The organism is Mycobacterium sp. IDUB_37, from assembly GCF_055419245.1.
Map to the genome: position 1 here is coordinate 402490 of NZ_JBVAXG010000004.1, position 57671 is coordinate 460160.

Annotated in this window: 45 protein-coding genes, 1 tRNA gene and 2 pseudogenes (2 of these 48 only partly in view); 29 read left to right on the plus strand and 19 right to left on the minus strand. The window is 64.5% G+C overall.

Going from position 1 to position 57671, the window contains the following annotated elements:
* A protein-coding gene (locus ACZY1I_RS16125; RefSeq protein ID WP_463755439.1) for an alpha/beta fold hydrolase crosses the window boundary here: on the plus strand, positions 1-529 show its 3' portion. The gene continues 518 nt to the left of window position 1, outside the view; the window shows 529 of its 1047 coding nt (coding positions 519-1047); its start codon lies beyond the left edge, outside the window; it ends in the stop codon at positions 527-529.
* A gap of 80 nt (positions 530-609) precedes the next feature.
* The gene (locus ACZY1I_RS16130) at positions 610-1269 is read left to right on the plus strand and encodes a class I SAM-dependent methyltransferase (RefSeq protein WP_463755440.1); all 660 of its coding nucleotides are present in this window, start codon (positions 610-612) and stop codon (positions 1267-1269) included.
* Positions 1270-1303: 34 nt separating this feature from the next.
* On the opposite strand, the gene ACZY1I_RS16135 is transcribed toward ACZY1I_RS16130, so the two are convergent.
* Positions 1304-4513 (minus strand): MMPL family transporter, encoded by a 3210-nt coding sequence (locus tag ACZY1I_RS16135; protein ID WP_463755441.1) that lies wholly within the window; start codon positions 4511-4513, stop codon positions 1304-1306.
* A gap of 99 nt (positions 4514-4612) precedes the next feature.
* Between ACZY1I_RS16135 and ACZY1I_RS16140 the strand changes: the two genes are divergently transcribed.
* From ACZY1I_RS16140 to ACZY1I_RS16165, 6 genes are all read left to right on the plus strand, one after another.
* Entirely contained in the window at positions 4613-5134 is a 522-nt protein-coding gene (locus tag ACZY1I_RS16140; RefSeq protein WP_463755442.1) for an anthrone oxygenase family protein, read from the plus strand.
* Between the two features lie 99 nt (positions 5135-5233).
* Positions 5234-7822: a SpoIIE family protein phosphatase gene (locus ACZY1I_RS16145; RefSeq protein ID WP_463755443.1), complete on the plus strand. Its 2589-nt coding sequence runs from the start codon at positions 5234-5236 to the stop codon at positions 7820-7822.
* A complete protein-coding gene (locus tag ACZY1I_RS16150; protein ID WP_463755444.1) occupies positions 7822-8148 on the plus strand; it encodes an STAS domain-containing protein in 327 nt (108 codons plus the stop codon). Before ACZY1I_RS16145 ends, ACZY1I_RS16150 begins: the two co-directional genes overlap by 1 nt.
* A 47-nt stretch (positions 8149-8195) precedes the next feature.
* Positions 8196-8411, plus strand: a complete 216-nt coding sequence (locus ACZY1I_RS16155) for a DUF3072 domain-containing protein (RefSeq protein WP_463755445.1) — start codon at positions 8196-8198, stop codon at positions 8409-8411.
* A 54-nt stretch (positions 8412-8465) separates the two neighbouring features.
* A complete protein-coding gene (locus ACZY1I_RS16160; protein ID WP_463755446.1) occupies positions 8466-10277 on the plus strand; it encodes a DUF6311 domain-containing protein in 1812 nt (603 codons plus the stop codon).
* 87 nt (positions 10278-10364) lie between these two features.
* The gene (locus ACZY1I_RS16165; protein ID WP_463755447.1) at positions 10365-11321 is read left to right on the plus strand and encodes a TIGR03564 family F420-dependent LLM class oxidoreductase; all 957 of its coding nucleotides are present in this window, start codon (positions 10365-10367) and stop codon (positions 11319-11321) included.
* On the opposite strand, the gene ACZY1I_RS16170 is transcribed toward ACZY1I_RS16165, so the two are convergent.
* Positions 11292-12242 carry a LysR family transcriptional regulator gene (locus ACZY1I_RS16170; RefSeq protein WP_463755448.1) on the minus strand — a complete coding sequence of 317 codons (951 nt, stop codon included), beginning with the start codon at positions 12240-12242 and terminating at the stop codon, positions 11292-11294. The genes ACZY1I_RS16165 and ACZY1I_RS16170 overlap by 30 nt on opposite strands.
* A 90-nt stretch (positions 12243-12332) precedes the next feature.
* Between ACZY1I_RS16170 and ACZY1I_RS16175 the strand changes: the two genes are divergently transcribed.
* The 5 genes from ACZY1I_RS16175 to ACZY1I_RS16195 are packed head-to-tail and all read left to right on the plus strand — an operon-like array spanning position 12333 to position 16851.
* Positions 12333-13619: an aromatic ring-hydroxylating oxygenase subunit alpha gene (locus tag ACZY1I_RS16175; protein ID WP_463755449.1), complete on the plus strand. Its 1287-nt coding sequence runs from the start codon at positions 12333-12335 to the stop codon at positions 13617-13619.
* Positions 13616-13939, plus strand: coding sequence for a hypothetical protein (locus ACZY1I_RS16180; RefSeq protein WP_463755450.1), 324 nt, complete (start codon positions 13616-13618; stop codon positions 13937-13939). The genes ACZY1I_RS16175 and ACZY1I_RS16180 overlap by 4 nt, the downstream gene beginning before the upstream one ends.
* Positions 13939-14769, plus strand: a complete 831-nt coding sequence (locus tag ACZY1I_RS16185; RefSeq protein ID WP_463755451.1) for a TauD/TfdA dioxygenase family protein — start codon at positions 13939-13941, stop codon at positions 14767-14769. Before ACZY1I_RS16180 ends, ACZY1I_RS16185 begins: the two co-directional genes overlap by 1 nt.
* The gene (locus ACZY1I_RS16190) at positions 14766-15647 is read left to right on the plus strand and encodes a TIGR03619 family F420-dependent LLM class oxidoreductase (protein ID WP_463755452.1); all 882 of its coding nucleotides are present in this window, start codon (positions 14766-14768) and stop codon (positions 15645-15647) included. The genes ACZY1I_RS16185 and ACZY1I_RS16190 overlap by 4 nt, the downstream gene beginning before the upstream one ends.
* Before the next feature lie 10 nt (positions 15648-15657).
* The gene (locus ACZY1I_RS16195; RefSeq protein ID WP_463755453.1) at positions 15658-16851 is read left to right on the plus strand and encodes a cytochrome P450; all 1194 of its coding nucleotides are present in this window, start codon (positions 15658-15660) and stop codon (positions 16849-16851) included.
* Here ACZY1I_RS16195 and ACZY1I_RS16200 read toward each other — a convergent pair.
* Positions 16842-24788: a BTAD domain-containing putative transcriptional regulator gene (locus ACZY1I_RS16200; protein WP_463755454.1), complete on the minus strand. Its 7947-nt coding sequence runs from the start codon at positions 24786-24788 to the stop codon at positions 16842-16844. The genes ACZY1I_RS16195 and ACZY1I_RS16200 overlap by 10 nt on opposite strands.
* Positions 24789-24932: 144 nt before the next feature.
* Between ACZY1I_RS16200 and ACZY1I_RS16205 the strand changes: the two genes are divergently transcribed.
* The gene (locus ACZY1I_RS16205; RefSeq protein ID WP_463755455.1) at positions 24933-26069 is read left to right on the plus strand and encodes a zinc-binding dehydrogenase; all 1137 of its coding nucleotides are present in this window, start codon (positions 24933-24935) and stop codon (positions 26067-26069) included.
* Positions 26070-26094: 25 nt separating this feature from the next.
* Here ACZY1I_RS16205 and ACZY1I_RS16210 read toward each other — a convergent pair whose 3' ends face one another.
* The 5 genes from ACZY1I_RS16210 to ACZY1I_RS16230 all read right to left on the minus strand — a co-directional run bounded on the left by ACZY1I_RS16210 (position 26095) and on the right by ACZY1I_RS16230 (position 30111).
* On the minus strand, positions 26095-26382 hold the full coding sequence (locus ACZY1I_RS16210) for a hypothetical protein (protein WP_463755456.1): 288 nt from the start codon (positions 26380-26382) through the stop codon (positions 26095-26097).
* Positions 26383-26552: 170 nt separating this feature from the next.
* Positions 26553-27104, minus strand: a complete 552-nt coding sequence (locus ACZY1I_RS16215; RefSeq protein ID WP_463755457.1) for a sigma-70 family RNA polymerase sigma factor — start codon at positions 27102-27104, stop codon at positions 26553-26555.
* A 166-nt stretch (positions 27105-27270) separates the two neighbouring features.
* Complete coding sequence (locus ACZY1I_RS16220; protein WP_463755458.1) at positions 27271-28788, minus strand: hypothetical protein; 1518 nt, start codon at positions 28786-28788, stop codon at positions 27271-27273.
* A gap of 30 nt (positions 28789-28818) precedes the next feature.
* The gene (locus ACZY1I_RS16225) at positions 28819-29256 is read right to left on the minus strand and encodes a nitroreductase/quinone reductase family protein (RefSeq protein WP_463755459.1); all 438 of its coding nucleotides are present in this window, start codon (positions 29254-29256) and stop codon (positions 28819-28821) included.
* 15 nt (positions 29257-29271) lie between these two features.
* On the minus strand, positions 29272-30111 hold the full coding sequence (locus ACZY1I_RS16230; RefSeq protein ID WP_463755460.1) for an oxidoreductase: 840 nt from the start codon (positions 30109-30111) through the stop codon (positions 29272-29274).
* 115 nt (positions 30112-30226) lie between these two features.
* On the opposite strand from ACZY1I_RS16230, the gene ACZY1I_RS16235 reads away from it, so the two are divergent.
* Complete coding sequence (locus ACZY1I_RS16235) at positions 30227-30787, plus strand: TetR/AcrR family transcriptional regulator (protein WP_463755461.1); 561 nt, start codon at positions 30227-30229, stop codon at positions 30785-30787.
* Positions 30788-30800: 13 nt separating this feature from the next.
* Here ACZY1I_RS16235 and ACZY1I_RS16240 read toward each other — a convergent pair whose 3' ends face one another.
* Positions 30801-31145, minus strand: a complete 345-nt coding sequence (locus ACZY1I_RS16240; protein ID WP_463755462.1) for a UBP-type zinc finger domain-containing protein — start codon at positions 31143-31145, stop codon at positions 30801-30803.
* A gap of 151 nt (positions 31146-31296) precedes the next feature.
* Between ACZY1I_RS16240 and ACZY1I_RS16245 the strand changes: the two genes are divergently transcribed.
* A complete protein-coding gene (locus ACZY1I_RS16245) occupies positions 31297-32127 on the plus strand; it encodes an LLM class F420-dependent oxidoreductase (protein WP_463755745.1) in 831 nt (276 codons plus the stop codon).
* A gap of 70 nt (positions 32128-32197) precedes the next feature.
* On the opposite strand, the gene ACZY1I_RS16250 is transcribed toward ACZY1I_RS16245, so the two are convergent.
* A tRNA-Cys gene (locus ACZY1I_RS16250) sits at positions 32198-32268 on the minus strand.
* 248 nt (positions 32269-32516) lie between these two features.
* On the opposite strand from ACZY1I_RS16250, the gene ACZY1I_RS16255 reads away from it, so the two are divergent.
* Positions 32517-33092 carry an isomerase gene (locus tag ACZY1I_RS16255; protein WP_463755463.1) on the plus strand — a complete coding sequence of 192 codons (576 nt, stop codon included), beginning with the start codon at positions 32517-32519 and terminating at the stop codon, positions 33090-33092.
* Between the two features lie 24 nt (positions 33093-33116).
* On the opposite strand, the gene ACZY1I_RS16260 is transcribed toward ACZY1I_RS16255, so the two are convergent.
* Complete coding sequence (locus tag ACZY1I_RS16260; RefSeq protein WP_463755464.1) at positions 33117-34103, minus strand: aldo/keto reductase; 987 nt, start codon at positions 34101-34103, stop codon at positions 33117-33119.
* 100 nt (positions 34104-34203) lie between these two features.
* On the opposite strand from ACZY1I_RS16260, the gene ACZY1I_RS16265 reads away from it, so the two are divergent.
* On the plus strand, positions 34204-35037 hold the full coding sequence (locus ACZY1I_RS16265) for a helix-turn-helix transcriptional regulator (protein WP_463755465.1): 834 nt from the start codon (positions 34204-34206) through the stop codon (positions 35035-35037).
* Between the two features lie 9 nt (positions 35038-35046).
* On the opposite strand, the gene ACZY1I_RS16270 is transcribed toward ACZY1I_RS16265, so the two are convergent.
* Positions 35047-35436: a DUF732 domain-containing protein gene (locus ACZY1I_RS16270; RefSeq protein WP_463755466.1), complete on the minus strand. Its 390-nt coding sequence runs from the start codon at positions 35434-35436 to the stop codon at positions 35047-35049.
* Between the two features lie 363 nt (positions 35437-35799).
* Here ACZY1I_RS16270 and ACZY1I_RS16275 point away from each other — a divergent pair, with 363 nt between their 5' ends.
* Positions 35800-37179: a DEAD/DEAH box helicase gene (locus ACZY1I_RS16275; protein ID WP_463755467.1), complete on the plus strand. Its 1380-nt coding sequence runs from the start codon at positions 35800-35802 to the stop codon at positions 37177-37179.
* A 49-nt stretch (positions 37180-37228) separates the two neighbouring features.
* Here ACZY1I_RS16275 and ACZY1I_RS16280 read toward each other — a convergent pair whose 3' ends face one another.
* From ACZY1I_RS16280 to ACZY1I_RS16290, 3 genes and pseudogenes are all read right to left on the minus strand, one after another.
* Entirely contained in the window at positions 37229-37918 is a 690-nt protein-coding gene (locus ACZY1I_RS16280; RefSeq protein WP_463755746.1) for a sensor domain-containing protein, read from the minus strand.
* A gap of 1742 nt (positions 37919-39660) precedes the next feature.
* A pseudogene (locus ACZY1I_RS16285) lies at positions 39661-41421 on the minus strand (PGRS repeat-containing protein); the annotation flags it as partial.
* A gap of 894 nt (positions 41422-42315) precedes the next feature.
* Positions 42316-42582, minus strand: a pseudogene (locus tag ACZY1I_RS16290) (PE family protein); the annotation flags it as partial.
* 466 nt (positions 42583-43048) lie between these two features.
* On the opposite strand from ACZY1I_RS16290, the gene ACZY1I_RS16295 reads away from it, so the two are divergent.
* Entirely contained in the window at positions 43049-43681 is a 633-nt protein-coding gene (locus ACZY1I_RS16295) for a MerR family transcriptional regulator (RefSeq protein ID WP_463755468.1), read from the plus strand.
* Entirely contained in the window at positions 43678-46716 is a 3039-nt protein-coding gene (locus ACZY1I_RS16300; protein ID WP_463755469.1) for a DUF4349 domain-containing protein, read from the plus strand. The genes ACZY1I_RS16295 and ACZY1I_RS16300 overlap by 4 nt, the downstream gene beginning before the upstream one ends.
* 26 nt (positions 46717-46742) lie before the next feature.
* On the opposite strand, the gene ACZY1I_RS16305 is transcribed toward ACZY1I_RS16300, so the two are convergent.
* Entirely contained in the window at positions 46743-47318 is a 576-nt protein-coding gene (locus ACZY1I_RS16305; RefSeq protein ID WP_463755747.1) for a chitin-binding protein, read from the minus strand.
* A gap of 264 nt (positions 47319-47582) precedes the next feature.
* Here ACZY1I_RS16305 and ACZY1I_RS16310 point away from each other — a divergent pair, with 264 nt between their 5' ends.
* The 5 genes from ACZY1I_RS16310 (at position 47583) to ACZY1I_RS16330 (ending at position 51654) form a co-directional block, all read left to right on the plus strand.
* Positions 47583-48095 (plus strand): hypothetical protein, encoded by a 513-nt coding sequence (locus tag ACZY1I_RS16310; protein WP_463755470.1) that lies wholly within the window; start codon positions 47583-47585, stop codon positions 48093-48095.
* On the plus strand, positions 48088-48699 hold the full coding sequence (locus ACZY1I_RS16315; protein WP_463755471.1) for an RES family NAD+ phosphorylase: 612 nt from the start codon (positions 48088-48090) through the stop codon (positions 48697-48699). Before ACZY1I_RS16310 ends, ACZY1I_RS16315 begins: the two co-directional genes overlap by 8 nt.
* Positions 48699-49592: a hypothetical protein gene (locus ACZY1I_RS16320; RefSeq protein ID WP_463755472.1), complete on the plus strand. Its 894-nt coding sequence runs from the start codon at positions 48699-48701 to the stop codon at positions 49590-49592. The genes ACZY1I_RS16315 and ACZY1I_RS16320 overlap by 1 nt, the downstream gene beginning before the upstream one ends.
* A 509-nt stretch (positions 49593-50101) precedes the next feature.
* Positions 50102-51034 (plus strand): class I SAM-dependent methyltransferase, encoded by a 933-nt coding sequence (locus tag ACZY1I_RS16325; RefSeq protein WP_463755473.1) that lies wholly within the window; start codon positions 50102-50104, stop codon positions 51032-51034.
* Positions 51031-51654 carry a class I SAM-dependent methyltransferase gene (locus ACZY1I_RS16330; protein WP_463755474.1) on the plus strand — a complete coding sequence of 208 codons (624 nt, stop codon included), beginning with the start codon at positions 51031-51033 and terminating at the stop codon, positions 51652-51654. The genes ACZY1I_RS16325 and ACZY1I_RS16330 overlap by 4 nt, the downstream gene beginning before the upstream one ends.
* Positions 51655-51682: 28 nt before the next feature.
* On the opposite strand, the gene ACZY1I_RS16335 is transcribed toward ACZY1I_RS16330, so the two are convergent.
* Positions 51683-52189, minus strand: a complete 507-nt coding sequence (locus tag ACZY1I_RS16335) for a winged helix-turn-helix transcriptional regulator (protein WP_463755475.1) — start codon at positions 52187-52189, stop codon at positions 51683-51685.
* Positions 52190-52385: 196 nt separating this feature from the next.
* On the opposite strand from ACZY1I_RS16335, the gene ACZY1I_RS16340 reads away from it, so the two are divergent.
* A complete protein-coding gene (locus tag ACZY1I_RS16340) occupies positions 52386-52853 on the plus strand; it encodes an ATP-binding protein (protein ID WP_463755476.1) in 468 nt (155 codons plus the stop codon).
* Positions 52854-53022: 169 nt separating this feature from the next.
* A complete protein-coding gene (locus tag ACZY1I_RS16345; protein WP_463755477.1) occupies positions 53023-53472 on the plus strand; it encodes an anti-sigma factor antagonist in 450 nt (149 codons plus the stop codon).
* A 6-nt stretch (positions 53473-53478) separates the two neighbouring features.
* Here the strand turns inward: ACZY1I_RS16345 and ACZY1I_RS16350 are convergent, their stop codons facing one another.
* Together ACZY1I_RS16350 and ACZY1I_RS16355 are read right to left on the minus strand one after the other, a co-directional pair.
* On the minus strand, positions 53479-55791 hold the full coding sequence (locus ACZY1I_RS16350) for a SpoIIE family protein phosphatase (protein ID WP_463755478.1): 2313 nt from the start codon (positions 55789-55791) through the stop codon (positions 53479-53481).
* Positions 55792-56185: 394 nt separating this feature from the next.
* Entirely contained in the window at positions 56186-56818 is a 633-nt protein-coding gene (locus tag ACZY1I_RS16355) for a TetR/AcrR family transcriptional regulator (protein WP_463755479.1), read from the minus strand.
* Positions 56819-57165: 347 nt separating this feature from the next.
* On the opposite strand from ACZY1I_RS16355, the gene ACZY1I_RS16360 reads away from it, so the two are divergent.
* Positions 57166-57671: the beginning of a DegT/DnrJ/EryC1/StrS family aminotransferase gene (locus ACZY1I_RS16360; RefSeq protein ID WP_463755480.1), read on the plus strand. It continues 646 nt past the right edge of the window; only the first 506 of its 1152 coding nucleotides appear in the window; the start codon lies at positions 57166-57168; its stop codon lies off the right edge, out of view.

The window sequence follows — 57671 nt, forward strand, 5'->3', positions numbered from 1 at the left end:
ATCCGCCGAGCACGAACGGTTCGCGCGGCTGCAACGGGAGGCGGCGACCGCTGACGCCGCGGCGGCGTTGTTAGATCTCGTCTATCGGCTCGACGTACGTGCGCTTCTTCCTCTCGTCGACGTACCGACCACGGTGGTGCACCGTCGCGATGACCGCGCGGTCCCCTTCCGGCTCGGGCGTGAGGTCGCGGCCACCATCCCGGGTGCAAAATTTGTCCCATTGCAGGGGAGCGCGCACTTTTCGTGGCACGGTGATGTCGATTCTGTGGTGCGCGCGTGCCGTGAAGGGCTGGCTTCGGGTAGTTCAGCAACGCACGCGGCAACCGAACCGGCGCAGGTCCTGCTGTCTGGTCGTGAGCGTGAAATCCTCGCCTGCGTCGCGCGCGGTCTCAACGATCGCGAGATCGCCGAGCAGTTGGTGCTGAGCGCGCACACCGTGCACCGCCACGTCGCGAACATTCGCCGCAAGCTGGGTCGCACCTCACGGACGGCCGCAGTCGCCGAGGCCGCGCGCCTGGGACTCTTGTGAGATAGCCGGAACGGGCCATCTCCGCGAGATGGCCGCTTCGAGCGATGCGCGTGAGAGGGCGCCGCTCGTAGATTCGCGACATGACAGAAACCGTTAGCGCCGACATTCAGGTGACCCCGCCGTCGGGGGCGTGGATGCGGATCTTCGCCGCCCTCTACGAACCGTCTCTCTGGGTGGGGGAAATCGCCGGCATGCGCCGCAGGCGACGCGCGCTGCTGGGTGACGCCCGCGGCCGGGTCGTCGAGATCGGCGCGGGAACGGGCCTCAATATCGGGCTCTATCCCGACGGCATCGGCGAACTCGTGCTCACCGAGCCCGACGCACCGATGCGCCGAAAGCTCACGCGTCGCTTGGCGCGGGACGGTCGTATCGCACGGATCGTCGACGCCACTGCTGAGCGTTTACCGTTCGCCGATGCGTCCGTGGACACCGTTGTCTCGACCCTCGTACTCTGCACCGTGCCTGACCCTGAGCGCAGTTTGCGCGAGATAGCCCGGGTGCTCCGCCCGGATGGTCAGCTGCTGTTCGTCGAACACATACGGGCGAGCTCGCGATTCCTCGCGGCATGCCAGGACTACCTGTTTCGCCCCTGGCGTGGCTTCGCCGGCGGATGCTGCTGCAACCGAACGACTTTGGAGCTCATGCGGACGTGCGGGTTCACCGTCGCAGCCGAAGCCGCCGTGTGGCGCGGCATGCCGGCGATCGTGCGTCCGATCTTTGTCGGGCGGGCGACTCGGTGAACTGTTATTGCTCTGAGGAGCAGCCGCATCGCGCCTAACCCCGGCCCGTGGGCAGCTGTCCTTCAAAGCGCGAGTCACGTTGGGCCCCTACGTCACTGAGCATGCGCAACGAAAGTATCCGGCCACCGATCTGCACGTAGGAGCCGGGGCGCCATGTCGCGGGCTGCCAGGGAGCAAGCCTGGTCCAACCCTGCTGGGCAGGTTCGCGCACAAAGACCCCGTTGGTGGAGTCACGGTCGACGAGAACCACCTCTGCGTTGACAATCCGCACTTCCACATGGGCACGGGACATCCGGCCCGCGTGATCATCGATCGGCACGGGATGAAGTCCCTGGCGCACGGCATCCGAACTTTGTGGGTCTCGTCCGATGACGCAGTCTCGGTCGATCTCGAATCGGGAGCCATCCTCTAGGAAAACCCACGGTCGCGAATGGGATTCGATCCGTGGATCAGAAATTCTGCTGCTGGGTGCGGACGCTTGGGGCTGCGGTGCCGACACGGCGCGCGGCGACCAGATGACGGCGCCTTGCCCCGGCACGGTTCCCCCGGTGAGCTTGTAAACGCCATTCGAATCAGCGGAGGCGCGCGGTCGCTGGATCCATTCGTCGACCGTGATGACCGCGGCAACCGCCGGCACGGGCACGGACCGGTGCAGCAGCCGTCCGCGGCCGTGCAAGAGGGTCTCTTCGATGCGGTTGTCGAGCGCGACGGTCACACTGCCACAAAGCAATATCTCGAGACCTGCCGGTGTGGGCATGACGATGCCGATGTCCACCAGTGTGTGCGTCCAGGGTTCCCGCGAGAGTTTCGCGAATGCACTGACCAACTTCTGCGGGTCGGTTCGCCCGACCATGTCGACCATCGCTGCCATCTGCTGCGCTGCGGTCGACTGTTGGGTCAGCGGTGTTCGATCACGATGTGCCACAACGATAACCGTGCCGTTGACATTGGCCACCAGGTGCTGACCGGGAATGACCTCGACCTCGCTAAGCGGCGGCGCCGGCGGGCGTCCGACCGCGACGGGTTCCTGAACAACTGGCGGCGCGGCCGGAACCGGGACCTCGGGTGTCGGTGCCACCGGCGCTGCCGCAGGCACCACTTCCACCGCATCCGACGGGCCTTCGCTGATGCCGATGCGAGAGTGCAGCCAGCGCAACGGCTTTGGCGCCCACCAGTTGAGGTCGCCGGCGACCTGCAGGAATGCCGGGACGACGATGCCGCGAATGACCGTCGCGTCGATGACGACGGCCAGTGCCGTGCCGATGCCGAACATCTTCATGAAGGACAGCCCGTTGGCGAACGAGATCAACGTGATCGTCAACAGCAGTGCGGCGCTGGTGACGATTCGGCCCACCCGGCCCAGTCCGATGACGGTGGAAGCGGTGTTCGACAATCCCGAGTCGCGGGCCTCCTTGATGCGGCTGAGCAGGAAGATCTCGTAGTCGACGGACAAGCTGAATGCGATCGCGCAGAGCAGTACGACCATCGACGGGTTCAGCGGCGCGGGAGTGATGCCCAGCAGTGCGGCGCCGTGGCCTTCTTGGAAGATCCAGACCATCACGCCCAGAACCGCGCTCAGCACAAGAAGATTCAGCAGCAGGGCCTTGACCGGCACCACCACACTGCCCGTGAACAGGAACAGCAGAATGAATGTGGAAACGGCAATCAGGCTGATTGCCAACGGAAGCCGATCGGCGATCGCAGCACGACTGTCGATCAACGTGGCGGTCGGACCACCCACCTCGACCTGATGGCCGGTGATCTTTGTGCGGATGTCACGCACGAGGTGTTGCGCGGTGTCTGAGTCGGCCTGAACCGACAAGTAGACGAATGCGTAACTGGCGCCGCTGACCTCGGGCTTCGGCCCAGCGGGCTGGCCGTGTTCATACCTACCGATAGGGCCGGTGACCAGGACGACACCGTCCATTTTCGACACCTCGGGAGCAAGGTTCTGCAGCACGCCGGCGTCGTTGCGGGTTACCAGCGTGATCGACTGCGAGGGGTCGAGCTGAAAGTCCTTCTGCAGCGATTCGGCCACTAAACGTGCATCGGAGTCCGTCGGCAGCGCGCGCTCATCCGGTGTTGTGTACTGGGTGCTGAGGAAGGGAATCCCTAATCCCAACAACACTGCGACCACCGGCAATGCATAGAGGAGCGGGTGTCGTGTCACCACCTCGGCGAAACGTCGCCAGAACAGCGAATCGGCCGAGGGCGACACTTTGCGCCGGATGATCGACAGCGAATCGACACGCTTGCCGAGCAGCGCCAGCAATGCGGGCAGCACGACGATCGCGCTGAACGCGGACAGAATCACCGTGGCGGTTGCCGAAATACCGACCGAGCGCAGGAAGTAGGTGGGAAACACCAGCAGGCTGATCATCGCCAAAGTGACTGTGGCAGCGCTGAACAGGATGGTGCGCCCGGCGGTGGTGACGGTCGCGATGATGGCCGCGTGATGCTCCTTGCCTTTGGCGCGCTCTTCACGGAACCGCGACACCATCAGCAGGCCGAAGTCGATGGACAACCCAAGGCCGAACGCGGTTGCCACGGTGAGAGCGTGCACCGACACATCGGTGATCGTCGTCAGCAGCAGCAACACCGACAGGGTGGAGACGATGGAGATGACGCCGACCACTATCGGCAGTAATGCGGCGACCAGTCCGCCGAACACGACGACCAGCACGGCCAACGAGATGGGCACCGCAATGCTCTCGCTGGTCTTGAGGTCGTGTTTGACCTTGTCCCGGATCTCTTGCTGCACCCCGAGGGAGCCGCCGGCCCGCACGTTGACGTTCGGGTCCTTGGGCAGGCCGGCGATCAGCCGCTTGGCCGTTTCGGAGGCTTCGTCCGCGGTTCCCCCGACGTGCACGAGCATGAGGCCGGAGCGGCCGTCCTTGCTGCGCAGGTCGCCGGCGCCGTCGTCGCTGAAGGATCGGGTGACCTTGGCTTTTGGTTCGGTCGCGACGAGTTTCAGCACTTGATCCCGCACTGCCGTGACGCCTGGGCTCTCAACGTTGCCCTCGCGCGGGACCAGTTGGATGACCAGATTCGAGGTGGTGCCGAAATGCTGATCGAGGTATTCGTCGGCTTGCGACGATTCTGATGCCGGGTCGGTGTTTCCGCCTGTGCCCAGCTGTTTAGAGACCGAGCTACCGAGTGCGATGCTGCTGCCGAGCAAGATCAGGACGACCGCCAACATCAGCTTGGGATGTCGCACGGTGAATGCGGCCAGTCGGCTCAACATGTCAGGGCCTTCCCCGGGCGGGTGATCGTCATGCTGATCTCAGGAGTATGCCGTGTTTGCTGCGACGCTGGCCACGTTCACGTCGGACACGACTCACCAATGCTGGATAGCTTCGCCAATATCCACTTAACTGCCGACATGTACATCAGCCCGGTCAGTGTTCTGACGTCCACCGCCGCCATCGGTAGCGCCGCCGTCGGCGGCCTGTTCTTCGCGTTTTCCAGCTTCGTGATGCGTGGTCTGAACCGCATCAATCCGGTCGATGCGATCATCGCGATGCGCGGCATCAACGCTGAGGCACAGGTGAACGCGCCGTTCCTGTCGTTGTTCTTCGGCTCGGCCCTGGCCGCACTGGTCGTCGGCGTCATCGCGGTAGTACAGCTACGCAAACCCGGCAGCGCATTCCTGCTCGCCGGTGCAATTCTGGCGGTCGTAGCGGTTCTCGTCACCGCCGCTTTCAATGTGCCGCTGAACAATCAGCTGGACAGCGTCACCACGACGGCGGATCCCGCCGGGGTGTGGCGCGCCTACGCGGACCCATGGACCTGGTGGAACCACATCCGCACCGTCTGCCCGTTGATCGGTGCGGTGCTGCTCACTGTCGGGCTCGGACGGCGCTAGAGCGAAAAGGCAATCCGGAAAGCGCAATAGCGATCCGATTAGCGCCGCAAACCGCGGCGGAAGGAAGGCGGCCGTTGCGCGACGGTTAGGTTGAGCGCAATGGGCAACTTTGTCTCGAAAGGTCAAGACCCCGAGCAATCCGCATTCGGCTGGCAGAGCCGGCACGCGTTGGTGGGCCGCGTGCACGAACAGGTCGACGAGCTGGCAGCAGCCCGCGACCAGATGGAACACCTGGTTCGGGTCATCGTCGAGATCGGTTCAGACCTGGACCTGGACGTGACGCTGCACAGGATCGTTAAAGCGGCGATGGAATTGACCGGTGCCCGATACGGCGCGTTGGGTATCCGCGGATCCGACGGCACCTTGACTACCTTTGTTCAGTCGGGAATCCAGGGCGACATGGCACGCCAACTCGGCAACGTGCGTGTGGGAGACGGGATCCGCCTTGACGACGTGGGCGCTCACCCACAGGCCATCGGGCTGCACGCGCACGACCCGCCGCTGCATGCTCTCCTCGGCATACCGATCACCGTGCGCGGAGCTGACTTCGGCAGCCTGTACCTGGTCGACGACCGGCCCGGTCTGGTCTTCTCCGAATTCCAAGAAACCGCCGTGCGTGCGCTGGCGACGGCGGCTGCCGCCGCCATCGACAACGCGAGGCTGTTCGCGCGTGAACGTGAATCGGCGAAATGGACGAATGCCAGTCGCGAAATCACGACCGCACTGCTTTCCGGCGACCCGCAGAACGGGCCGTTGCAGCTCATCGTGAACCGCGCGTTGGAATTGGCCGACGCGGAGCAGGCGATTTTGCTGATTCCCGCAGAACCAGACCTGCCGGCCGATGAAGTGGACACCCTGATCGTGGCTGCGACGGCGGGCAGGTACTCCTCGGAAGTGATCGGTCGCCAGGTCCCCATGGCCGGCTCCACCACCGGCGGTGTGGCGCGCCGCGGTCTGCCGTTGATCACCGATTCCTTTGCCTACCCGATCGAGGGGTTCACCGATGTCGGTGAACGTCCGGCGATCGTGATGCCGTTGATTGCCCAGGATGCGGTGCTCGGCGTGATCGCTGTCGCGCGCCACCCGCAACAGCCGTCCTTCGGCAACGACTACCTCGAACTTGTCAGTGACTTCGCCGGGCACGCCTCAATCGCACTGGCTCTGGCGGCAGGTCGCGAACACGCCCTCAACCAGGAACTCGCGCAAGCGGACACGGTGGAAGAGGCATTGCATGTCGCGGCAGAGGAACTGCGGCGACTCTGGCGGGCGCGTCGCGTTCTGGCCATCACGTTCCCTTCCGGCAGGTCATCCGCCGGAACCAACTACGGGCCCCCGCGGATCGTGTCGGTCGGCGAGTCCGTCGAGTGGCTTGACTTGCCGTCCGAAACTCAGCAGATGTTGTACGCATTGCGCGACGGCGACCTGCTGACACCCAATACGTCGAGGCCCGGGACGGCAGGCATTGCGCTGCAGCACCCCGAAGGAGTCCTCGTCGTCTGGATCGATCTGACCGAGCAACGGCCGTTCAATCTGGAAGACCAGACTCTGCTGACGGTCCTCGGGGGCCGCCTGGGACAGGGACTGCAGCGGGTCTACCAGGTCGACCAGCAGCGCGAGACCGCGCTGGCGCTCCAACACGCGATCCTGGGCCCCGCCCATCTCCCGGCCGGATTCGTGGCGCGCTATCAGGCCGCGAGCCGGCCATTGCAGGTCGGCGGCGACTGGTACGACGTCATCGACCTGGACGACGGGCGCATTGCTCTGGTCGTCGGCGACTGCGTAGGCCATGACCTCGCCGCCGCTACCGTCATGGGCCAGGTCCGCAGCGCTTGCCGGGCACTGCTCTTCGAAAACCCCAGCCCGGGCGCCGCGCTACAAGGGATGGACCGCTTCGCTGCCCGGTTGCCAGGTGCCCAATGCACCACCGCCGTCTGTGCGGTGCTCGATCCCGAGACCGGCGAGCTGGAATATTCCAGCGCCGGGCACCCGCCGCCCCTGCTGGTCCACGCCGACGGCACCACGCAGATCCTCGACGATGGCCACACCATTGCGTTGGGAGTGCGGCGCGACTGGCCGCGACCGGCAGCCCGGGTGACCTTGCCGGCACGCGCGACGCTGGCGCTCTACACCGACGGTCTGGTCGAACGACGTCGCAAGACCTTGGAGGACGGCATCTCCCGCCTCGCGTCTGTCGTGCAGGGTGCCCAGGCCAGCACGCTGGACGAGTTGGCCAACGAGGTCATGTCCGACCTCGCGCCGAGCAGCGGTTACCAGGACGACGTCGTGCTACTTCTGTATCGCCACCCCGGCCCGCTGGAGCTGGAATTTCCCGCCCAAGCCGGCCAACTTGCCGCCACTCGCAGCGCCCTGCGTGACTGGTTGACCAAGGCCAGCGTGCAGCCCGAGCAGTCCATGAAGGTGCTCATCGCCGCCGGCGAAGCAGTCTCCAACGCCATCGAGCACGGTCACCGCGACCGTCCGGAAGGCACCATCACCCTGGGCGCGATCGCACTCAGCGATCGGGTGCAGCTGACCATCACGGACACCGGCTCGTGGAAAGCTCCGCGGCAGGTCGCTGACGTCCAGCGCGGTCGCGGCATCGGCTTCATGCGTCAGCTGATGCAAGACATCACCATTGACACGGACGACACTGGAACCACCGTTCACCTATCCGCGAGGATCACCTGATGTCAACGTCGCTCACACTGGACACCGCACGCAGCGAGGACGGCAGGCTCGTGCTGACCGCAGCGGGGGAGGTCGACCTGAGCAACATCGACGCGTTCAGTCAGGCGCTCGTCGCTGCCAGCGCCGAGGCCGCGAGCGGCGGCCAAAGACTCACCGTCGATCTCAGTGCCGTGGAATACCTCGACAGCGCTGCTATCAACGCTCTGTTTTCCCGCGCCGACGACATTGAGCTCATCGCCAACCCCTTGCTGTCATCCGTGTTCGCCGTGAGCGGCCTGGATGAGCTGGTCAGGATTGAATCCGTGTCGCCGAAAGAGGAAGCCTGATCGATCGCTCATGTTTCGAACGCATGTGCGATGGATACTCGAGTTGGATGACTGACAGCATTCAACAAGCGCCGCAGGAAAATCCCGAGAAAGATCCGTCCGACTGGGTCACCGGCGATGAGCCGATGACCGGTCCACAGCGCAGTTACTTGGAAACACTGGCCCAGGAGGCCGAGCGCGAGGTTCCCGGCGACTTGACCAAAGCAAAAGCCTCGGAGCTCATCGACGAATTGCAGCGGCAAACGGGTCGGGGTGTCAGCTGAGCTCTCAAATCAAGAACCTCTAGCCCTCGGGTAGCGCTCTGGCACGATGAGGCAGTGCCGGCACGGTCGTCAGAGGTCGAGCTTGCCGGCGAAAGCCGTTCCGGGGCACGTTGGCGGGGCAACCCGTGGCGCGGTGGCGTCATATCCTTCGTCGTCTACCTAGTCGGGGCCGTCATCTGCACAATCGGCGCCTGGCGCGACCCGACATCGGGTTGGGCCGGAACCTGCTGCGATCAGGACCAGACAATCTGGTACCTCGGTTGGACACCGCACGCGCTCGCCAACGGCCTCGATCCGTTCGTCACGACCCAGATCGGTGCGCCCGATGGCGTGAACCTGATGTGGAACACTCCGATGACGCTGCTCGGGCTCCTCGGCTGGCTCCCGGCGAAAATCGGCGGACCCGTCTTCGCTTTCAACGTGCTGATGGTGGTTGGCATCGCCCTCGGCGGCTTCACCGCCTGGCTCGCGATCCGCCGCTGGACCGGCGACGGGTCCGGCCCTCTGGTCGGTGGCGCGGTCTACGCGTTTTCGCCGTACGTCGCGTCCCACGCAGCACTGCACCTGAACCTCGCCACGGCCTGGGTTGCGCCGCTATTGCTCATCGTGCTCGACGAGGTCTTGGTGACCCGGCGTCGACCGCCGTGGCAAGCGGGGATGGCGCTGGGCGTCCTCGGCGCGGCCCAATTGTTGATCACCGAGGAGATGCTCGCGACGAGCGCCGTGGCGGCGGGAGTGCTGGTCTGCGTCTTGGCGGTGGCGCGCCGCGACGGGCAGGTCGCAACGCGTTGTCGCGACGGAGCGGCCCGACTCATCCCCGCGCTCGGGGTCGCCGCGATGATGTTTCTCGTGCTCGCGGCGTGGCCGCTCGCTGTCCAGTTCTTTGGGCCGCAACGGATCAGCGAGCGGGTTCAGGACCCCAGGACATTCTCGACCGATCTGCTGAACCTCGTCCTGCCGACTCCATACCAACTGGCCGCCCCCGCGGCGGCGACGCGAATTTCCCACCAATTCAGCGGTCTCTACCACGAGGCGACCGCCTACCTCGGCGTGCCGCTGCTTGTGCTTCTCGTCGTCGCGGCGGTGCGGCAGTGGGAGGACCTACGAATCCGCGTCGCCAGCGTCACCGGGGTGCTGCTGCTCGTGCTTTCCTTCGGGCCATGGCTGCATGTTGGCGGGAAGGTTCTCCGCATCCCGCTGCCGTGGCTGCCCTTTGAAAAGCTGCCGCTCTTGAAACATGTTCTGCCGGGCCGCTTTACGCTTTTCGTCTGGCTCGCGGTCGCCGTGATCATCGGGCTCGTCATCCGACGGGCGACCACCGTTGCTGCGCGACCGGCCACGCAGTGGTTGCTGGCCGTGGTCGTGACGCTGGTACCGATCCTCCCGGCTCCGTTGGATCGGATGCCGGCCTACACACCCACCTACTTCCGCGAGTGGGCGAGCCATCACATCGGGCCCGACGAGATCGTCCTCGTGGCACCGTATTCCATCGACGGGGAACTGACCGCACCCATGCGATGGGCTGCCGAGACCGGCTACGGACTGCGAATGGCCGAGGCCTACGCGTACATGCCGCAACCGGATGGCGGGACGGCGTCCGGGCCGCCGCCAACACGGCTTTCCTTGATCATGCGAGCGATTCAGAGTGGCAAGGACGCGCCGCCGGCGCGCGGCGAGGTCCGCGCACAGGTCGCCGCCAACCTGCAGTACGGGGACATTCGTCATGTGATCGTCGGGCCTATGCAGCACTGGGAGGCGATGCTCGCGTTTTTCACCGACCTCTTCGGGCGGGCGCCCGAGCGGGTGGGCGGCATCGCGATTTGGCGGGACGTCAACGCCTGGGGTGTGGTCGGAGCGCCAGCCTAGCTGGTGGCGTACGTTGACAGCTTCATCTTTCGCGTATCCAATGATGCTGCCTGACAAAGAAATCCCCGAGGTTGGGAGAGCATTCACATGCGCATCGGAATGATGGTCGGTTCGGACAAGGAGCGTTCCCGCACCGACCGTCTGCCCGGCTTGCTGGCCGACGCCGCCGCCGCGGAGAGTGCGGGATTTTCGTCGTTCTGGATGCCGCAGGTCCCCGGCTACCTCGATGCGATGACCGCGGTGGCGCTGATCGGCCAAGTGACGCAACGTATCGAACTCGGGACGGCGGTGGTGCCGATCCAGACCCGGCACCCACTGATCATGGCGCAACAGGCATTGACGACGGACGCCGCGTGCGGTGGCCGATTCACCCTCGGGTTGGGCCCATCGCATCACTGGATAATCCGCGATCAATTGGGGCTTGCCTACGACAAGCCCGCCCATCTGGTGCGCGACTATCTCGACGTGTTGGCGGCGGCATTTGCGGGGCCCGGCGCAGTTCAGGTCGAGAATGCGACCTACCGGGTCAATGGGTCTATCGACGTTGCCGACACGGCCGGGACGACGATTCTGCTTGCCGCACTTGGACCTACGATGCTGCGCATTGCCGGTGAGCGGGCAGGCGGCACCATCCTGTGGATGGCGGACGAACGTGCGATCGGCGATCACGTCGCCCCGCGCATCAATGCGGCGGCGACTGCTGTCGGTCGGGATGCGCCGCGGATTGTCGCCGGTGTGCCGGTCGCGCTCTGCGCCAGCAGCCAGGTGGACGACGCTCGGGCTTATGCCAGCGACATTCTGGGTCACGCGGATTTCTCGCCGAACTACGTCCGCCTGCTGGAACAAGGCGACGCGCAGGATGTCGGCGACACCATGGCCGTCGGCGACGAATCCGCAGTGCTCGCGCGGTTGCGTCGCTATCGCGACGCCGGCGTGACAGATCTCGCGACACGAATTGTGCCGCTGGGCGACGATGCGGCGGCGCGCACGGCGTCGCGACTGCGGACCCAGGAGTTACTCGCCTCGATCTGCCCCGAGCTCTAAATCCTTGCTGCGGGCGATGTTTTCCACGATGATCTGACAGGCCGTGTCGTAGAAGGCACTGATCAAGGTAGAGAAGGAGAGCTCGAAGGGATAGATCATGTGGACGGCCAGCGGATCCAGGTTCCAGCCGGGCAGGATCGGCACGATGCTGCCGTCGCGCAGTTCCGTGGTGCAGATGATCTGAGTCGGCATGGCTCCGATCCCGAGGCCCTGCAAGATGTACTGCTTGCACACCTGAAAGTTATTGGCGCGGGCACGTACCGGAGGTGACAACTCGTATCGTCGCTTGTACCGGCTCACCGTGAGTTTGCGCGGACCACCGAACCCGAAGTCGATGAAGGGCAGGTCATTCAACTGGGTCGGCACCGTGATGGGCGCCGTCAGTCGACTCACGAAATCCGGTGACGCGCACAGAAACAGCTTCAGATCAAAGACTTTTCGCGCGATAAGCGTGGAATCCTGCAGTGGTCCCGGGCCGAAGACGACGTCGAAGCCGTCTTTGATCGGGTCGACCATGTTGTCGACCAATCGGATGTCCAAGCGCGACTGGGGATATCGCTGCAGAAACGTGGCCCCCACCCGGGATGCATAATCGATGCCGACGAATACCGGTATCGCAACCCGCAATTCGCCCTGCGGTTCCTGCTTGCTGCTCTCGACCAGGGCGCGCACGCCGTTGGCCTCGGACAGGATGTTCACGGCGTGGTGGTACACCTTCTCGCCGAGATCGGTGACGGTGAGCTGATGGGTGTTCTTGCGCAGCAGCTTGATGCCGAGGTCGGATTCCAGTTTGGTCAGTTTGCGGCTGACCGTGGATTTCGGTAGGCCCAGCAACGCGGCCGCCTTCGACAGGCTGCGGCTTTCAACGACCTTGCCGAATATGAGCAAGGCATCGAGGTCGAAGGACGGCTTCTGTTCCATGGGCTTGTTCCAACTATGCAACAGGGTGTTGCGTTTTTGCGGCTGTTTTGATCATTTCCGCAGCTGTTAACGTCGGCGCAGGAGGGCCTCATGAGTCACAACAGCCTGGTGACCAAACCCGCAAGCGGACGTTGGACCGACGCGTATCCCGAACTCGGCCGCGGGCCGGTCTCGCTCGAAGACTGCGTATCCGAAGAATTCTACGAAAAAGAACGCGAGCATGTCTTCAAGAAGACCTGGCTCTACGTCGGGCGGGTCGAACGAGTTCCGCGCTCTGGCAGCTACTTCACCCGCGAGCTGAAGGTGCTGAATACCTCGATCATCATCGTGCGCGGGAAAGACCAGGTGATCCGCGCTTTTCACAACATCTGCCCGCACCGCGGCAACAAGATGCTGTGGGAAGACGATCCATTCCAAGAGGTGTCTGGCCGCGCACCCTTGCTGTATTGCCGATTCCACGGCTGGCGCTACAAGCTGGACGGCTCGCTGCACTCACCCACACGTAAGGATCTGTTGCTGGACTTCGACGCCGAAAGCTGCCAGGTGCCGTCGGTGCAGTGCGAAGTGTGGGAAGGCTTCATCTTCATCAACGTCAACCCCCACAACACCGAGTCGCTGCGTTCGTTTCTCGGGGAGCTGGCTGAAGGCATCGAGGGCTATCCGTTCGAGGGCCCGCATCAGGTCTTCAAGTTCTCCGCCGAGTTGCAGTGCAACTGGAAGATCTTCGTCGACGGATTCGCGGAGAGCTATCACGGGCCGTACTTGCACGCCACCTCGTTCGGCAGCGTCACCGCCGAGGCCAGAGATGCACTGGACAAGCCGAATCCGTTCACCGACGCACTGGCCTACCAACTGAGCGGCCCGCACCGGATGTTTTCGTTCTCCGGAGAGCCATCGCGAAAGACCCCGTACTCCAAGCCGATCGAGTGTGTGATGGAGGCAGGCGCCGCGGGACCCTGGAACAAGAAAGTCGATAGGGGTCCCATGCCGACCGGCATCAATCCGACCCGCTCCGAGAAGTACGGCTTCGATTCGTTCCAGTTCTTCCCGAATTTCGTCATCATCTTCGGGTCGTCCGGGTTCAGCACCCACGCGCACTGGCCCACCGGCCCGCACTCGCACCGATTCGAAGCCGAGATGTTCTATCAGCCGCCGAAGACGCATAAGGAGCGGCTCGGCCAAGAGCTCACCGTGACCTATCTCAACGACATCATTCTCGAAGATGCGAGTCCTTCGGAGGGACTGCAGTCGATGCTCAATAGCGGTGTCCTGAAGAACTTCACGATGAACGACGAAGAAATCCTGCTTCGTCATCTGCATAAGGTCGTCGGCGACTACGTCGAGGCCGGCGAAAAAGCCAAAGCAGGTCAACGATGAATCCGATTCTGCCGAAGGGGTTTTCGTCTCTCGAGCACTTGGTGCCGCAGTGGGCAATCGAGGACGGCCACCAGCGTTACGTCAAACGGGTCAACAGCACCATGGAAGAGATCCGGGCGTTCTACGACGAGGTGTTTCCGCACGCCGAGGAAGCCGTCGCCTACATCGACAAGTTCGATTATTCCGAACCGCTGCCCGACGACGTCGCAAACCTGCGCAACCTGCTCTACTCGCTGATCACCGTCTCGTTGGCAGTCGAGTTATGGAAGCAACCGCGGGTGAAGCATTCGGCCAACACCATTCTCACGAGGGTCAGTTGATGGGATTCAGCTCGGCGCAACTGGAAATCGTCAACCTCACGCCCAGTATCGGCAGTGAGATCAGGACCGACCTCGACACGCTGCTGAGCGGCCGCGAAGCTGCCACGATCCGCGAGGTTCTCGAGCAGCGGGGTGTGCTGTACTTCCGCGGGCTGGATATCAGCGATGAAGAACAGGTCGCCATCGCCAGAACCCTGGGTACCCTGGTCGCCAACGAGGGCCAAGGAGGCATCAACAAGATCTCGCTCGACGAGAAGGTGAACCAGCGCGCGAAATACCTTCGAGGCTCGATGTTTTGGCACTTCGACGGTTCCTTACAACCGTTGCCGAACCTGGCCACACTGCTGCGGGCGGTCAAGCTCTCCGATACGGGCGGTCAGACCGAATTCTGCAATACCTACGCGGCTTACGAGGACTTGCCAGAGTCGGAGAAGCAGGCGATAGCGGACTTGCGCGTAGTGCACAGCGCGGAGCGCTCGCAGTACTACGTCACCCCGGAGATGAGCTACGAAGAGGTGACGTTCTGGCAGAAATCGGCCACCAAGTCTTGTCCGATCGTGTGGACGCATCAATCCGGCCGCAAGTCGCTGTTGCTTGGCGCGACATCCGACTATGTCGTCGGGTTACCGGTGGAAGAAAGCCGCGCTCTGCTTGCCCGCCTTCGAGATTGGGCCACTGCACCGAAGTACGTCTACCAGCATGAGTGGCAGTCCGGTGATCTGCTCATCTGGGACAACACCGGCACCATGCACCGAGTGTTGCCGTATTCGGTCGACAGCGGCCGTCTGATGCACCGAACCATCCTGGCGGGCGAAGAACCGCTGCAATGAAGCTCGGTATCGCCACTCCGGTCGTCACCAATGTCGGTGGAGCGCCATTGGAGTGGGAGCAGGACGCCGGAGTGGAGGAGATCGGCCGCGTCGCCGAAGTCGCGGATCAGCTCGGCTACCACCACATGACGTGCAGCGAGCACATCGGCCTGCCGTCAACCGAAACGAACCGCCGTGGGGCCCGGTACTGGGACCCACTTGCTACGTTCGGCTTCGTGTCCGCGCGCACCAAGCGAATTCGGTTGGCCACCATGACGTTGGTGTTGGGATATCACCACCCACTGGCGATCGTGAAGCGTTACGGCACGCTCGATCACGTCAGCAACGGGCGGCTCATCCTCGGTGTCGGCGTCGGCTCACTCAAAGAGGAGTTCGACCTTCTCGGAGCATCTTTCGAGGACCGCGGACCTCGCGGTGATGACGCTCTGAGGGCGCTGCGTGCTGCGCTGCCAAGCCGTGAGCCGGCTTACGAGGGGGAGTTCTATTCGTTCGGTGGGCTCACCGTCGATCCGTGTGCGCTACAGCCGCATCTGCCGATCTGGGTCGGCGGCCGCACGAAGCGGTCGTTGCGCAGGGCGGTCGCGCTCGGCGACGGATGGTGTCCGTTCTACGTATCGATCGAAACCGCCGCGGAGTGGCTGCGCGCGTTCGACCTGCCGCCCGGTTTCGAGGTGGTCATGCCTGCCGATCAGCCCCTCGATCCGGTCGGAAAGCCGGACTCAACGCGAGAAACGCTGCAGGCGCTGGCGACTGGTGGCACGACAACCCTGTCCGCCCGCTTCGTCCACACCTCCCTGGCGCACTACCTCGAGCAACTGCACGCCTTGACCGAACTACAGCGCGAGGTTTTCGGCGCCGACGTCGTCAGACAGGAGTAGAGCCGACGCTATGACCCAAGTGACTGAGGTGTACTACGACCCGTGGGACGCCGCCCTCAACGCCGATCCCTATCCGATGTTTCGGCGCATACGCGAGAATGCGCCGCTGTACTACAACCCCGAACACGACTTCTATGCACTGAGCCGCTTCGACGACGTCAACCGCGCACTGGTGGACCACCAGACCTTCAGTTCTGCGCGCGGCGTCGTGCTGGAGATCATCAAGGCAGACATCGAAATACCGCCGGGTCTACTGATTTTCGAGGACCCACCGATACACGACATCCATCGCAGCTTGCTGTCCCGCGCGTTTACGCCGCGCAAGATCAATGCCCTTGAGCCCAAGATCCGCGAATTCACCCAGCGCTGCCTGGACCCACTGATCGGCGGAGACCGGGTGGACTTCGTGAAGGATCTCGGTGCAATCATGCCGCTGCGGGTGGTGGGCATGCTGTTCGGCATCCCGGAGGACTATCAGCGCCGAGTGCAGGAGGACGGCGAGAAGTTCGTCCGCACCGAGCGAGGCGGCCGAATGACCGACAATCACGCCAAGCTCGCCGACGGAGAGATCTTTGCCGACTTCATCGATTGGCGCGCAACACATCCCGCCGACGATTTGACGACCGAGTTGCTGAACGCCGAATTTACCGATGAGAAGGGCACCACCCGAAAGCTGCACCGCGATGAACTGCTGATGTTCATGAAAGTCGTTGCTGTCGCCGGTTCAGAGACCACCACGCGGTTGATCGGTTGGTCCGGGAAGCTGTTGTCCGAAAACCCTGACCAGCGACGGCTATTGGTCGATGACCGATCACTGCTGCCCGGCGCCATCGAGGAGATCCTGCGCTTTGAGCCACCCGCGCTGCAGGCGGCCCGGTACGTCACTCGTGACATCGAGTTGCACGGTACCACCGTGCCCGAGGGCAGTTCGATCCTCACTTTGATCGGGGCCGCCAACCGCGATGAAGCGCGGTTCGGCGAGAACGCCGAATCATTCGATGTGACGCGTGCGCCGCGCCAGCATCTGACGTTCGGTATCGGTGCGCACTACTGCCTCGGCAATGCACTGGCACGTATCGAGGGCCGAATCGCATTGGACGAGATCATGAACCGCTTTCCCGACTGGGAAGTCGACCTGGACGCCGCGGTCTTTTCGTCCTCGTCAGCGGTGCGTGGCTGGGACAGCATGCCGGCTCACGTTTGAGACGTGCTCCACCGTGCGTCGAGTTCGGCGAACGCGTCGTCAAGGTCCTCGGGATCGAACGTCACCGTGTCATGTATGAGGCCGCTGTCGTCCACTTCCGTGACTCGGCACACTTCAATGGAGACCTGCCCGTCCGCGTCATCGATGTTGCGATAGCACTCGCGGATCAGCGAGAGGCGGGAACCCCTGGTGGCAATCGGCTGCACTTCTAACTTCCAGTTGCTGGGTAGGGTTTCGAACAGGGCGTGCGCCACCTGCCATCGTGCTTGACCTTTTAGCGAGTTAAGCAGGCCTTTTCGGCGGTCCTCGTAGGTGCCGTCCGCATCGGCGAGAGCAATGAAATCGTCCAGGTGGCGGTGATTGAACATATCGGCAGCGCGGACCCAGGCCTGCGTCGCAGCATTCTCGACGATCGACGCTTGGCTTGCCGCGTTCTGTGGTCTGCGCGACTGTGAACTCAGTTCCTCGAAACCGGCGACAGCGGCGTCCATCTCAGACTCATTGAAAAGCTCGCAGCGGTCGACTCGACCCCCGTTGACAGTAACGATCGCCAGGTCCCGCCATTCGGCGTCCATGCCGTGTTGAGACGTCCCGTGGGACGCCTGTGTGACGATTGCCCCTAGGTCGGTGAGTCGGTGCACGACCTCGATGCGGGTTCGGAACTCAGGTGTGAGCCGCCAATTCTCGCGAAGGTACGCCGTCAGATCGCCGGCCTCGATTGTCGCGCGCAGCCTGTGGTCTACCAGCACCCAATCCTGTTTCGCCTCAGGGATAGTTGCTCGGTTGATCGCGTCGTAGGACTCCGCGATTGCCGACCAGACGTGGGAATGGGCGGCCGCTTCGTCGGCGAGATATCGAGTGTCCAGCTCCTTGAAGGCGGCGTCGAGATCTTCGCGGTCGTACGTGACGACCCCGGCAATCCGCCCGGCGGCGTCGAGCTCGTATATCTGTAGGACGTCGAATTGGACGTCGCCGGGTCGCTCGTCATTGCCCAGATGAGCCCGAATGAGGACAAGACGCTCACCACGGGTCGCGATGGCTACGGACAACGTGTACGTGATGCCGATGACGCCGACGGACGCCCGCAGATCGGCGATGGCGGCGTCCCTGCCGCGCAGGATTCCGGCGTTCACGACCCGCCGGCGATCTTCGTTGGATACGTCCTCGGTCATCATCTCGGTCATCGCATTCCAGTCGCGGGACTGCAGAGATGCCCGGAAGCGTTGAGCCATTCGGCTTGCCGCGTTTTCCAACCGCTGCGCTTTGGGGTGCAGTTCCTCGAAGCGTGCTAGTGCGTCGTCCAGGTGTGCTTCGTCGAACATCTCACAGCGGCTGAGCAGATCGCCGTCGACCATAAAGATGTCGGTTATGCGCCACTCAGCGTCGAAGCCGTCGTGTGAAGTCCCACTCGCGACATGAGTGACGACCGCGCCGAGGTCGGTCAGCCGATGAACAGCCTCAACGTAGATGGGGTTGTGCGATGTCTCGCTCAGGGCCGCGCGCAGGTATGCCTTCAGATCGCCGTTCCCCAGCCCTGCAACGTGCCGGTGGTCGATATCGACAAAATCGCCGACAGTGGGCGGGATTTCGCCTCGATTCAGCGATTCATATCCCCGGAGAATGGTCGACCAGACGTGCGAATGTGAGGACGCTTCGCCCGCGAGATAAAGGCGCTCAAGTTCCTCGAGGCCGGCCGCGGCACCATCGGGGTCGAACATCACATGGCGTGCTAGCAACCCGTCGCCGTCGACCTCGATGACGCAGAGGAACTCGGTGTGAAAAGCCTCGGGCCGCTGGTCTCGGCCGGAGAAGCGACTACGGACGAGAGCGAGGCGGTCCCCGCGGCTTGCGACGATGGTGAATGCCGTCTTCTCGGAGCCGATATCGGCGACGCCTCGCGCTTCGACCATCGCCGCGCGTCGACCCCAAGTAGCCTCTGCGCTCACGGCCTGTCTGCGGTCGTCTCGGTAGATGTCGACAGACATCGACTCGGAGAAGGCGTCCCAGTCACCTGCCGAGAAGTATGTCAGAAACCGGTCATATTGCTCAGTTGCCGTGTTCTGCAGTCGAAGTGCCGGCCTGCGGAGTTGTTCGAACCTCTCCAGTGCGGTGTCGATGTCGCCGTCGTCGTAAACCTCCATCCACGACTCGCTCGGGTCGAGCAGAATTGTTCGAGCCCACTGCAATTCATTCCCGTGTCCGTCTTTGCCTTCGATGACGAGGTCCGCGACTGTCCCGTGGACGTCGAGTGCATGCACAGTTGTCACGCGGTAGCGGGCAGTTGGCACGAGCTGCCACAGCTCCGCGACCGCACGCCCGAAATCTCCTGATGCGAAAGGAACTCGACGATGGTCAGTGAATGCGAGTTCACCGGTCACTGGACCAGTTTCGTGCCGGTTGACTTCGGCCAGGATGTCCATAGCGCACTGCATTGTCTGCGCGTACGGTGCCGCCTCACCGGCGACGTAGCGGCGATCCAACTCCTGGAGGGCGGCGTCGACGTCGTCCAGCTCGAACACGACGATACCGACGATCCGTTCGTCGGCGTCGATTTCGACGAGGTGGAGGAGGTCGATTCGAATCGCCTCAGGGTCGTGGCCCAGGACTTGAGTACACGAAAGCATCAGGCGCTGGCCACGGTTCGCGATGACGGTTGGTATCAAGTTCGCGAAGCCAACGGCCGCGGCCGCCCGCAAATCTTCGACCTCTGCGGCTCTTCCGTGTCGCAGTTCGGCGTTCGCGGTTCTACGGCGATCGTCGGCGCAGACGTTTTCGGCGACCAACTCAGCGATCGAGGCCCAATCGCGGGCCGCAAAGTAGCCGCACAGGCGTCGGACGACCTGGCTTGCCGTGTTTTCCAGTCGCCGCGTGCGTGGGTGTAGTTCCTCGAACTTCGCCAAGGCAGCGTCGAGGTCTTCCACGTTGTACATTTCGCAACGGTTCACCATGTCGCCTTGGACCGTCGTGACGGCAATCTCTTGCCACTCGGCGTCGAAGCCGTCGGGCGAAACACCCTGTGCCGCATAGGTGCAGACCGCGCCGAGATCGCTCAGGCGGTGGACAACCTCCACATATCGCCGCCGGTCTTGGTTCAGGTCCCATGCAGCATGAATGTATGCCGTCAGTTCGCCGGGCGGAAATGCCGCCAACCGGCGATGGTCTTCGGTCACGCAGTCAGGGGTCAACGCGGGAAGCTCGCGCCGGTTGACTGCCGCGTAGGTTCCGATGATTACTTCCCAGGTGTGCGCATGCTCCGCCGCCTCGCCGGCCAGGTAGCGCGCGTCGAGTTCCGCGAGGGCCGCGTCGAAGTCCTCGACATCGAAACTGACAAGCGCCACAAATCGCTCGTCTGCGTCGATTTCGACCACGTTGAGCACATCATTGAAGAATGGCTCGCCTTGCGAGCTGGCCGAGTAGCGAGTGCGGCGAAGGACGAGGCGGTCGCCGCGCGTCGCGATGACGGCCGACGTGGCTCGCCTAACGCCGAGGTTGGCGTTGGCGCGCAGATCTTCGACCGCGTTTTCCCGACCATAACGGATCCCGGCGTTCACTACACGCCGCCGATCCTCATGGGAAAACTCGACGGCAATCGTCTCGGCGATTGCATCCCAGTCACCGGTAAGGAAATGCGAGTGGTTGTGTTCGATTACTCGGCTGGCCAGATTTTCCGGTTGGCGTGGATCAGAATTGGCCCTCTCGAGTAGTTCGTGCGCGGAAACGAGTTCGGCGACAGCGGCATCCATGTCGTCAATGTCGAACCACACCGCGCAGGCTATGAGGCCTGCCTCGTCGAGCGTGATTACGTGCAGCATCTCCTCGCGCGGCGCCCCGGGGCTGACGTCCGCGGATGTCACTTCCACCCGCACCAGAGCCAGACGCTCGCCGCGTACGGCGACAGTGCGGTGCCGGTACTGAATCGGACCCAGCTCGCTCGAAATGCGCTTCAGTTCCTGTGGCCATCCGCCCGAAGACGGGTCGCGCGTGAAACCGACTATCTTTCGTCGGCTTTCGATGGTGAAGGTGGTCGAATACAGTCGCTCGACGTCGTCCCAGGCCTCGGCGTTACAGGCGACGGCCAACCGGTCAACCGTTCGCCCGCACGCATTGTCAAACTCGACCGGCGGAGGCGCCTGCGCGGGAACTGGTGCAACTGTCGGGACACGCTCGCCGAGCAGACGGCGTGCCTTTTCCGCAAGTGCCACAGCACCTTTGCGCTCATACAGCCCTACCGCTCGCTCGGCGGCGGCTCTCGCGCCCGCGGCATCGCCAGCGGTGCCCGAAGACTCCAACACCCCGGCAAGCGCAAGACATGCGTCGCCGTGATCGACCAACGCGTCGGTGCGCTCGGCCAAGCTGACGGCCGCTTCGGCGACCCGTCGAGCTTCGGCATGATCATTGCCACGTGAAAGCAGCTGTGCCCGCAGTGCTCGCCAGGCGATCGACGCCTTGAGTGCGTGACCAGCGAGAAGTTGGCTCTCCCTGCATAATTCATCGGCTTCGGCGGCCCGGTCGAGTGCCAGGCAGGTCCGGCCCAGCAGGGCGGCGGCCTCGGCGGTGTCGGCGTCGAGGCCCATGCGGCGGAATCCGTTGTAGGCCTGTCGCAGATGTGCCTCCGCTGCACCGGGATCATCGGCGACCAACTCGACGATTCCGGCAAAAAGCTCGATCTCGAGTTTTGCATGACGCAAGCCGACTTCGGTCACTGTGCGTCGCGCCGTGTCGATCATCCGTCGCGCTGCGGGGGCGCGGCCGCGAAACGCCTCAAGCACGGCTTGGCAACGGGTCGAAGTCGCTTCGACCGCAGGCGAATCCGTGGTGATCCTGAGCAACCGCACCACGTCCAGGCACCGTCCGCCCGCCCGCGGAACTGGATTGGGACCCCACAGCGCCGCGATTGGCGCACCTGCGAGTACGGCGTTTACCTGGCGGTGCTCGCGACCGCGCCGCGCCGCCGAGAGGGCGGCGTCCAATGCGATTTCGCAGTCGCCGATTCGTCCGAGTCGGGCCAGGCATCCGGCGCGGACGGTGTGTGCCTTGGCTTCTCCGGCCGCGTCCTGGAATTCCGCCAGTTTCACGGCAGCCGCGCTCACCGCGGCCTCGATCTCGTCCAAGCGCTCGGGGTGGGTCAGCATCGATAATTGGCCGTCGAAGCACGTCGCCCAGGCGGCCAGTCGGGTGGAATCAACTGTCGTTTCTTGCAATTGGGAGACTGCGCGGACCGCTGACGCCACGTCGCCTGCGGCCAGGAGAGCTTCGCAACGCGCGACCAACAGTTCGGCTGCCTGCTGGTCCCGGTCGGGCAGCTCGTCGTCGATCCCCTCGAGTGCCTGCAGGGCGCGATCGTAGAGGTCGGCCGCGCTTTCGTAAGCGAGTCGCGCCATTGCCTGATCCGCCGCACGGTGGCAGTAATCTGCCGCCTTGACCGCATTGCCTGCCCAGGCGCATTCGTAGTAGTGGTAGGCCAATTCGGCGATCAGCTCGCCGACGCCGCCGGGCCCGCTCTCCAAGGTCGTCGCGATCCGCTGGTGTAACCGCATCCGCCGCACCGATGGCATTTCGGCCAGCAGCGATTGCCGAACGAGTGCGTGGTTGAACCGGTATCGGCCGCCAGGCTCCTCGACCACAACGCCGGCCTTGCACGCCTCGTCGAACGCGTCGACGAGGTCTTGGTCGACCACTCGCTCGACGAGGTCCAGCGCGAAGCGGCTACCGACTACCGCGGCCGCGGAGAGGGCCTTGTTCGTCTCCGCCGTCAGCCGCGAAAGCCGGCGGCTCACCGCTTCACGGACACCCTGCGGCAACGTATTCGGGTCCCAGCGCCCGCCACTCTCGTCGACGTGACGCAGGGCCTCGATGAGGAAGAACGGGTTGCCCCCGGTGACGGAAGCCAACGCCCGGGCCAGCTCTTCGTCGTCGTACCCGGCTTCGGTGACGAAGGTGGTGACGTCATGCTCATCGAGCCCGCTGAGCTGCAGACGGTTGGCGCTGCCGTCACGGTGCAGATCTGCCAGCGTTGCCGCCAGGGGATGGGAACGGTCGAGATCCGTATTGCGGTAAGTACCCACGATCTGGACGCGGGCATGCTCGCCGAAGCGCAGCAGGTGGCGCATCAACAGCAGGGTGGACTTCGCTGCCCAGTGCAGGTCGTCGAGTATCAGGACGACCGGCGCGTGCGTAGAGGCGACGCCGAATAGCGCCACGATGGCGTCGAAGAGCGCATAGCGCTCCGTGTCCGGGTCCGCTCGGGTCGGCGCAGCCAGGTCAGGCAGCAGATCGGCCAGCCCGGGAACAAGCGCAAGCAGTGCCTCGACGCCCCGAAGCCCCCGAAGCCGAGCGGCGCCGAGGCACGGCGCCAGTGCGCGAAGCGCTTCCGCGAACGGCTGGTAAGGCGCTCCGAGGTCTTCGTCGCAGCGGCCGTAGAGGACGACTGCGCCTTGCTCGTAGACCTGTCGGCACCATTCGCCGGCCAGGCGCGTCTTGCCCACGCCGGGTTCGCCGGCGATCAGTACGGCGTGCGTGCCACTGGTCACCGCGGTTTGCCACGCGGACATCAACCGCGCTAGCTCGTGGCCGCGCCCGACGAACGGCCCGGGACCGGTCAGCACCGTCGCGAGGCCGGGACGATCCAGGGGCTCATCGATGGGCGGTGCCGCAGACGCGTCGTCGTCGGTCTGGCGGCGGAGTTCGAAGACGTGCTCGGGACGCGCCAGGTTGCGCAACTGGCGTGTCCCCAGATCAACGAGCATGGCGTCGTCGCGTAGTGAGTCGACGACGAGTTCGGCTGTCGCGCCCGAGCATAGAATCTGGCCGCCCTCGGCCAGTGATCGCAGGCGCGCGGCGCGGTTGACGGCCCGGCCGAAATAGTCGCCGTCGCGAAACTCCACCTCGCCGGTATGCAGAGCAATGCGAATACGCATGGGCTGCAGCAGCGCCCACGGTTCGTGCGTTATTGCGTCTTGCAGCTCGACGGCAGCAGCGGCCGCTGCCGACGGCCGTTCGAAGACTGAAAACGTGGCGTCGCCCTCACCGCGCGTCTTGATCAGCCGCCCGCCACGTGAGGTGACAACCTGTTCGGCGAGTTCGTCATGCCGAGCGAGGGCGACCGCCATGGCGCCGGCGTCTGATTCCCACGCGGCGGTCGAGCCTTCGATGTCGGTGAGCAGGAAGGTGACTGTGCGTGTCACCGATGAAAGCTGTTGTACTACAGGGGTATCGAGTGCAGTGTCTTGCGAGACGATCGCCGTTTCGAGTCGGCGGAGGTCGGGGCCGGGATCGACACCAAGCTCGTCAGCCAACAGTGACCGGGCTCGTTGATAAGCGCCTAGGGCTTCGCCCTGCCTGCCGGCGCGGTAGAGGGCGAGCATCAGTTGGCACCATCGCCGCTCGCGCAGTGGTGCTTCGGCCACTGCGGATTCGAGCTCGCCGACGATCTCGGCGGCGCGCCCCGTGGCGAGCAGCGCGTCGGCCCGATCCTCCACCAGCGCAGCGTGTCCTTCGATCCAGCGCGTCTTCTCGGATACTCCCCGCTGCGAATCGGGTAGTTCGGGAACGCCGCGCCAGCGGGTCAGCGCCTCGTCGAAGCGGACCACCGCCTGGCTCGAATCACCCGCTGCGGCAGCGTCACGGCCCATCTTGGCGGAAAGCCTGTAGCGCGAGGCGTCGACTTCCGCCCCGGCCAGGGTCCAGCCGCCGCCCTCGGTCAACACGATGCCGTCGCCGAGGGTGCGACGGAGAGCAGAGATGTGGGTTTGCAGCGCCTTGGCGGCGGTGCGCGGCGGATTCTCGCCCCACAGCAGCGTGGCGAGTGCGTCCGCCGACAATACTGATCCGGAGTGCAACCCGAGCATGGTGAGGATGGCGCGGGGTTTGGCACCCGGGATCGGGACCGGCACACCGTCCTGCCGGACCTGGAGAGGTCCCAGAACCCCCAGTTCCACGGATGGAAGCGTACTCACGTCGACCATCGTCCGTAAGACGATTCAACGAGCGGTAAAGGTCGAGTAAAGGTGCCCGCCTGCATTTCGTCAGCGTCGAGTCTTAGGGTCGGAGCATCCGTCCGACACTAGAGCGAGGCACCAACCATGACCCACGATTTGCCTGAAAGCGCACTGGAGCTGCGTTCGCTGGTGACATCGACCGGCACCCTCGAACTCTCTCTGCAAGAAGTTCCGGTGCCCACCCTGGAAGCCAATCAAGTCTTGGTGCGGGTGGAAGCCTCGCCCATCAACCCGTCGGATCTTGGCCTCTTGGTCGCGAGCGCGGATATGGCCGCCGCGACGGTATCGGGTACGTCCGACCGTCCCGTCGTTACTGCCCCGGTGGCAGAGGCCACCCTGGGAGCACTTTCGTCGCGACTCGACGAGTCGCTACCGGTCGGCAATGAAGGCGCAGGCACCGTGGTGGCCGCGGGGTCGTCGGAAACCGCGCAAGCGCTCATCGGCAAAACAGTCGCGATAGCGGGCGGCGCGATGTACTCGCAGTATCGGGCGGTCGACGCAATCGCCTGTCTGGTCCTGCCCGAGGGTGCCAGCGCACGGGACGGGGCGTCGTCCTTCGTCAATCCGATGACGGCACTCGGAATGACCGAAACCATGCGCCGCGAAGGACATTCCGGCCTTGTGCACACAGCCGCCGCGTCCAATCTGGGCCAGATGCTGGTCAAGCTCTGCCAGGCCGATGGGATCCCGCTGGTCAATGTTGTCCGCAAGCCCGAGCAAGAGGAACTGCTGAGGTCCCTCGGTGCCACCCATGTCCTCAACTCGACATCGCCGTCGTTTGCAGGGGATCTCGTCGAAGCCCTCAAAGCAACGTCGGCGACGCTGGCATTCGACGCCACCGGGGGCGGAACGCTGGTGAGCCAGATCCTCAACGGTATGGAGCAGGCTGCCAACGCGACAGCGGCGCAGTATTCGCGCTACGGGTCGAGCGTCCACAAGCAGGTGTACATCTACGGCGCACTCGACACCAGCCCGACGGTGCTGAAAAGGAACTTCGGAATGGCGTGGGGCATCGGCGGGTGGCTGCTCACTCCGTTTCTGCAGAGCGCCGGGGGCGAAACCTTCGGTCGACTGCGGGCGCGGGTAGCCGCGGAGTTGACCACGACGTTCGCGAGCAAGTACACCCGAGATGTCTCACTGGCCGGCATGCTCCAACCCGATGCGTTCAACGAGTACGTCAAGAAGGCGACGGGGGAGAAGTTCCTGGTGACTCCCAATTAGTCGGTGTAACTGACCGCGCGGACGCTCAAATCCCGATACACACCGGCGGTATCGGATCGTTGTTCACCCGCAGGATGTCGCATTCGGCCGCGAGTTGGTCGCCTTGCATTTCCTCGATGGCGATGTGGTTTTCTTCGCCGCAGGATTGGTTGTAGAGGCACGGGTCTTCCGGCGTTGCGGTAACCGAAGTCGGCACGCCGGCCCCGAAAGTGACTGTCACTCCGGCGCATACGGCGAAAACCCAGATCAACCGCGTCCGACGGCGGGCACGCTGAGGCCGCGACTTGGCGGTTACCGACACGTCTTCGAACATCGCCTACTCCTGGGTGGTTAGCGGGTCTTCCGGCACCCAAGTTTCGGTTTGCTGCGATACGGTGATGTTTCGCGATTGTTACTATTAGACGTTCTTGTCGAGAGTCCACGACGTGGACAAGTCGGACCCGATGCGACTCGTCGCCCGAATTGCCTTTGCCGCCAACCGCATTAACGGCTAGCAGTCGTTCTGAGCTGACGCAGGCCGGCCCGGATCCGTGAAGTGATAGTTGAGACGGCGACACCGAGGTGATCGGCCACCTGACGGCAGGTGAGTCCACCGTAGTAGGCCAGGATTATTGCGTCGCGCTGCCGATCGGTGAGCGTTGCGACGCCCTGGTGCACCGGTCGACACGTGGCCTGATCGAACACCTCAAGCAGTGCTGGGTCGACTGCTTCGACGTGGCAGCGGGTTGGGCGCTCGCTGTGGGCCCGCTCGAAACGAACGCGATCTACCGAGCGGCAATGTGTCAGCGTCGTCAACCACGCCAGCGGGGAGTCCTGCCCGGGAACGAAATGCTGGGCGGTCTCCCAGACTTCCAGGTAGACCTCGTGCGTCGTCTGCTCGGCGAGTTGCGCATCGCGCAGCACCGATAGCGCGACGCCGTAGACCTGAGCACTCGTGCGGTCATACAGAGTGGCGAATGCGTCGATGTCGCCCTCGGCGACACCGAACATCAGGTCAGTGAGGGTCCAGGCGTGGGCATTTTGAGCGGCGTTCATGTGATCCCGGGGATGCGAGTCATCACGTAGTGTTCGGCGCGAGCGACCGCTCGGCGAGGCTGGCGGCCTAAGCAGCGGACCTCGTCCCCGGACTGGCTGTGTTTCCAGCGTTACTAACGCTACACCGCCCACCAGACGGTGTCTGTGCGCAGCTCAGGGCGGCCGTTCAGGCTCGTCGCCTATTTGTCGACTCCATGCCTGCGGTGAGGTACGAGTGAGACAGCGCCAGAGCCAGCGCCGTTACGATCACAATGACGTACAGCGGGAGTAGATGTTCGAACGTGGTATAGCCGATGACGAGGTGAATCACCAGTGCGGGAGCGGTTCCCGCGGCACACCCGATCAGCAGTGACCACCAGACCCAACGTTCGCCACGCCGCCAACCCCACAGGCTGATCAGCAAGACCGCGAGCCCGGCGCCCACCAGCGCACCGCCGAATCCGGCCCGATCGTGGGCGATGAAGGGCAGCAACCGCGCTTGCGCGGCGTCGAGCGCGGCCGCTCTGGTGCCCAGGAATCCCAGGTCGGTGGGAACGAACACGGTCGTCAGCCCTACCGTCGAAATGACGGCTCCGGCAACGGTTAATCCGCCTCCGATGCCGATCATCAACAGTTGTCCCCACAACGCGCGGCGGCGTTGATTCTCCGGGCCCTCCGGCACTACCCGCCAGCGCGCGGATACGGGCTTGCGCCACACCGCGAACACGATCAGCGGAGCCAGAGTGACCACGACGAGGGTGTGCAAGGGCTCGAAGAAACCGGTGACGAGGAAGTAGAAGTAGGTGCCGAATGTGACTGTCGCCGATATGAGTAGTGCGTTGCGCGCCCAGCCGCGCCCCTGTCTGATTCCGCCCCATGCCAGGCCCACGTACAGTGTCCCGATCCCGATCATGTTGCCCGCCATCGTGATCCGGTCATGCTGAAGAAAGCCGACCAAGTGGTGATTGATGCCGTGCAGATCGTGCACCGACATCGCGAGATACTCGCGGTCGTACCACAGCAACACCGGGCCGAGCGTGATCATGGCCGCGCCGAGGCCCGCGACGATCAGTCCGAGACCGGCCAGCACGCCCCACAGCCAGCCCGGCCAACGACGCGGATTCCGTGGCACATCGCTCAGTCTCGGCGGCGGGGACGTCGGCGTAGCTGCTTCGATCACCCGGTTGAACCAGCCCGGCCCCGCCGCGATGAGGACTTCGGGTGTGGCTAGCACAGTCTTGTGTGGGTCCGCCAGGGCGGCCAGCGCGATGCCGATGTCGGGGTCTGTCAGGCGCACCACATCAGTGCCGGCCTCGGCGGCAAGCGTGTCGACATACGGCGCAACACCATCGGCGACCTCGGGAGGTTCTGCAACCGCGACCACCACACACCGTCGATCGGCAGTCGCCGAACGCAGTAGTGCGACGTCTTGTCGGTGCACCGGCTTGACCTCGATGATGCTGGCACCCTGCACCGGCAGCGTCGCGATCGCATCTCGCGCGACAGAGACAGGCACAGTTGCGCCGAACCGTCCACGCCACTGCGGCGGTACCGCGGGATGATCGAAAACCACGGGGATCCAGCGGTGGCCGCCCAGCTTCGTGACCAACACGGCCAGCAGTCGCAACGCCAGCCGCTGACTACAACGCTCGCCCACGAGTGCCGACGCGATCGGACCCAGGGGGTGGTACGTCCAGTCGGGCATCCGTTGATTCTGGCACCCGCGCGCCCGGAATTAGCGCGGCAAGTCGGTGAAGTCGATCCGGACCGACACCGGCGTTGTTTCCAGTGCTTTGACCACGGAGGCGCCCAACCGCCCGAACTGGCGACCGCGCGCGACGACGTCGTCATCCGGTCGCAATGTCGCGACGCCGGTGCGCCACCGATTCCCCTGGCGCAAGCGGATATTCGGGTTGTCGACGATATTGCGGCCCCAACCGGAGCGGGTACCGTGCTGGCTGATGATCCAGGCGCCGCTGTCGTCGAATTGAGCTGACACCGGTACGCGGCGCGACTGGCCCGTCTTGCGCCCTGTGGTCTCGAGTTCGGTGGCCAGCGCGGTTCGCAGCCCCAGTTTGCTCATCCCCTTCACCATCGGGTTGAGCAGGTAACGTCCTAATGCTCGCTCCCGCCGGAACTTTCGCAGTACCCGGTCATTGCTTGTGTTCGTCATGGCGATCTCCGTGCCTCAGTGGTGTTGAGCAAGTTTCAGGGGCTTGTTCAGCCGGCCTTCTCTGCGGACGGCGTTGTCCAGCAAGGCCGGTGGTGCGATGCGCTTCAGCAATGTCAGTTGCCGCGCTTGGCGGCCTGCCGGGTAACGTAATTTAATTCGCTTGTCGGTGGCCGCTGCGTAGGTGGCATCAGCGACGACGTGGGGCAGTTCGGCGCTCTGAATCTTTTCGATGAAGTTCGCCCCTGCGTTCGCGCGGTTGTCGTCGTAGATCGCCAGCGGTGTGTCGGCGTCCCACATGTTTCCGGCGAAATCTGTTCGCGTGTAACCGGGTTCAACGAGTAGTGCGCGCACGCCGTACTCGCGGAGCTCGTGGTCCAACGATTCGGTGTAACCCTCCACAGCATGCTTGGACGCCGAGTGCAGCGCCGCATACGGCGCGGGAAGGTAACCGAGGACGGAGCTGATGTTGATGACGCGCCCGCTACCCCGACAACGCATGTGCGGCAGCACGGCATTGGTGAGCCGAATGACGCCAAAGAAGTTGGTGTCGAACAACGCCCGTGCCTGCTCGACCGAACTCTCTTCGGCGGCGCCCAGGATTCCCAGGCCGGCGTTGTTGACGAGGACGTCGATGCGGTCGGTGCGGTCGATGACCTCCGAGACTGCGGCATGGACGGAGCTGTCATCGGTGACGTCCAGCGCCAGAAACTCCACGCCGGGGATCGGAGTCAGGCTCTGAGGTGAGCGCGAAGTGCCAAACACGCGGAATCCTGCGTCCACCAGTTTGGCTGCGATGGCTGCGCCGATGCCGGAAGAGATTCCGGTGATCAGGGCTACGGAGGGTGAGGATGTCATCGGGCAGGACCCTTCCTTCAGTTATACCGATTGGTCTACCCGACGTTAGTAGACCAATCGGTATACTGCAAACGGGTGGCCTCGACTTCGGCTGCGAACCCGGAAGGAGTTCTCGATGACCGCGCGCGAGCGTCTGATCGGAAGTGCCATCGAACTGCTGCGCCGTAATGGGGTTGCCGGTACCGGCCTGGCTGAACTCCTGGAACACAGCGGCACGGCGCGCCGGTCGGTCTACGTCAACTTTCCGGGCGGAAAGTCGGAGCTCATCACCGAAGCCACCCGGACCGCGGGCAAATTGATGGATCCGACACTGGCCGATCTCGCACCCGACGGCACTGGGCGTACGTCGCTGGCAGCGTTCGCAGAGTCGTGGAAAGAGGGATTGCGGTCCAGCGACTATGCCGCGGGATGCCCGATCGTTGCGGCAGCGCTCGGGAGAACCGAGTCATCCTCGGCCGCGGACGCAGCCGGTGAAGTCTTCGACGAGTGGCAGAAAATGCTTGCCGGGCGCCTGAGCGCCGAGGGCGTCGGGACCGACGAGGCGCAATCGCTGGCCACCACCATCGTTGCGGGGGTCGAGGGCGCAGTCATCCTCTGCTTGGCCGCACGATCTACCGATCCGTTGGACCGAACCGTGCGGATGCTCGACCAGCTCATCGAACAGCACACCCCTTGACCGTGCGTTCGAGTTATCCGCGCAGCAACTCAGCCCAGTTGCGCGGGACTCGACCCCGCGGACCGGGGACCGTCTGGTCCTGGGGACGGCACGCAGGTGGGGCAAGGTCAGGACCTTGGTAGTAGTCGTCGGTCTCGTAATTCCAGAACCAGTCTTCGCCCGGCTCGAACGATCGAATGATCGGGTGACCGGTCTGACGCCAGTGGGCCGATGCATGGCGGGCCAGTGAATCGTCGCAGCAGCCGATGTGGCCGCAGGCCGCACACCGCCGCAGGTGTACCCACCAACCGCCGGCAGCATCACATTCGGCACAACCGACTCCACTGGGCGGGATCGACGGGTCGACCTCAGCAGTCATCGCGAGTGTTCCTTCCTCTTCGATGAACGTGTCTTGAGGACAACAATGCCGTTGCAATCGGTGAACCGCCAGAAGCTGATTGGCCCTTCCTGGGAATAATCTTCCGGTGAGCGTTGTCGCTGACGAGAAGTCCACCGATAGGGGTAGCACGATGAAGTTCGGCATTGCCACGTTCGTCAACGATGACAGCATCGACACGGTCTCGCTGGCGCGGGGGATCGAGGAGCGCGGGTTCGAGTCGTTGGTAATCGCCGAGCACACGCATATTCCGGCCAGCCGCGACACGCCATATCCGCTGGGCGGTGAGCTCCCGAGCATCTACTACAAGACTCTGGACCCCTTCGTCACGCTGGCTGCGGCCGCGGCCGTGACCACGAAGATCGAACTATTCACCGGGATCGCGTTGCTTATTCAGCGTGACCCGATCGTCACGGCCAAGGAGGCCGCGAGCATCGACCTGATTTCGGGTGGCCGCTTCGTCTTCGGGGTAGGGGCCGGCTGGAATATCGAGGAAATGCGCAACCACGGCACCGACCCGAAGAAGCGCGGTGCCCTGCTGGACGAACGCATCGAGGCGATCAAGGCCCTCTGGACCGACGAACCCGCCGAGTATCACGGAAAGTACGTGGACTTTCCCCCGTCGTACAGCCGGCCCAAGCCGGTGCGTCAACCCCATCCGCCGATCTTCATCGGCGGCGACTCGGATGCGACAGTGAAGCGGGTGGTCCGGCACGAGGCAGGCTGGATTTCCAACCCGTTCCCGATCAAGCACATCTCCCGACGGGTCGACCAGTTGCGCGACGCCGCGAGCCACGAAGTCCCGCTGGCGATGTTCGGCGCGCCCACCGACCTCGACTACTGGCGTGCAGCCGAAGAGTTGGGTTTTGACCGGCTGTCGCTGCTGTTACCCACCAAGCCGCACGATGACTCACTTCGACTGCTCGACGAATACGCCGACCTGGTCGCCCAGTACCGCGCTTGACCTCAAGCGCGAGCAGACGCAAACTCGCACAATTTCTTGCGTTTCCGTGCGATTTTGCGTCTGCTCGCCGAGCGAGTGACGGGATTCGAACCCGTGTGGACGGCTTTGCAGGCCGCTGCCTAGCCACTCAGCCACACCCGCGTGGACACCTACAGTGCCAGTACTGACCCCGGCGGCCCAGGGTTTGCCTCGTCCTGAACATTTCGGGCAACGCGCGGGGCCCAACCGCGACTGGTTCGCTTGCTATCGGAGTTGCGAACGATGCTGCAATGCAGCGCTATTCGCGCATTTCGGAATGCGTAATGACTGCTCAGGCATACCGCGCTTGAACGAAGCGGGGTGCGCCGCTCTAGCGAGTTGACCGGGTTGCCCATAGAGTTCGGCTGACTATGGCGTACCGCATCGACCCTGACGTTCTGCACGGGGTGGCCCGACAAGTCGCTGGCCTGCCACTCGCGGACGGCGAGCTCATTGCCCGAGCTACCCAACTGCTCGCCGAGGCATACCCCGACCTCATCACGCCTGCGCCGGGTCGGTGGGTGGGAAGTAAAGCCGGCGGCATCCTCGGCAAGGTCCGATTTCTCTACTTCAGCCCACGTGAGTACATCGTCGTATTCGGCTCGCCCACTGGGACGCAGGGCTTTTCGGGGCGTTACAAGCGGGTGCAGATTCACAAATTCCTGATAGCCGGCCAGATCGACTCGTATGACGTCGATTCCGATGACACGCAACCTATGACGCTGCTTCCCGGCGAGCACGCATGCCTCCAGAAGGGCGAAGCCAGGGGTTTGACCATCCATCCCGGCTCATGGCATATCGAGTATGGACGCGGTGCGGTAGTCACCACATTGCCGTTCGCGATGATGGACACACTCGTGTTGTCGCTGGAATTAGAGTCGGTCCGACGCTCTACCGTCGAGTTCGTCAAGTTGATTCGCCGTCAGCGTCGTGCCCGGAGATCGTGATGGCGTAGCAAGGCCCCTGGACGCTCAGCGCTCCGAGTCGAGCGCTGCCATCTGCGCCTCGGGGTAGCGATCACCGGCAATTTGTTCGGCCGGCACGGCGGTCGCTATCCGGGCCAATTGCTCGTCGGTCAGCGCGACATCAACCGCTCCGAGTGCCTCGGCCAGGCGGTTGCGGGTGCGGGCGCCAATGAGCGGCACGATGTCGGCGCCACGCGCGGCCACCCAGGCGATTGCGGCCTGTGCCGTCGTAACCTCAAGCTCTTCGGCAACTCCGCGCAGCATCTCGACCAGCGCCAGGTTGCGGTCCAGGTTTTCGCCCGCGAAACGCGGACTGGCCGAACGGAAATCGCCATGTCCACCACTGGATTTCGTCCAGTGCCCACTGATCAGTCCGCGAGACAGCACGCCATAGGCTGTCACTCCGATGCCCAATTCGCGGCAGGTGTTCAGGATTTCGCGTTCGATGCCACGTGACACCAGTGAGTACTCGATCTGCAAGTCGCTGATCGTCCGTACTGCGGCGGCGCGGCGGATCGTGTCCGACCCCACCTCAGACAACCCGATGTGACGTACGTATCCCGCGTCGACGAGTTCGCCGATCGCTCCGATGGTGTCTTCGATCGGCACCGTCGAATCCAGCCGGGCCGGCCGGTACACGTCGATGTAGTCGGTTCCGAGTCGCTGCAGCGAGTACGCGGCAGCCGATTTCACCGCAGCCGGGCTGGCGTCGAAGCCGACCCAGGAAACGTCCGGCCCGAGCTGGCCGCCGAACTTGACGCTCAGTTGATAGCTGTCGCGGGGAACCGACCGCAGAGCCTGGGCGAGCAGTAATTCGTTGTGGCCCATGCCATAAAAGTCGCCGGTATCCAGCAGGGTGATGCCCGCGTCGAGTGCGGCGTGCACGGTGGCGATGCTTTCGGCGCGGTCGGATGCGCCGTACGCCCCTGACATACCCATGCAGCCCAGCCCGACTGCCGATGTGGTCAACGTTCCAAGTGTTTTCGTTTGCATGGAGCCAGTTTTCGTCGAAACCGGTAGGGCAACAACGACGTGTTGAACCAGGGATTGCCAGTCCCTGCCTAGGGTTCGGGGCTTGCGGGACAATGGGCTGATGGATCGCGATGCGCTCGCCGAGTTTCTGCGCCTGCGTCGAGAGGCGATCAGGCCCGCGGATGTGGGACTGCCGGTCGGCGCACGCCGCCGCACGGCGGGCCTGCGACGCGAAGAAGTGGCCCAGCTGACGGGCATGTCGGTGGACTACTACGGGAGGTTGGAGCAGGCTCGGAGCCCCCAGCCGTCACCGCAGATGCTACGGGCACTGGCGCGGGCTTTGCGGCTCACCGACGACGAGACCGATCATCTGTACCGGCTGGCCGGCCATGCCGTCCCGGACCGTGCCCGGCATTCCGATCACGTGCGGCCGGCGCTGCTGTTCGTGCTCGACCAGATGCGCGATGCCGCAGCCTTCGTCTGTTCGGACACCGGCGTCATGCTCGCGCAGAATCCGCTGGCCAAGGCACTGATGGGCGACCGCGTCACCGGCGATACGGGTTTGCAGTCCAGCATCAGCTGGCAATGGTTCACCGATCCGCGGGCTCGCGATACCGCTCCGGCGGACGAGCATGCCGCGCACAGTCGGACCATGGTGGCTGACCTGCGGGCGGCATGGGCCCGCCGCCGCAATGACGCTGACATGCGCGAACTCGTTGAAAGCCTGCTGCAACACAGCCGCGAATTCGCCGAGTTGTGGGCACGCCACGAGGTGGCGGCCCGTCGCCTGCAGCGCAAGACATTCGTGACCAGAGTCGGGTCCATCACATTGGACTGCGAAGTGCTGGCCACGACGGAAGGTCAGCAGTTGGTGGTTCTCACGCCTCCCGCCGGGACTTCAGCGATGGAGAGCCTGCGCCTGCTCGCAGTCGTGGGGGACCAGGTCGTGGGCTGACTGCGGCAGTTACTCCACCGTCGTCTCGTTGGACAATTGGGTGTTGTACTCCGGGCAGTACGCCAATGTTGCCGCGTTCACGACGTTGAGGGCTGTTGGCTCATCTCCGGTGCTGGATCCGGTGGACATTCCCAGCGTTGTGACGCCATTGCCGGCCAGCACTAGGTTCGCGGCCTGCAGGTCACTTTCTTGCCGTGCCTTGGCTTGGCAAACCAGTTGCGCCAGTGGGATTATCGCCCGCGCCGCGTCTTCGGACGTCGGGGGATTGAACACCCGTGTCAGGTAGTCGACGAAGAACGTCTCGCCGCTGCCCGGCCCTGGCTCCGCTTGAGCCGTCGGGGCCATCGCGACTGCCAAAACTGCCAGACCTACCGAAAGCCCCCGTACTTTGCCCGACACCTTTTCCTCCTGGTCAGCCCGACTCTGAACAATTGCCAGCAAGGCTACTGCCGAGCCCCGCCGAAAGTAGCATCGCCCACGCATCCGCGGCCCGGTTCGTGCTGAATTGGCCCTCTAGCGTGGGTGAGATAGACTGATCTCAACGTTGGCCTCACATCTCTACTGCCAACACGTCGTGGAACGTTCATTCATCCCACTGGTGCCAGCCCTAATTCGCGGCTGATCCACCCGATGATCCGTGCAATATGCACTACGGTCTCGCGGCGATCGATATTGCCCACCGGCAATCTCGCCAGCTTGTGCCCGACCGGCGCGGACCGTCGTGACGATCGGGCACACCCCATGCCCGAAAGGCACCGAAAAGTGACTACAGACAAAACTTTTGCTGATCTTGGCGTGCGCGCACCATTGGTCAGCGCGCTCGCAGCGACCGGTATCACCGCTCCGTTCCCGATCCAGGTTCAGACGCTCCCCGACACTCTCGCCGGCCGAGATGTCCTGGGACGAGGCAAGACCGGAAGCGGAAAGACACTCGCATTCTCGATTCCCTTGGTGAGCAGGCTCACTTCCGCCCGTGGGCGCTCATCGCGGCCCTCGGGTTTGGTGCTGGCTCCCACCCGTGAGCTGGCCACCCAGATCTCCGCCGCGCTGGAACCGTTGGCCGCGGCTGCCAACCTTCGGGTCACCACGATATTCGGCGGCGTATCGCAGGGCCGACAGGTTTCGGCGCTCAAGGCGGGCGTTGACATCGTGGTGGCGTGCCCGGGGCGGCTCGAAGACCTGATGAAACAACGCTTGATCAGCCTCGATGCCGTCGAGATCACCGTGATCGACGAAGCCGATCACATGGCCGACCTCGGCTTCCTGCCGGGCGTCACCCGGATTCTGGCCAGCACACCGTCAGGCGGTCAGCGACTGCTCTTCTCCGCGACCCTCGACAACGGCGTCGACAAGCTAGTCAACCGCTTCCTGCGCGATCAGGTGTTGCACTCCGTGGATGAACTGAACGCACCGGTGGCGGCAATGACCCACCACGTCTTCCACGTCGCCGGCGCCGATGCCAAGAAGGAGCTGGTGCATCGGCTGGCATCCGGCACCGGGCGCCGCATCCTGTTCATGCGCACCAAACACCACGCGCGCAGGCTCGCCAAGCAGCTCACCGACGCCGGTATCCCGTCAGTTGACTTGCACGGCAACCTTTCTCAGCCCGCACGTGATCGCAACCTCGCCGCATTCAGCACGGGTGAGGCCCGAGTTCTGGTGGCGACCGATATTGCCGCGCGCGGCGTGCACGTCGACGAGGTCGAGTTGGTCGTGCACATCGATCCGCCCGCCGAGCACAAGGCCTATCTTCACCGTTCCGGGCGTACGGCACGCGCCGGAAACACCGGCGACGTAGTCACTTTGGTGTTGCCCGAGCAGCGCTCGGACACCAGGGCTCTGCTGCGCAAAGCCGGCATCCAGGTCACTCCGCAGCAGGTGACCGCGGACTCCGCCGAGGTGCATGCGCTGGTCGGTGAGATTGCGCCCTACCGTGCTCCCGCGCCGGTCTCCAAGGCCGCTCCGTCCCAACCTGCCCGCAATCGCGGGTCGGGTGGCGGCGGCCAGCGGGGTCATGGGTCGGCCGGCGCCGGGCAACGGAGTCGTGGATCGGGCGGTGCGGCGCAGCGTGGTCGTGGTTCGAGCAGCACCGGACAACGGGGCCACGGGCGGCCGGGCGCTCTGCAAAGGACTTCGCGCTAAAGCGAATTGAGTTCACTCCGGCAATCGCCGGAGTGAACCCTCCCACCCGTTACGACGTCGACTTGAGCAGGTCGTTGATCTTCCTGAGTCGCTTAGTGATCAGGGCCTCTATGTCGAGTGACCGGTCGGGGGAGCAGGTGACGATCTCGGACACCACATTGGCCTTCGCGATCACCGCGAGCTCGCAAATCCACTTCTGCCCAACAAGATTCGTCATCCAACGGGCAGTCTCCGACGGACTTTGAACCAGCGGCGCCGGGTTGACTGTCATCTTGTGCCCGTCATCGCCGCTGGCGGTGACGGGGCGCTGACAGTTGGACACGGTCTTGCGGACGGAGTCGAGGAATCCGGTGGCGTCGAAGCCCGCGGGATAGGTGGCCGATACCTCGAGCAGCTGATGCTGGTCGGGTAGGTGGTCCTGTTGAGTGCGGGCTTCGCGGCCGGTGTAGTTCGTCGGGAACAGGGGATAGTGGCCAAAGGCAACGACACCGTGGCACTCGGCCGGATCGGCACTCACGAACATTGCCGACTGCATGTCGGACTCGAGCAGCGGGATGTTCTGGATCACCGACACCGCCTCTGACGGCGTCAGCAGGTCCTCGAGTTGCGACGGGTAGATGGGTCCGTTGGACGCCTGCCGCTGGCTTGCGGTCCTGGGAGTGCCGCCGACCACGCTGGTGCACCCGGCGAGCGCGACACCACACACGAGTGCCAACCCGCCGGCGATGTGGGCCGCCACGAAGCGCCGGTAGTGGTGGCGTGCCGGAAAGCCGAGGCGGGCGCCGTCACTGGCGTGAGGCACGGTCGGGTCTCCTTCGCAGCGGTTGATCTCGGTCTGTAGCTGCTTCCAGCATCCACTAGGGCCGCTGAACTTTCTCGGCGAGACTTCGCCCGCCCCGGTCGGGCAGGTGCAGGTAGGTCGAGACGCCTCACCAGCCGTCAGTATTCCCAGTGCACGTGACCTTGCGGGCGACGCCGACGAATTTCATGTGGTGTTCTTGTGAGAGCCGCTTGTCCAATGAGATCCCGGCTGGCCCGCGCGCAACGGTCCCGAGGTTCGCGTCTCCGAAGACGTCCGGAGCTCTGAGGGTGCGCTCTGCGGTGAAAACCTAGGTAACACAATCGGTTTGATGGTATGTCAGTGAGCGTGTCGTGCCCCGTTAAAGCACACTGCACAGCGACTAGCGCGCATGGATCCAGCTGGCACCCCTCGGTTGAGCTGTCCGCCAAGTGGCAGACTCTGTTGCCGGACGGCACGCTGTCCAGCCTGCGCAGGCGGCTCATTGACAGGATGTTCGCATTTCGGACACCCAATCCGGCCCGTGGGAACCGGTGACGGAGTTACGTTTGATCCCGTATGCAGCACCTGGTAAGCCACTTCGACTGACGGCCGTCTCGGGCCGTCCTGCGCGACACGACCGGCCGTATTTAGCCGACGCGTCAATTTGCGTTTTCTGACGCCTTTGTGCCATTTCCGCAATTCTTCCTTGCGTCCTTTTGTGCGTAATTGACGTTTGGGTTTTTCGCGCACCGAGTCGGTGGGTTGCGATACCTTCCGCACTCAGGGTTGAAAGTTAGGACTCATTTCAGGGAAAAAGTATCTTTTGGATGTCGATCGCCTAGCTCCGGTCGGAGCTAGCGCTCCGCTGCTGACCAAAGAGCTTTTTATCTGATGCTCCAGCAAATATCCGAGAAGCGAAGTTAATTGTTGAAGATCCGGAGGTTTTGTAGTAGGTCGATGTCGATCTGACCCCGGTGGCCGGCAGTCCTGGGTAGGCCAAGCCGGGTGTCTGGGAGTCCACGGGAGCGCCGCGAACCAGTACGGACGGGAAAGCCTGTGAAAAGGTGATCGCCCCTCCGCAGGGGGGCCGGAGTGACCGGGACGCCGACATCGTTGGGTAGACGATGTCCTGTCAACCGGTCGCCCCGGCCCCCGCGGAGAGGCGAGCTTGCGGACCCGGCTTACAGGATGCCGGGGTTGCCGATCACGCCGAACCCGAAGTGACCGCCGCCAAGGCCGGGGAGACCGGTGGGTATCGGGATGATGGACAACAGAGGCAGAAGCAACGGGAAGTGTCCAGCGTTGCCGCCGTTGCCGCCGTTGCCGATGAGGAAGGCACTGCCGCCGCCCCCGCCGTTACCGGCGGGACCTCCGAGGAGGCTGAGTAGCGCTGAACCTTGTCCGCCGGCGTTACCGTTGCCGCCGTTGCCGAGGAACACGCCGCCGTTTCCACCGAATCCGCCATTGCCGCCCAGACCGGGGACGAGGCCGCCCAGGACTGTGGTGGTTCCGCCGACGCCACCCCCACCACCGTTGCCGATGAAGCTCGCGCTGCCGCCGTTTCCACCACGCCCGGCTATGGTGCCGGCCCACCCGCCGTCACCGCCGGAACCCGCATCCGAGAACAGGAAGCCGGAGTTGCCGCCGGCTCCGCCGGCGCCACCGGTGCCTAGCAGACCAGTGCCGCCAGCGCCGCCCGATCCGCCAGATCCGCCGCTGCCGAACAGGTACCCGGACCTGCCGCCTTCGCCGCCTGCGCCACCGACGCCGGAGAGCAGACCGCCGAGTCCTCCGGTGCCGCCAGATCCACCGCTACCAGCCGCACCGGCGATGATCCCGCCGTTGCCGCCTGCGCCACCGGCACCCCCGAGGAGCGCTCCGGTACCGCCGATTCCGCCATGGCCACCTGTGCCACCCGTGAGTCCGCTGAGGAACCCGCCATTCCCGCCGGCTCCGCCGGCGCCTCCGGTGCCGGTGAGGAGGGTCGTGCTGAATCCGCCGGATCCACCATTACCGCCGCCGCCGAACAGGCCACCACGGCCGCCCTCGCCGCCGGCCCCGGCGAGGCCCGCAAGGGTGGTGAGGCCGCCGTTGCCGCCGCCTCCACCGTTGCCGAACAGCAATCCGCCGGCTCCGCCGGCGCCGCCCGCAATCGAAGTGAACGCCGCGAACGACGATCCGCCGGCACCGCCTGCACCGCCGACGCCGAGCAACCCGGCGCTGCCGCCTGCTCCGCCTACCACGCCTGCCTGGCCGGAACCGCCGGCTCCGCCGTTGCCCAGCAAGAGGCCGCCGCCGCTTCCTTGGAAGCCGCTGCCTGCGAGCGCGTTGTCGCCGTTGCCGATCAGCGGGCGCCCTGTCAGTGCCTCAGTGGGTACGTTGAGCAGGTTGTAGATGGCGTGCAGCGGATTGCTACTGGCAGGAGCGTTGAAGCCGTCCAAGCCAATCAACAGACCGCCGCGGCCACCGACACCAGTGGTGCCAATGGTCAAGCCGAAGCCGCCGTTGCCGCCGTTGCCGCCGGTGCCGATAAGCACGGCGTTGCCGCCGGCTCCACCCTTACCGACGCCGCCACTTATGCTGCTGCCACCCTCGCCGCCAGCGCCGCCGTTACCGAACAGCACGCCGCCGTTGCCGCCAAGGCCACCAGCGCCGCCCGTAGACAGGGCCGGAGTGCTAGCGGCGCCGCCAGCGCCACCCACGCCACCCATGCCGATCAAGCCTGCGTTGCCACCGGCGCCACCGGCGCCAGCCGCGCCGATGCCGGTAGCACCGCCGCCAGCTCCGCCGGCTCCGGCGTCACCGATGATCTGGCCGCCGTTGCCGCCGTGCCCGCCGAGACCACCGCCGAGCTGGCCGGTTCCGCCGGTACCGCCGGATCCACCGGCACCCACGAGCAGGGCGCCATTGCCGCCCGCGCCGCCTGCGCCACCCGTGCCGAGCGCTGCGCTGCCGCCTTCACCGCCCGAGCCGCCGGTGCCGAGCAGGAGTCCGGCATTGCCGCCGGCGCCGCCCGCACCAGCGTTGCCTGCGCCGGAGGTTGAGCCGCCGGTGCCACCGTCGCCGCCGCCGGCGCCGAAGAGTCCGGCCAGCAGACCGCCGGTCCCACCCGAGCCGCCATTGCCGCCGCCGAGGCTGCCGACACCGCCGGTTCCTCCGTGGCCGCCGCCACCAAGCAGGCCGCCCACACCGCCAGCGCCGCCGAGTCCGCCGAGGCCGGCCGTGTTGAAGCCGCCAACGCCACCGGCGCCGCCGCTGCCGAACAGGAACCCACCGGCACCACCGGCACCACCGGCTGCGCCACCGATGCCGCCCTGACCACCGGCACCACCAGTGCCGATCAATCCGGCAGCACCGCCGGCACCGCCGGTCTGTCCGGCCGCGCCTGCGCCGCCGTTGCCGCCGTTGCCGATTAGGAAGCCGCCGGCACCGCCAGCCTGTCCGGTACCCGGTGCACCGTTGATGCCGTTACTGATCAGCCCACGCCCAAAGGCGAGCTGGAAGGGCGAGTTGATGACATTGAGGAAGAAGTCTGCAGGCCCGGGAACTGGCGGAATGCCAATGGGTGGGACGCCCCCGAAGATGCCACCGAACAGGCCGAGGATTGAGCCAAGGCCGAAGCCAGTGCCTCCAAGGATCTGGCCCAGACCTCCAACGAGGTTGCCGGTGAGCAGCGAGCTCAAGCCACCGCTCAAACCGCCGAGGATGGAGGTCAGTCCAAGGCCCGTGCCACCCAAGAGCTGCCCCAGTCCGAAGTTCAGGCCGCCCCCGCCCAAGATCGACCCAAGAGCAGGTAGAAGTCCGATCCCCGCCGGACCGTTGAACAGGCTGGTGAGCGCGCCGAATCCGCCGGTGCCACCGCCGAGCAGTGAGGCGAAGTCGGCGAAAGTGGGCAGCGCAGGGAAGGACGGCAGGCCGCCGCCCAGAAGGCTGCCCAAGAGCGGGCCAAGGACTGGAATGGCTCCAGGACCGCCGCTGAGGAGCGCCGCGAAGTTGGCGAAGTTGGGCAGCGCCGGGAAGGCCGGCAGGCCACCGCCGAGCAGACCGCCAAGGAGCGGGCCGAGGATCGGGATGCCGCCGGTGCCGGTGCCGCCACCGAGCAGGCCACCGAGCAAGCCGCCACCGGTTCCACCGCCCAAAAGGCCGCCGAGGAGAGGGATGCCTCCGGTGCCGCCACCGCCGCCGCCGAGCAGACCGCCGAGTAGACCGCCGCCACCACCGCCGCCGCCGCCACTGCTACCGCCGCCGCCGAGCAGCCCGCCCAGAAGTCCGTCCAACGGCGCTGCAGGCGCAGCGGCGGTAGCGCCCCCCGCGCCACCCAGTCCGGATAACGCCTGCGCGGCGCTTGCCTCCGCAGCCTGGTAGGCGGTGGTGCTGCCGTTCAGGATCTTCACGAATTCGGCGTGGAAGGCGGACGCCTGGGCGTTGACGGCCTGGAACTCTTGCCCGAAGTTGCCGAACAACTGGGCTATGGCGGCTGACACCTCGTCGGCGGCCGCAACCGCGACACCGCTCGTCGGACCTGCTGCGGCCGAGGCCGCGTCGGTCAGCGAAGACCGAATTCCCGCCAGGTTTTGAGCAGCTGTACTTATCAGGTCTGGCTGAACATTCACGAAGGACATAACGTCCACTCCCCTCCCTACGTCGACCGCCTGTGGTCGTTCCGTTGAGTTGAGAGTAATACGTGATTTGCGTTACCCGCTGGCAAATCCATTAATTCTGCGCTTTCTGGTAAATGCGTACCACTATCGAGAAGTATTACTAAACGCATGTAAAACATTGGTACTGAACGTATGTAAAATACGAAGCATTATTCCAATAAACGAAAAAATTATCCCTATTGCGAAAATGTACTGAATACGAAATGAATGCGGGAAAATTGTTTCAAATTGCCCGGATTTGGGCATCGGCGCCTGCGCCGTCGGGGACCCCTGTGTCGTGCGGTCGGGGACTGGCAGTTGGCGGGGCGGGTAGGGATGCCCACCGTCGGTCACGCCGCGCATCACCGGCCCTCGGTGATGGGGAAGCGGGTGTAGTCCACCAGACAGGACATTGACAGTGTCACGATAACAGTGTCATGGTGTAAGCGTGGCTGCGGCGTGGACGCTGGACGATCTGGTGGGGCGGATATCCGCCGCGCTGGCAACGCCCGCGTATCCGGGAGCCCCCAACGGGCGAGTGCGCGATCTGCCGGATCGACGTGCGGTGCGGTGGTACGCGACCACCGGGTTGGTCGACCGGCCGACCATGCACGGGCGCAACGCCGTCTACGGCCCCCGTCATCTGTTGCAGATAGTTGCTATCAAAAGGCTTCAGGCGCAGGGTCTTTCGCTTGCCGAGGTGCAGGCAGAACTTGCCGGAGCGACAGACGAAAAGCTTCGCCGCGTCGCGGTCGTTCCTGATGGCATCATCGCGGCGGGACCGGTGCAGGCGACTGCACCGCCATCGAATCGAAGTCGCTTCTGGGCCGATCCGCCCGCCGCTGTGGACGAAGCGGTGCTGACCAACGGGGACGCAGGCCCCCAGCGTGAAAACCCCGCCGGCGGCTCCGACGCTGTCACGACTCTGGCTGCCGTCAGTCTGCCCGGCGGCGCGATGTTGCTACTGCCAAACGCCCCCGCCGACGAAGACGCCGACGCGATTCGTGCGGCCGCCGCGCCGCTACTTGAACTCTTGACCGACCGCGGTCTGCTACCCCTCGATGAACGGAGCCAACGATGACCGTGCGCATCACGTCGATGACGGACGCAGATACGACCGGGGGAGTCGCCGATCAGGCCGGCGACGCTACGGAGATCGATGCCGGGCTGGGTGCGCTCCGCACCGAGCGAGGCAATCTGCCACTCGACCGAATAGATGTCCGTGCCGAAATCATTGGTCTGACAAGCCAAGTCGAGTTGACTCAGGACTTCGTCAACACCTTCGACGTGCCGCTGGAAGCCAGTTACGTGTTTCCGCTGCCGGATCGCGCCGCGGTGACCCGCATGCAGATGGTCGCTGACGGGCGCGTCGTCGAGGCGGAGCTGCAAGAACGCGAGGCCGCGCGCCGTGCCTACGACGACGCCGTCGCGTCGGGTCGGCGGGCATCCGTCGCGGAGGAGGAACGACCGGACGTTTTCACCATGCGGGTCGGCAACATCTTGCCGGGCGAGCGGGTCAGCGTCGCCCTGACGCTGGTCAACCCCCTGGCGTACGAGGACGGCGAGGCGACGTTTCGCCTGCCGCTAGTGGTCGCGCCGCGTTATGTCCCGGGTGAGCCCCTCGCGGACCTCGCCGTCGGCGACGGATGCGCCAACGACACCGACGCCGTGCCCGATGCCTCCCGAATCAGCCCGCCGGTGCTGCTGCCCGGATTTCCCTACCCCGTCCCGCTGAGCATCGAGGTCGGTATCGACCCGGCCGGCTTGACTCTGACCGAGGCCCGCTCGAGCCTGCCCGTGGTGACCACCGACGACGGCAGATTTCGGGTAGAGCCCGGAGAGCGGGCCAACCAGGACTTCCTCCTGCGATTGCGCTACGGCGGACAAGACCTCTCTGACTCGCTCGTGCTGGTTCCCGATGCAGATGGTGACGAGGGCACCTATCAGTTGACCGTGTTGCCGCCAGTGTCGAGCGCGACGCCACGTCCTCGGGATGTCGTGCTACTGCTGGACCGGTCCGGAAGCATGGCCGGCTGGAAGATGGTGGCCGCTCGCCGCGCTGCTGCGCGCATCGTCGATACCCTCACTCACGACGACCGATTTGCGGTGCTGACCTTCGATGATCACGTCGACCGCCCCATGGGGCTGCCGGACGGGCTTGTCGAAGCCGGCGACCGAAACCGCTACCGCGCAGTCGAACACCTGGCCCGTGTCGATGCGCGCGGCGGTACGGAGCTGTATGCGCCACTGCGGCAAGCTCTTTCGTTATTGCAAGAAGGACAGCGGAGCGAGGGCGACACCGCCAGGGATGCCCGTGACGCCATCCTCATCCTGGTCACCGACGGGCAGGTGGGCAATGACGATCAGCTGCTGCGCGGCCTGTCAAACGATCTGCGCCGGGTGCGGGTGCACGCAGTCGGCATCGATCAGGCCGTCAACGCCGGGCTGCTGGGCCGCCTGGCCAGTGCAGGCGGCGGCCGTTGCGAGCTGGTGGAAAGCGAGGACCGACTCGACGAAGCAATGCAGGCCATTCACCGCCGCATCGGCGCGCCACTGGCCCACCGGTTGACCCTGCACGCGGACGGCTTGGCGCTGGTTGATGACACCGCGGCTCCGGCTCGATTGCCTGACCTGTTCCCCGGAGTGCCGTTGACGTTGTCCGGTCGCTACCGCGGTGGCTCGAAGGGCTCGCTCACTCTGCGCGGTCTGACTGGTCTAGGGGGCTGGTCGGTCACTGTCGCCGGACAGCCCCGCGAGGCATCAGCGGTGACTGCTCAGTGGGCACGGGCTCACCTTCGCGACCTCGAGGATCGCTACGCCTCGGCATGGGGCGCGAACGGCAATGGTTCCCCGCAGGGCTTGGCGAAGCGAATCGTCGACACCTCGTTGCGGTTCGGCGTGTTGTGTAGGTTCACCGCCTACGTCGCGGTCGATAGCCGCGTCGTCGCCGAGGGGGAGATGCAGCACCGGGTTGTGCAGCCCGTCGATGCGCCGGCCGGCTGGGATCAGAGCCCGGTCGCAGACGCCGCGGAGTTAGTGCTCGGAGCGGTCGACATCGTGCAGACCCGCTCCGCCGCGAAGACGGCGGAGGCGCCCTCCGCGCCTTCGGTTTCGGCGCCGAAGGCGCCAGGCAAAGCGGCACATGTGCGAACGGTCAAGCTGCGCAATGCGATTGCTGTGGTAGCTGCGGCCGGCCTGTTGCTCCTCGGCGGAGGTTGGTTCTGGTCGCAGGACCGGGACGGGCCTTCGGCACTGAGCGATGGTGTCGTGGGCGGAAAGTTGACGACCGCTCCTGATGAGAGCGGCGGAATCGCCAGGGACAGCATTCCGGCCACGAAGGGTGGCGCAGGTGAGAACACGGTTGCCACCGAACCAATGCCATTGAGGCCACCGGAGGCGCCCGCGGACACCACCTACAAGCGTGACATCGTCTCCACCGGATCAATGCAACTGGTCGTCGCCGAACCGGCATCGGTGGCCGACCGGCTGATCTCCGCAGTCACCGATGCGGGCGGACGCGTGGACTCCCGATCGGAGCGGTCCATCTCTTCTTCACCGGTGGTGGATCTCGTATTGCGCATTCCCTCAGACAAACTCGAAGGAGTGCTGACCGACGTCAAGCAACTCGGCACAGTCAAGTCGATGTCGATCAGCCACACTGACGTCACTGCGCAGCGGGTCGACCTCGATGCCCGCGTCGATGCGTTGCAGACTTCGGTCAGGCGCCTGCTGGAACTGATGAGCAAGGCCAGCAACACTTCTGACCTACTCTCCGCCGAGTCGTCGCTCACCCAGCGTCAGGCCGAGCTGGATTCGCTGCGGGCGCAGCGCACCACACTTCGCGACGAAATCTCCTACGCGACAATCAGTGTCAACATCTCGGCCGAGCCGGCCAAGGTTTCTCATGTCGGTTTCCTTGGCTCACTCGAACACGGCTGGCAATCGCTGCTCTCCACCGGGCACAGCGGCCTGCTGACGGTCGGGTTCCTCATCCCGTGGTTGGTGTTGTTGGCCGTGCCGGTATTCGCCGTTGTGCTGCTGGTGCGCCGGTTGTCTGCCAAGCCGGCAGTGAAAGCCGACGCGACCTCAGAGGCGGACGAGAGTTCGGACGACTGATGTGGATTACCGCCCGAATCAATGGGTTACAGCGGAATCCAGACTCCGAACAGCCAGAATCCCCACTGGTTAAAACCCGGATCCCAGATCGGTGTTTCCTGATAGCCCCAGTAGTTGATCGGGCCGCCAAGCCAACGGCCGCCAGGCCCGGGAAGCCGTCCTCCCCAGGCTGGACGTGGTGGCGCTCCCCATCCCCACGGCGCAGCGCCGTTTCCCCATGGCGCGCCACGGAAGGAGCCGCGCTGAGGATCCCCGTGCCAGGGCGCAGGGCCACCGGGGAAACCCGGACCATGCTGACCGCCGGCACCACCGAAACCTTCGTGTCCACCTGGTCCGCGGTCACCAGGTGGGGGCCCGCCGTGGCCACCGGGTGCACCGAAGGGAGCACCGACGAGCCCGCCCCCAACTCCTGCGGGTGGACCACCGTGGCCGCCCCCCGCGGGCGGACCACCATGGCCGCCGCCCGGTCCGCCACCGGGAGCATGATGACCGCCGCCGCCACCTGCTGGGTCCGCGTTCGCTAAACCGGCTCCCGCGCCCAGTGCCGCTGCGCCGAGAGCGCTGGCGATGGTTGCCCCAGCTGCCAGCATCTTCAGGTTCATCGTTTCCGTCACCCATCTACTCGCGCAATCAGCGAGACTTGACCCCGCAAGCAAAAGGCTAGATAGGCTATCTATGAATGAGTTATGAGTTGGTTAGGTAAGTCTGCGGGTCAGGTATCTCCGATCCTCGCCAACAACGTCAGCCCGGGACCTGCGTCGAGATCACTTGCCCGGTAACGCCTGGGCGCACGGTGGTCGAAAGGGCCGGCGTGATCCGGCTGTTTCAATCGTTTCAATTGATGAGTGCGGGGATAGTATGGGTAGATGTCTCCCGTCAGTGCGCTCGTCAGTCAAGTCGAGGAGAGGGTCCGGCGCGATCCTGATTTCGCCAAGCTCCTGGACGCACTGCTGGATGTGCCGACGGTGCCCATGGCGGAACTCGAACGTATCGCTGCCTTCGGGCTCAACAACGAACGCCGCGAAGGTTTGATGAGCGATTTCCGGGCCGGTGCCATCTCGACCCGGCAGGCCCAGTCGCGGCTGGGCTACGAGACTCCGCAGGCGGTTCACGAGCTGCGGCGGCGCGGCAAGGTGCTCGGTCTCACCGTCGGCAACAACACCTGGTTCCCGGTCTGGCAATTCGAGGAGGGGCGCCTGCGCTCCGACCTCCCGGAAATCCTCAAGCTGCTGGCGCGCTTCACCTCCGATCCGGTCGTCGCGGATCGCATAATGCGCATCAAGCGCGACGAGCTGGCAGGCGCATCGATCTCGGAAGCTCTGCGCCGCAAGAGGACCGCGGGTACCGCGTGGCAGTTGCTCGACTCCGTCGGTGCCTAGTCTGCCGGGCGGTTACCGACGCCTCCTGCCCTGGAAACGGCCGATCGGTCTGGCAAGCCGAACGGTTCCAGTAGGGACGCAACTGTGGCGGGTGGAGGCCGCCACGCCGGCGGAGTGGACGTGGGGCGGATTCCCAGCACCGCGATTCAGGTTCGATCCAGCATCGGGTGGCTTCCGCACCCGCTACGCTGCGACCGCATATGAGGGCGCCTTTCGTGAACGCTATCGGGACACTGGCCGCACCCTTCCCGCCGACCATGCGACCCAGTTCGTTACTCAACTCGTCGCCCGGCGGCCCTTGCGGATCTTCGATTTGAGGACTCAGCGCAACCTCGACATCCTCGACGTCGACGACCAGATCAGCACAGGCCAGAAGGGTCGTGTCTGGCAGCACTGTCATCAGTTGGCCGATGCGGCCCGTCGCTGGTGGCCCGACCTCGACGCGATCGTCTACAGGTCACGCACGACGCCTGAAACTTCAGTCAATTACGCGATTTTCGCCCACGATGCATTTGCGATCCAGGCGTGGCTACTTGCGGATCGGTCCGACCTGCTGGTCGACTTGGTGCTGCGGCACGACTTCACTGTCAACTGGGAGATCTGATGTCGGACAGTGAAATGCCGATGCGTCAGCCGGTTCGGATGGCGTTGCGTGCCCTGGCGCGGGCGTCGGCGCCCCGGCCTGCCTCGGCTCAGCGGGCCGCCGTGAGCTTCAGAAAGCCCCTGCTGCCCGCGGTATGTTCGGAAATTCGTTGGGCATTTCGTCCACCATTCACCTGGCTGTCGGGTGTGGTGGCCAACTTGATATTCGCCGTGGTCTGGCTGTCCGTGCAACCGATGACCATCGAGTACAACAGCCATCGATCCGGCGGGCACTTCCATTTCCATCACGCACAACTCGACTGGGTAGTCCTGGTCAGCACCTACTTCTCATCGTTCGTCCTCGCCGACGTCACCACCACCAATCTGCTTGGGGGCGACCACTATCGGATTGCCAAAGGCCTGGCTGACGGTGTGCCCTTCTGGCGGATGCTGTTGATCAAGAACATTGCCTTGATGGTGATCGTCGGGCTGCCCACGTTGACGGTGGCGGCGGCGTTGACGGTATGGAGAGAAGGGGTGCCGCAACTGGCGATGACAATCCCCAACGTCAGCGTGCCCATTGTGTCTTGGCTCGGCGTGGGAAACGTCATTTCTGTGTTGCACCCGGTGCCCGCTGAACCGCTCCTGCGTCGGTGGCGGCAACGGCACAATCTGCGCCGAACGGCTGGCTGGGTCCTGGCTGTCACGCTTCCCTATGCGCTGTACTACGTTGCCGACCCGATGGGCGGGGTCGAGCACCGGGTGCTCTGGACGCAGATACCCGCAGCGATCGGACCGGTGTTCGGGCGCGATACGAAGAGCTTCCTGCATCTCGGCACGGCTCTGCTGGTCTGGATCGGCGGAACCATCGTGGCGCTGCTGTTGGCGCGCCAGCGGGGGGTGCGGTTCAAGTGAGCCAAATAACTCGAATGCCTGCCTGAGTCCTTTGTCGGGAGGACAATCGACGTGACCGGCCGGCCAGCGCCGGACGACACGAGTCGAGGTGGGCGATGAGCCGTTTTCTACGTCATTGCGCAGTGGGGGCGTTCGCCCTCGCGGCAGGGTTGTTGCCGGCGGTAGCCACGGCACCGGTCAGTCGCGCTGACGACGACTGCGCCCCCGGTTGGGCGTGGAGCGTCGAGTTGAACGAATGTGTGTTTGTGCTGCCGGCCGCGAACGGGCCTGGTGGGCCGGGCGGTCCAGGCGGTCCAGGCGGTCCAGGCGGTCCAGGTGGTCCGGGAGGTCCCGGTGGCCCGGGCGGGCCGGCAGGACCTGGTGGCCCGGGCGGACCGGGCGGTCCGGGCCGACGCTAGTCGGTTGCACCGAGATGTGAGCCGCTTCACACCCGCTATCGGAGAGCGGTAATTAACCTAGCTAAGTGTTAAACTAGCTAAGTAACTTTCATTTCGACATTGGAGAACAGCGTGCCTCGTACAGAGAACGACACTTGGGACTTGGCCAGCAGCGTGGGCGCGACGGCGACGATGGTGGCCGCCGCCCGTGCCATCGCGACCAACTCCGATAACCCCGTGATCAACGACCAGTTCGCCGAACCGCTGGTGCGGGCCGTTGGCGTCGACTTCTTCACTCGCTGGGTCAACGGCGACCTTGCAGCCGTCGACGTCGACGACGAGGAGTCGACGTGGAAGCTCGAGCACATGCCCGATGCGATGGCGGCCCGTACGCGCTTCTTCGACGAGTTCTTTGCCGAGGCTGCACAGGCCGGGATTCGTCAGGCAGTCATCCTGGCGTCGGGTCTCGACTCGCGCGCCTACCGGTTGGCCTGGCCCGCCGGCATGACAGTTTTCGAGATCGACCAACCCGAGGTGATCGCCTTCAAGACCGCCACGCTGCAAAGTCTGGGAGCCACGCCGACCGTCGAAAGACGCACCGTTGCAATCGATCTGCGGCAGGACTGGCCCACCGCGCTGACCGAGGCCGGCCTGGACAAGACTCAGCCCACCGCTTGGATTGCCGAAGGTTTGCTGGGGTACCTGCCGCCGGAAGCGCAGGATCGCTTGATGGACAACATCAGCGCGCTGAGCGCCGAAGGTAGCAGGCTGGGGGTTGAGGCCATCCCGGAGCGGCCGGAGCGCGACGTCGAGCAAGCGCGCGAGATGATGCGCAGGTCCACCGCCAAATGGGCCGAGCAGGGGTTCGAGCTGGATTGGGAGAGCCTCGGCTTCGAGGGTGAGCGCAAGGACGTTGCCGAGTACCTACAGAATCTGGGCTGGCGTTCGGTCGGAATCCAGATGAGCCAGTTGTTGGCCGACAACGGGTTGACCGTGGTCCCGCAGACGCACGACTCGGTATCGATGGCCGACACCATCTACTACAGCTCGGTTCTGGGCAAATGACCGCACCGCGCCGCGTGCTCAACGGCGCGGTAACCAGTCTGTGGAGCGTTTTGTCGCCGGCCTATGACCTGCCTTTCCTGCAGCAGTGGATCTACCGCCCGCCTCACGACGAGGTGATCGAACAGCTGCGCTCCCATCAGGCCGGCAGGATCGCCGACATTGCTTGCGGCACAGGGGTTCTCAGTTCTCGAATCGAGCGCGAGCTGCACCCCGCCGAGATCTACGGCGTCGACATGTCGGATGGGATGCTCAGTCAGGCTCGCGCTAAATCCGAACGCGTGCAATGGTTACGCGCACCGGCGGAGCAACTTCCGTTCGACGATGGAGCCCTCGATGCGGTCGTGACGACGTCTGCGTTCCACTTCTTCGATCAGCCGGCGGCCCTTCGCGAGTTTCATCGCGTGCTGGCTCCGGGGGGATTCGCGGCCGTCGCGACTTTGAGTGCGCGACAACGCTTGCAGTTGCCGAGCAGGTGGAAACCTCAGCACAGTCCGTCGGCGACAGAGATGCGGGCATTGTTCGAAGACGCCGGATTCGTCGTCACAGATCAGCACCGCATTCGGCGACCGGGGTGGACCAAGGTCATGTCCGACCGCCTGACCGTCGGCGCCAAGCGCTAACGCCGGCGCTGTCCGAACTGTCTCGCCGCTACGGGAGGCGAGCACCCCACGCCGCTAACTGAGGCGGCGTCAGCGTCGTCGGTTTTCCATCGCCCGCCACCGCTCCGGCCGCCGGCACCACCCGCAGGTCTTCCAGCGTGAGGGGTTCGTCGCAGTGTTGGCAACGCAGCGTGCCGCCCGCCTCGTGTTCGCAGGCGGTGTGCAGGATCAATACCTCGGGACCGTCGGACCCCTGTTCGTGGCGGTCGGCCCAAGCCATCATCGTCAGCACCACCGGGTAAAGGTCGCGCCCCTTCTGGGTCAGGTGATAGGCAACGGGTGATCCCGTCCGGTGCAGTACTCCGTGCTCCACCAACTTCTGCAGTCGGGCAGTCAACACATTCGTCGCAAGTCCCAGGCTGCGCCGGAACTCATCGAACCGGGTCAGTCCGTGGAAGGCGTCGCGGACGATCAGCAGTGTCCATCGCTCACCAACGACCGCCAGCGCACGGGCGAGGGCGCAACTCTGCCCCTGGTAACCGGTCCCTAGTGGCATGGTGCAACTCTAATTCGCCGGCGTCGCTCCATAGTCTTCGACGAATTCTTGCGGGGGCCGGTGGGTCCGAGGGCCAACCCGCAGCGGCCCGTGTCGATGACAAATCCCCTGGTGAGGCGCCAAATGCCAGACTGGATAAGCACAAGAGGTGTATCTGCCGGGCCAAGTGGGTAGTCCCCAGGCCGTGGGTAGCACTATGTCCAGAGACGAAGTCGGCGCAATGACCGCCGGCGGCCTTGGGCATATCCAGACTGGGGCCGCGGACCCCCGCACAGTGATCTCATTCCGTCGAAGCCTCGATGAATGGCTCGATCACAATCTGGATCTGGACGACAACCGACTTGCCGACATCGTGCTCGCGACCGACGAAGCGCTGTCCAACTGCGCCGACCATGCCTATCGGGTCGTCGATTGCGTCGGCAGCATGACGCTGCAGATCGCCTACGAATCGGTCGCCCATGAGCTCGCGATATCCATCAGCGACAACGGACGCTGGATGGAACCCGGAACTGTGGCTATCAACGCGATTCGTGGTCGCGGAATCCTCCTCATGCGCGCACTGGCCGACGAATGCACTATCGACGGCCGATACGACGGCACCACCGTGTGCCTGCGGTTCTATGGGTGCAAACTCAACAGCTACGCCCTGAGCCAAGCCAGTTGACCGTGGCGGGGCATCGGAATCCGCGCAGTTGAGCCGCATTGCTGTTGCGGATTACTGCCGATACGTTTCAACGACCACCAATGTGGCTACACCCCGTCAGGTTCCCGTGGTGTCCTGCCAGATTTCCGCGAACCGATTTGAAATCTCATAACTGGATTAGGAGCGCAGCATGAGCTTGGCCGCTACCGAAGTGTTTGCCGCTCCGTTGCGCTTGAGTCCGAAATTGGTCTCTGAGCTCGGTGCCGAACAAAGCACGCTGCGCGCGGCCGTTCAGGGCTTCGATGCCGCCGTGATCGTCTACATCGGTGGCGAGATCGACGCCTACAACGACGAAACCTGGCGGTTGTTATTGGCGGAAGCATCGGCGTTTGCCGCTCCGCCTCAGTTCTTCATCGTTGACGTGAACGGTGTGGACTTCCTGTCCTGCTCGGCGCTGCTGGCTTTGGCCGACGAGGCCGCCTCGTGTCGGGACCGTGGAACCAAAATGTGTTTGGTCAGCACGCAGCCGTCGATGGGTCGCATCGTCGCAGCTTGTGGCTTGGACGACGTGATCGCCGTGCACAACAGTGCACCTGAGATCTTTCAGCTCGCGGACCAGGCGCGCGAGCAAGCCTGCTGATCGGTTCTACTCGGTTGGGCCCGCTCCGGGGCGATGCAATGCCAGGATGGTGACGTCGTCGTCGGTGTTGTTGGCCGCCGCCATGGCCGTCCAAATCCAGGATGCCGGCGCAACGACCGCGCGGCTGAGTGTCGCGCCCAACCGGTCGAGACCGTCATCGATTGACTCGCCGCGGCGTTCCACCAGCCCGTCGGAGTACATGACTAAGCCCTGCCCCGGTTCGAGAGCGAACGCGCTGGGTGCGTAGGTCACACCCCGGACACCAATCGGCGGGGAGAGCTGAATTGGCGCGGAGACGGCGGTCTCGGATACCGAGTTCGTCAGGTAGGGAATCAAATGGCCCGCACAGGCGGCTTCTATCTCCCCTGACTCGAGATCCACCCGCGCAGCGATGACGGTAGCGAATGCGCCCGGCAGCAAGTGCAGGCAGAAGTCGTTGAGCTGCTTCAGTGCGTCGGCGGGTGCGGCGCCGGCAAACAACTGCGCGCGCAGGGCGTTGCGCAATTGGGCCATTGTCCCGGCTGCCGTGATGCCGTGCCCGGCGATATCGCCGATCAGTACGATCAACCTGCCGTCGCGCAGTTCGAACGCGTCGTACCAGTCGCCGCCCACGTTGTCACCCGCGGCAGGCTCGTAGTGGGCGGACAGTTGCCAGTTCTTAGGAGTTGCGATCGACTGTGGCAGCAGGCTGCGCTGCAGGGTTTCAGCTACCCGTAGGGCGCCCCGAGTGCGGCGATAAAGCGACTCGACCAGGTAACGCCGCAACGCTTCGGCAGACTCGGACTCGTTCTTCGTCCACGGCTCACTGCGCAGCCGGACTGTCTCGCTCCACCGCTCGAATGACTTGCGTGGGCTGAGTCGGATTTCGTCGCCTTCGCTGACGGCGATCGCCTTATTATGTGGGTCGCCGCCCCAGTCCACCGAACGCAGCACTTCGCGCCGGAACCAGATGGCGTACTGCCCGTCGGGCAGATTGAGCGCCAGTGCGCCGGCGGCCAGTTGGGGGTCGAGTTTGAGCTCCGGGAGCTCGTCAGCCAGGCACTCGCTGCTAGCGACCTCCTCGCCGGCGCCGCGTGCCCAGGCAGCGACGGCCGACACGACTTCGGGCGACGGGACCGACCCGCTGACCCGGCGGTCACCTTGGACGTCGACGACCACGCCGTCAGCAGGGACGAGGTCAAGCAGGTCCGGTGCCCCGAGCAGCGACGCCGCGAGTGGTTCGCCGTCGTTGAGCGTGGCGGCGGTGAGTTTGGCCAGCAACGCCTGGGCAGCTAATCGCTTCTGCATCAGGTCGCCCTCGAACCGGTCGACGAGTCGTAGCGACAGCGTCGAGCCGAGGAACTCTGCTGCTGCCCGGCTGCCGAACGGTGGCAGGTGCGGGCCGGCGTAATGGTGGCAGGCAATGAGGCCCCAGAGGCGTCCATGCCGCAGCAACGAGATCGACATCGATGCGTGCACACCCATGTTCCGCAGGTACTCGACGTGGATGGGGGAGACGCTGCGCAGCGTGGCGTAGGTGAGGTCCAGCGGGTTTCCGCTCACCGGGTCGACCGTCGGCACGACGGGCGCGGGCGTGTAGTCGACGTCGGAGATCAGCCGGATCCAGTTTTTTTCGTAGAGCGCCCGAGCCTGGGCCGGGATATCGGTCGACGGGTAATGCAGGCCGAGGAATGAATTGAGATCGTCACGTTTGGACTCCGCAACGACCTCGCCGTTGTAATCCCCGTCGTAGCGGTACACCATCACGCGGTCGAACCCGGTGAGGTCGCGAACCGCGCGTGCGGCGGTGTCGTACAACTCGGTGAGCGTCGCCGCCCGGTTCAGCTCCTCGACCGAGCCGCGTACCGCCTGGTAGGTGTTCGGGAAGGAGAACGGCCGCTCGCCGTAGGCGATCTCGAGTTCCACCAACAGAATCCGCCCGGGGTCGCGGTGCAGGATGGCGTCGAACATGAGTAGCTGGCCGGCAACTTCGATCACGCAGTCGATCGGGTTGCGCGGCCGTAGATCGCTGAAGGTCGACGCTGCGTGCTCGATCCGGGCAGCCTGGTCGGCGCCGATCAGCGCCGATAAATGCTTTCCGAGAACTTCGTCGACGGAACGTCCGAGCAGTTCATAAACATTGGCGCTGACGTGGTGTATCTCAAAATCGGGCTCTCGTACAACGGCGAGCACGCCGCGGGGCTGGATGCTGCCGGGGATGTGGATCGGTTCGCGGGCGCAGTTGTCGAGGTCGATGGGTGTGCCGACCGGCACGAGATCGTCGGCCGCCACATGTGCCTCCGGCGCCGACGGTGGGATGCGCCTATCGTTGCCGGTCAAGTGATCAGCTCTATCAGATCGGTCACCGCCGAGGGCCGCGCTATTGAGGTATCGAGGCGGGCCCGGCGCTGCAGCACAATTCCTGCCGTGTGATGCATTTGCTGTCTGAAAACCTGTTCGCTCGGAAACCAATGGTTACTGACTGTGCCCGGCCCTCGTAGGGCCGGGCAGTGCGCAAACCAGTGTAAGAAATTGTCTATTACGCGGATACTTTTCATCCAACCAGGAGCCATCTTCCCCCGGACCTGAGCGTGCGTCGCGGTTGACTAGCGCAAGTGCATCCAAGGAATGCCCGCATCCCCCGAACACCTACGTTGACAGCAGGCTGCAATCTCAACCTATTGCTAAAATACGCATGCCGGTCCGGGCCCGCCACGCGCACGCGCCGACAATGTCACGCAGACTTGAAAGCGCTACACATCGCCTTACCGTAAAACTCGCCGAGATCCTCTGCGGACCAACCACTTTCCGCGTCCAACAATGATCGTGCTGCCGATTCGCACGACGCGATAAACAATTCGATCAACACCGGCAATTTGCGGTCTAGCTCGGCGGTATTCCACCATGCCGTCATGGCCGGCCCGATCCAGCGGGTGGCACTGACGGTGAGGGCGTCACGGGCCATCGCGAACTTGTTGAACAGCGCGGGATCGGGGTGTGCCGTGAAAATCAGCCGCCAGGTATCCGGCCGGTCCGCCACCACGCCGAGCATGGCCTGGTAGCCGTTGATGAAGGCGGTTTGCGGGTCGTCGCCGCGCCCTGCGTGTAACGCTTCAAGCAATCCCTTGAGTAGCAACTCACTTTCGCGCTCGAGCAACGCGTTCAGCAGTTCGACCCGGTCGGCAAAGCACGCATAGACCGCCGGGCGGGTGACGGCCAGATGCTCGGCGACGGCCCCGATGGTGACGGCGGCGATGCCAGACTCCACCGCGATCGTCAGAGCCGCGTCGAGCACTTGAGGGCGCCGCCGCTCGGGGCCAAGGTGGGCCGCTCGCTCGCGTGGCGCGGGCCCAGCGGGGAGTGTCACTTCACCACGTTAGCAAAACATCCCAAAACATAGAATTCTCATATATATGAGACCCCCGGAGTGACATTCAGCCTATTCATTGACTTTCGGTATGCATTTGGCAGAAGGTAAGGCTACCCTCAAACAACACGGTGCTTCGTCCTCGGGCTCACGCACACGGCAGCTAAACCACAGCGTGTCGTAGTTTTCGCGCGGCCAGAGCGACAGATCGCCGGTCGAGCCAGACCGACACTTTCTGACCATTTATGGAAATCGAGACACTCCCATGCCCGTGCTGCTGCTGCCATTAGCGATGGCGCCCGGATGCGTATTGCGACGCCGGCCAGCCCTGACGATCGAGTGCCCACATGCCCGCTGAAATTCCCTTCATCCGCCCCAGCTTTCCCCGGGCTTCCGACCTTGCTCAGGACTTCGCCGAGATCGTCGACACCAACCGGTATACCAACTTCGGTCCGAAGGAACGGCAGTTCGCCCGCGCCCTGGGCGACTACCTCACCGTCGGGGATGGGCCCGACTTGCACGTTTCCACCCTCGCGAATGGAACGATCGCGCTCATCGCGGCTTTGCATGCGACGGTCGGCTCGGGAACGCGCGATCGCTACATACTGATGCCGTCGTTCACCTTCATCGGTGTCGCCCAGTCGGCGCTCTGGAACGGCTACCTTCCGTGGTTCATCGACATCGACCCGGAGACTTGGCAGCCATGCGTCCATTCCGCGCGTGAAGTTCTGATACGCGACCGCGACCGGGTCGCCGGCATTCTGCTGCCCAACGTGTTCGGTGTCGGCAACCCTGATATCGACGCCTGGGAGGACCTCGCCAACGAATGGGATCTACCGCTCGTGGTGGACTC

What these genes read in the sequence shown, in the direction of transcription:
- ACZY1I_RS16255 (WP_463755463.1), top strand. Translation starts at nt 32,517, where the DNA reads ATGGCGTACCGCATCGACCCTGACGTTCTGCACGGGGTGGCCCGACAA.
- ACZY1I_RS16240 (WP_463755462.1), bottom strand. Translation starts at nt 31,145, where the DNA reads ATGACTGCTGAGGTCGACCCGTCGATCCCGCCCAGTGGAGTCGGTTGT.
- ACZY1I_RS16345 (WP_463755477.1), top strand. Translation starts at nt 53,023, where the DNA reads ATGAGCTTGGCCGCTACCGAAGTGTTTGCCGCTCCGTTGCGCTTGAGT.
- ACZY1I_RS16300 (WP_463755469.1), top strand. Translation starts at nt 43,678, where the DNA reads ATGACCGTGCGCATCACGTCGATGACGGACGCAGATACGACCGGGGGA.
- ACZY1I_RS16305 (WP_463755747.1), bottom strand. Translation starts at nt 47,318, where the DNA reads ATGAACCTGAAGATGCTGGCAGCTGGGGCAACCATCGCCAGCGCTCTC.
- ACZY1I_RS16135 (WP_463755441.1), bottom strand. Translation starts at nt 4,513, where the DNA reads ATGTTGAGCCGACTGGCCGCATTCACCGTGCGACATCCCAAGCTGATG.
- ACZY1I_RS16150 (WP_463755444.1), top strand. Translation starts at nt 7,822, where the DNA reads ATGTCAACGTCGCTCACACTGGACACCGCACGCAGCGAGGACGGCAGG.
- ACZY1I_RS16260 (WP_463755464.1), bottom strand. Translation starts at nt 34,103, where the DNA reads ATGCAAACGAAAACACTTGGAACGTTGACCACATCGGCAGTCGGGCTG.
- ACZY1I_RS16180 (WP_463755450.1), top strand. Translation starts at nt 13,616, where the DNA reads ATGAATCCGATTCTGCCGAAGGGGTTTTCGTCTCTCGAGCACTTGGTG.
- ACZY1I_RS16205 (WP_463755455.1), top strand. Translation starts at nt 24,933, where the DNA reads ATGACCCACGATTTGCCTGAAAGCGCACTGGAGCTGCGTTCGCTGGTG.
- ACZY1I_RS16145 (WP_463755443.1), top strand. Translation starts at nt 5,234, where the DNA reads ATGGGCAACTTTGTCTCGAAAGGTCAAGACCCCGAGCAATCCGCATTC.
- ACZY1I_RS16330 (WP_463755474.1), top strand. Translation starts at nt 51,031, where the DNA reads ATGACCGCACCGCGCCGCGTGCTCAACGGCGCGGTAACCAGTCTGTGG.
- ACZY1I_RS16130 (WP_463755440.1), top strand. Translation starts at nt 610, where the DNA reads ATGACAGAAACCGTTAGCGCCGACATTCAGGTGACCCCGCCGTCGGGG.
- ACZY1I_RS16230 (WP_463755460.1), bottom strand. Translation starts at nt 30,111, where the DNA reads ATGACATCCTCACCCTCCGTAGCCCTGATCACCGGAATCTCTTCCGGC.
- ACZY1I_RS16215 (WP_463755457.1), bottom strand. Translation starts at nt 27,104, where the DNA reads ATGAACGCCGCTCAAAATGCCCACGCCTGGACCCTCACTGACCTGATG.
- ACZY1I_RS16225 (WP_463755459.1), bottom strand. Translation starts at nt 29,256, where the DNA reads ATGACGAACACAAGCAATGACCGGGTACTGCGAAAGTTCCGGCGGGAG.
- ACZY1I_RS16320 (WP_463755472.1), top strand. Translation starts at nt 48,699, where the DNA reads ATGTCGGACAGTGAAATGCCGATGCGTCAGCCGGTTCGGATGGCGTTG.
- ACZY1I_RS16310 (WP_463755470.1), top strand. Translation starts at nt 47,583, where the DNA reads ATGTCTCCCGTCAGTGCGCTCGTCAGTCAAGTCGAGGAGAGGGTCCGG.
- ACZY1I_RS16155 (WP_463755445.1), top strand. Translation starts at nt 8,196, where the DNA reads ATGACTGACAGCATTCAACAAGCGCCGCAGGAAAATCCCGAGAAAGAT.
- ACZY1I_RS16165 (WP_463755447.1), top strand. Translation starts at nt 10,365, where the DNA reads ATGCGCATCGGAATGATGGTCGGTTCGGACAAGGAGCGTTCCCGCACC.
- ACZY1I_RS16185 (WP_463755451.1), top strand. Translation starts at nt 13,939, where the DNA reads ATGGGATTCAGCTCGGCGCAACTGGAAATCGTCAACCTCACGCCCAGT.
- ACZY1I_RS16235 (WP_463755461.1), top strand. Translation starts at nt 30,227, where the DNA reads ATGACCGCGCGCGAGCGTCTGATCGGAAGTGCCATCGAACTGCTGCGC.
- ACZY1I_RS16140 (WP_463755442.1), top strand. Translation starts at nt 4,613, where the DNA reads ATGCTGGATAGCTTCGCCAATATCCACTTAACTGCCGACATGTACATC.
- ACZY1I_RS16335 (WP_463755475.1), bottom strand. Translation starts at nt 52,189, where the DNA reads ATGCCACTAGGGACCGGTTACCAGGGGCAGAGTTGCGCCCTCGCCCGT.
- ACZY1I_RS16170 (WP_463755448.1), bottom strand. Translation starts at nt 12,242, where the DNA reads ATGGAACAGAAGCCGTCCTTCGACCTCGATGCCTTGCTCATATTCGGC.
- ACZY1I_RS16265 (WP_463755465.1), top strand. Translation starts at nt 34,204, where the DNA reads ATGGATCGCGATGCGCTCGCCGAGTTTCTGCGCCTGCGTCGAGAGGCG.
- ACZY1I_RS16340 (WP_463755476.1), top strand. Translation starts at nt 52,386, where the DNA reads ATGTCCAGAGACGAAGTCGGCGCAATGACCGCCGGCGGCCTTGGGCAT.
- ACZY1I_RS16190 (WP_463755452.1), top strand. Translation starts at nt 14,766, where the DNA reads ATGAAGCTCGGTATCGCCACTCCGGTCGTCACCAATGTCGGTGGAGCG.
- ACZY1I_RS16210 (WP_463755456.1), bottom strand. Translation starts at nt 26,382, where the DNA reads ATGTTCGAAGACGTGTCGGTAACCGCCAAGTCGCGGCCTCAGCGTGCC.
- ACZY1I_RS16220 (WP_463755458.1), bottom strand. Translation starts at nt 28,788, where the DNA reads ATGCCCGACTGGACGTACCACCCCCTGGGTCCGATCGCGTCGGCACTC.
- ACZY1I_RS16175 (WP_463755449.1), top strand. Translation starts at nt 12,333, where the DNA reads ATGAGTCACAACAGCCTGGTGACCAAACCCGCAAGCGGACGTTGGACC.
- ACZY1I_RS16245 (WP_463755745.1), top strand. Translation starts at nt 31,297, where the DNA reads ATGAAGTTCGGCATTGCCACGTTCGTCAACGATGACAGCATCGACACG.
- ACZY1I_RS16195 (WP_463755453.1), top strand. Translation starts at nt 15,658, where the DNA reads ATGACCCAAGTGACTGAGGTGTACTACGACCCGTGGGACGCCGCCCTC.